At 46.2% G+C, this 51428-nt stretch carries 39 protein-coding genes; 31 read left to right on the forward strand and 8 right to left on the reverse strand.

Features of this window, described 5'->3' with window-relative positions; all coding sequences use genetic code 11:
* The 12 genes from AB4Z17_RS07970 to AB4Z17_RS08025 form a co-directional block, all read left to right on the forward strand.
* A partial coding sequence (locus AB4Z17_RS07970) for an ABC transporter substrate-binding protein (protein ID WP_441959123.1) occupies positions 1 to 1224 on the forward strand: 1224 nt, incomplete at its 5' end.
* Complete coding sequence (locus tag AB4Z17_RS07975) at positions 1214 to 2110, forward strand: carbohydrate ABC transporter permease (protein WP_441959124.1); 897 nt, start codon at positions 1214 to 1216, stop codon at positions 2108 to 2110. The genes AB4Z17_RS07970 and AB4Z17_RS07975, both read left to right, overlap by 11 nt.
* 48 nt (positions 2111 to 2158) lie before the next feature.
* Positions 2159 to 2962 (forward strand): carbohydrate ABC transporter permease, encoded by an 804-nt coding sequence (locus AB4Z17_RS07980; RefSeq protein WP_441959126.1) that lies wholly within the window; start codon positions 2159 to 2161, stop codon positions 2960 to 2962.
* Positions 2963 to 2974: 12 nt separating this feature from the next.
* Positions 2975 to 5128: an SMP-30/gluconolactonase/LRE family protein gene (locus AB4Z17_RS07985; RefSeq protein ID WP_441959128.1), complete on the forward strand. Its 2154-nt coding sequence runs from the start codon at positions 2975 to 2977 to the stop codon at positions 5126 to 5128.
* A complete protein-coding gene (locus AB4Z17_RS07990) occupies positions 5125 to 7395 on the forward strand; it encodes a DUF5696 domain-containing protein (protein WP_441959130.1) in 2271 nt (756 codons plus the stop codon). Before AB4Z17_RS07985 ends, AB4Z17_RS07990 begins: the two co-directional genes overlap by 4 nt.
* Positions 7392 to 8258: a carbohydrate ABC transporter permease gene (locus tag AB4Z17_RS07995; protein ID WP_076269028.1), complete on the forward strand. Its 867-nt coding sequence runs from the start codon at positions 7392 to 7394 to the stop codon at positions 8256 to 8258. Before AB4Z17_RS07990 ends, AB4Z17_RS07995 begins: the two co-directional genes overlap by 4 nt.
* A gap of 23 nt (positions 8259 to 8281) precedes the next feature.
* Positions 8282 to 9256 (forward strand): carbohydrate ABC transporter permease, encoded by a 975-nt coding sequence (locus AB4Z17_RS08000; RefSeq protein ID WP_441908525.1) that lies wholly within the window; start codon positions 8282 to 8284, stop codon positions 9254 to 9256.
* A 198-nt stretch (positions 9257 to 9454) separates the two neighbouring features.
* Positions 9455 to 10789, forward strand: coding sequence for an LLM class flavin-dependent oxidoreductase (locus AB4Z17_RS08005; protein WP_441959132.1), 1335 nt, complete (start codon positions 9455 to 9457; stop codon positions 10787 to 10789).
* The gene (locus AB4Z17_RS08010; protein WP_441959134.1) at positions 10789 to 12105 is read left to right on the forward strand and encodes an LLM class flavin-dependent oxidoreductase; all 1317 of its coding nucleotides are present in this window, start codon (positions 10789 to 10791) and stop codon (positions 12103 to 12105) included. Before AB4Z17_RS08005 ends, AB4Z17_RS08010 begins: the two co-directional genes overlap by 1 nt.
* 28 nt (positions 12106 to 12133) lie before the next feature.
* Positions 12134 to 13504, forward strand: coding sequence for an ABC transporter substrate-binding protein (locus tag AB4Z17_RS08015; protein WP_441959136.1), 1371 nt, complete (start codon positions 12134 to 12136; stop codon positions 13502 to 13504).
* A gap of 25 nt (positions 13505 to 13529) precedes the next feature.
* Positions 13530 to 14852, forward strand: a complete 1323-nt coding sequence (locus AB4Z17_RS08020; protein ID WP_441959138.1) for an LLM class flavin-dependent oxidoreductase — start codon at positions 13530 to 13532, stop codon at positions 14850 to 14852.
* Between the two features lie 73 nt (positions 14853 to 14925).
* Positions 14926 to 16311, forward strand: a complete 1386-nt coding sequence (locus AB4Z17_RS08025) for an ABC transporter substrate-binding protein (protein WP_441959140.1) — start codon at positions 14926 to 14928, stop codon at positions 16309 to 16311.
* Between the two features lie 137 nt (positions 16312 to 16448).
* On the opposite strand, the gene AB4Z17_RS08030 is transcribed toward AB4Z17_RS08025, so the two are convergent.
* Complete coding sequence (locus AB4Z17_RS08030; RefSeq protein WP_441908519.1) at positions 16449 to 17573, reverse strand: NAD(P)-binding domain-containing protein; 1125 nt, start codon at positions 17571 to 17573, stop codon at positions 16449 to 16451.
* 287 nt (positions 17574 to 17860) lie between these two features.
* Here AB4Z17_RS08030 and nfsA point away from each other — a divergent pair, with 287 nt between their 5' ends.
* From nfsA to AB4Z17_RS08100, 14 genes are all read left to right on the forward strand, one after another.
* Positions 17861 to 18613 (forward strand): oxygen-insensitive NADPH nitroreductase, encoded by a 753-nt coding sequence (gene nfsA / locus AB4Z17_RS08035; RefSeq protein ID WP_441959142.1) that lies wholly within the window; start codon positions 17861 to 17863, stop codon positions 18611 to 18613.
* A gap of 229 nt (positions 18614 to 18842) precedes the next feature.
* Complete coding sequence (locus tag AB4Z17_RS08040) at positions 18843 to 18983, forward strand: hypothetical protein (protein WP_441908517.1); 141 nt, start codon at positions 18843 to 18845, stop codon at positions 18981 to 18983.
* Positions 18984 to 19026: 43 nt separating this feature from the next.
* Entirely contained in the window at positions 19027 to 20385 is a 1359-nt protein-coding gene (locus AB4Z17_RS08045; protein ID WP_441959143.1) for an LLM class flavin-dependent oxidoreductase, read from the forward strand.
* A gap of 81 nt (positions 20386 to 20466) precedes the next feature.
* Positions 20467 to 21441 (forward strand): aldo/keto reductase family protein, encoded by a 975-nt coding sequence (locus tag AB4Z17_RS08050; RefSeq protein WP_441959144.1) that lies wholly within the window; start codon positions 20467 to 20469, stop codon positions 21439 to 21441.
* 149 nt (positions 21442 to 21590) lie between these two features.
* Positions 21591 to 22181, forward strand: coding sequence for a PadR family transcriptional regulator (locus tag AB4Z17_RS08055; protein ID WP_441959145.1), 591 nt, complete (start codon positions 21591 to 21593; stop codon positions 22179 to 22181).
* A complete protein-coding gene (locus AB4Z17_RS08060; protein ID WP_441959146.1) occupies positions 22178 to 24019 on the forward strand; it encodes an ABC transporter ATP-binding protein in 1842 nt (613 codons plus the stop codon). Before AB4Z17_RS08055 ends, AB4Z17_RS08060 begins: the two co-directional genes overlap by 4 nt.
* A 27-nt stretch (positions 24020 to 24046) precedes the next feature.
* Complete coding sequence (locus tag AB4Z17_RS08065) at positions 24047 to 25810, forward strand: ABC transporter ATP-binding protein (protein ID WP_441959147.1); 1764 nt, start codon at positions 24047 to 24049, stop codon at positions 25808 to 25810.
* A complete protein-coding gene (locus AB4Z17_RS08070) occupies positions 25785 to 27668 on the forward strand; it encodes an ABC transporter ATP-binding protein (RefSeq protein WP_441959148.1) in 1884 nt (627 codons plus the stop codon). Before AB4Z17_RS08065 ends, AB4Z17_RS08070 begins: the two co-directional genes overlap by 26 nt.
* A gap of 73 nt (positions 27669 to 27741) precedes the next feature.
* A complete protein-coding gene (gene cysK / locus AB4Z17_RS08075; protein WP_339204702.1) occupies positions 27742 to 28686 on the forward strand; it encodes a cysteine synthase A in 945 nt (314 codons plus the stop codon).
* Between the two features lie 1520 nt (positions 28687 to 30206).
* On the forward strand, positions 30207 to 31139 hold the full coding sequence (locus tag AB4Z17_RS08080; protein ID WP_441959149.1) for an AEC family transporter: 933 nt from the start codon (positions 30207 to 30209) through the stop codon (positions 31137 to 31139).
* Between the two features lie 135 nt (positions 31140 to 31274).
* A complete protein-coding gene (locus AB4Z17_RS08085; protein WP_441959150.1) occupies positions 31275 to 31967 on the forward strand; it encodes an ABC transporter ATP-binding protein in 693 nt (230 codons plus the stop codon).
* Positions 31951 to 32976, forward strand: a complete 1026-nt coding sequence (locus tag AB4Z17_RS08090) for an efflux RND transporter periplasmic adaptor subunit (RefSeq protein WP_441959151.1) — start codon at positions 31951 to 31953, stop codon at positions 32974 to 32976. The genes AB4Z17_RS08085 and AB4Z17_RS08090 overlap by 17 nt, the downstream gene beginning before the upstream one ends.
* 82 nt (positions 32977 to 33058) lie before the next feature.
* Positions 33059 to 35950, forward strand: a complete 2892-nt coding sequence (locus AB4Z17_RS08095; protein ID WP_441959152.1) for an FtsX-like permease family protein — start codon at positions 33059 to 33061, stop codon at positions 35948 to 35950.
* Between the two features lie 3 nt (positions 35951 to 35953).
* Positions 35954 to 36841, forward strand: a complete 888-nt coding sequence (locus tag AB4Z17_RS08100) for an ABC transporter ATP-binding protein (protein WP_441959153.1) — start codon at positions 35954 to 35956, stop codon at positions 36839 to 36841.
* A gap of 69 nt (positions 36842 to 36910) precedes the next feature.
* On the opposite strand, the gene AB4Z17_RS08105 is transcribed toward AB4Z17_RS08100, so the two are convergent.
* The 7 genes from AB4Z17_RS08105 to argH all read right to left on the reverse strand — a co-directional run bounded on the left by AB4Z17_RS08105 (position 36911) and on the right by argH (position 44896).
* Positions 36911 to 37792 (reverse strand): sulfurtransferase, encoded by an 882-nt coding sequence (locus AB4Z17_RS08105; protein ID WP_441959154.1) that lies wholly within the window; start codon positions 37790 to 37792, stop codon positions 36911 to 36913.
* Positions 37793 to 37803: 11 nt separating this feature from the next.
* Positions 37804 to 39114, reverse strand: coding sequence for an LLM class flavin-dependent oxidoreductase (locus AB4Z17_RS08110; RefSeq protein ID WP_441959155.1), 1311 nt, complete (start codon positions 39112 to 39114; stop codon positions 37804 to 37806).
* A gap of 16 nt (positions 39115 to 39130) precedes the next feature.
* Entirely contained in the window at positions 39131 to 39994 is an 864-nt protein-coding gene (locus AB4Z17_RS08115) for a carbohydrate ABC transporter permease (protein WP_441908504.1), read from the reverse strand.
* Between the two features lie 15 nt (positions 39995 to 40009).
* Positions 40010 to 40942 (reverse strand): carbohydrate ABC transporter permease, encoded by a 933-nt coding sequence (locus AB4Z17_RS08120; RefSeq protein ID WP_441959156.1) that lies wholly within the window; start codon positions 40940 to 40942, stop codon positions 40010 to 40012.
* Between the two features lie 63 nt (positions 40943 to 41005).
* Positions 41006 to 42367, reverse strand: a complete 1362-nt coding sequence (locus tag AB4Z17_RS08125; RefSeq protein WP_441908502.1) for an extracellular solute-binding protein — start codon at positions 42365 to 42367, stop codon at positions 41006 to 41008.
* Positions 42368 to 42402: 35 nt separating this feature from the next.
* Positions 42403 to 43371 carry an amidohydrolase family protein gene (locus AB4Z17_RS08130; RefSeq protein WP_441959157.1) on the reverse strand — a complete coding sequence of 323 codons (969 nt, stop codon included), beginning with the start codon at positions 43369 to 43371 and terminating at the stop codon, positions 42403 to 42405.
* A 13-nt stretch (positions 43372 to 43384) separates the two neighbouring features.
* Positions 43385 to 44896, reverse strand: coding sequence for an argininosuccinate lyase (gene argH / locus AB4Z17_RS08135; protein WP_441959158.1), 1512 nt, complete (start codon positions 44894 to 44896; stop codon positions 43385 to 43387).
* A 376-nt stretch (positions 44897 to 45272) separates the two neighbouring features.
* Between argH and AB4Z17_RS08140 the strand changes: the two genes are divergently transcribed.
* The 5 genes from AB4Z17_RS08140 to AB4Z17_RS08160 form a co-directional block, all read left to right on the forward strand.
* Positions 45273 to 46913 (forward strand): extracellular solute-binding protein, encoded by a 1641-nt coding sequence (locus AB4Z17_RS08140; protein WP_441959159.1) that lies wholly within the window; start codon positions 45273 to 45275, stop codon positions 46911 to 46913.
* A 94-nt stretch (positions 46914 to 47007) separates the two neighbouring features.
* The gene (locus AB4Z17_RS08145) at positions 47008 to 47895 is read left to right on the forward strand and encodes an ABC transporter permease (RefSeq protein WP_179089829.1); all 888 of its coding nucleotides are present in this window, start codon (positions 47008 to 47010) and stop codon (positions 47893 to 47895) included.
* Between the two features lie 93 nt (positions 47896 to 47988).
* On the forward strand, positions 47989 to 48813 hold the full coding sequence (locus AB4Z17_RS08150; protein ID WP_372239007.1) for a carbohydrate ABC transporter permease: 825 nt from the start codon (positions 47989 to 47991) through the stop codon (positions 48811 to 48813).
* Between the two features lie 39 nt (positions 48814 to 48852).
* Entirely contained in the window at positions 48853 to 50586 is a 1734-nt protein-coding gene (locus tag AB4Z17_RS08155; protein WP_441908498.1) for a sensor histidine kinase, read from the forward strand.
* 13 nt (positions 50587 to 50599) lie between these two features.
* On the forward strand, positions 50600 to 51428 hold an 829-nt coding region (locus tag AB4Z17_RS08160; RefSeq protein WP_441959160.1), incomplete at its 3' end, for a response regulator.

Here is a 51428-nt window from a genome sequence, read left to right on the forward strand (position 1 = left end):
GATTATGTGGATCAGCTGCAGCAGCTTGCAGATGAGTCGTTCACGCCAGAAACAGGCATTGAGGTAAAGGTGAACCTGCTTCCAAATGCTGAGCTGTTGCTTATGTCTAATGCAGCTGGCGTGCAGCCGGATATTGCCCTTGGCTTGACGCAGGATTTGCCGGTCGATTATGCCATTCGCGGTACGCTGCAGGATTTAAGCGAGTTTGAAGACTTTGATCAGCTGTATCCGAAGTTCAGTCCGGGATCATGGCTGCCGCTGCACTACGATGGCGGTTATTATGGCGTGCCGGAAACGCAGTCGTTCCAAGTTCTCTATTATCGCAAGGATATTTTGAAGCGCATAGGAGCTGAAATTCCCGAGACATGGGAGGACATTTATCAGCTATTGCCTACGCTGCAGCAAAACTTCATGAACTTCTACGTAAATCCGAAGGAGTTTACGCATTTTTTCTATCAAAACGGCGTGGAGTTTTATGAACCCGGCGGTGTGAAATCGGGTCTCGATGGTCCAGAAGCATATCGTGCCTTCAAGCAGTGGACGGATCTATTTAATACATACGCTGTGGAGCGGGAGGTGCCGAGCTTCTACCAGCATTTCCGCAGCGGAACGATGCCAATCGGCATATCGGATTACAACATGTATGTGCAGCTTTCGGCTGCTGCGCCTGAGCTGAATGGCCGCTGGGGCATCGCGCTTATTCCTGGTACGAAGCAGGCGGACGGATCGATAAGCCGCTGGGCTGGCGGTGGGCAGCGTACGGGTGTCATTTTTGACAAGTCCAATAAAAAAGCAGAGGCATGGCAATTCCTGAAGTGGTGGTTGTCAGCCGAGGTGCAGGAGCAATACGGCTCTGACTTGGAAGCGGTCAATGGCGTCGCTTTCCGCTGGAATACGTCCAACGTGGAAGCCTTCACGCATCTGCCGTGGAAAAAGGAGGATGCTGAAATTATTTTGAACCAGTGGAAATGGTATAAGGATATTCCGAATGTGCCCGGCGGATATTTCTTGGAACGCGAGATTCATAATGCATGGAATCGATCCGTTGTTGGAACAGCGAATTATATGTCCTCCTTGGAGCAAGCCGTTCGGGATATTAACCGCGAGCTTCTAAGGAAGCAGCAGGAATTTGGCTACATTAATGAGCGAGGCGAACAGGTGAATAAGCTGGACATTCCTATTGTCGATCAGCCTTGGGAAGGGATTGATCGTTATGTGGAGTAGATTATGGTCGTATCGTATTTCGTATTTGTTTATCGCGCCGTTTCTGATATGCTTCGCTCTGTTTATTGTTATTCCGATTCTTGCCGCCGTAGGCTTAAGCTTTACCTATTACAACGGGATTGAGCCTCCTCGCTTTATTGGCTGGAGCAACTTTCAGTATTTGATCGCGCAGGATCTGCTGTTCCTAAAATATGCGCTGCCCAATACATTTAAGTTTGCTGTCATTGTTGGTCCCGGCGGCTATGCTGCCTCCTTCCTGCTCGCATGGCTTATTTCACGGCTGCGCGGCGGCGTTCGCAAGTGGGTGGCGCTTGCGATGTATACGCCATCGCTTACCGTTGGCATAGCGATGACGATTATCTGGCTTCCCTTGCTGTCGGGCGATCGCATTGGCTATTTGAACAGCTTTCTATTAAAAGCAGGCCTTATCGACGTGCCAAAGCTATGGGTGACAAGTCCAGAGTTTCTTATGAACTCGATGATCGTCGTCACGTTGTGGTCGAGCATGGGTGTAGGCTTCCTAGCAATGCTGGCGGGTATTCTTAACGTGGATACGATACTTTATGAGGCAGGAAGAATCGATGGCATCAGAAACAACATACAGGAGCTATGGTATATTACGATTCCGTCCATGAAGCCGCAGATGCTGTTTGGCGCCGTGATGGCGATCGTTACGACCTTTAAGACCGGATCCATTGGTGTTGAGCTTTCCGGTCAAAACCCGACGCCGGAATATGCCGGGCATTTGATCGTGAACCATATTAACGATTATGGTCTCATCCGTTTTGAAATGGGTTATGCGGCGACGGTTTCGGTGTTTCTTCTTATATTTATGTATTTCGCGAACAAGCTCAGCTGGGGATTGTTCGGTACGAAGGAGGAGTAACAGCTGAAACAATCAAGCCTTGGTATAAAAATAAGCTTTAATCTGTTCATGCTCATCCTATCCGTCATCATGATCCTGCCGATCATTTATATTTTTAATCATGCCTTCAAGCCTTATCATGAATTGTTCGTCTATCCGCCGACCTTCTTTGTGAAGGAGCCGAACATTCAGAACTTTGTTGAGCTCTTTTGGGTAACGTCCAACTCAATCGTTCCGGTATCGCGCTATTTGTTCAATAGCTTGTTCATTTCGGCTGCGAGTGTTGTTGGCGTGACGACTGTGAGTGCGCTTTGCGCTTATCCGCTGTCAAAACATCCTTTTCCAGGCCGCGCATTCATCTTTGCTACGATTATTCTGATGCTRATGTTTACACCGGAGGTTATTCAAATTCCGAGGTATTTGGTCGTCAGCCACCTTGGCATTATGAATACGTACTGGGGGCATTTGCTGCCCGTACTTGCTTTGCCGGTGGGCGTGTTCCTGCTCAAGCAATTCGTGGATCAGATTCCTGATTCACTGCTGGAGGCTGCACGAATAGACGGGGCAAACGAATTGATCGTATTTGCTCGAATCGTCATTCCGATGTGTATGCCGGCCATCGCGACCGTTGCGATCCTCGCCTTTCAGAACTCTTGGGGCAACGTGGAGACATCGATGCTGTTTATGCAGGACGATGAAATGAAAAACTTTCCGTTTTTCCTATCGACATTAACCAATAACTTGGCGAACAATGTGGCGCGTCAAGGCGCCGCTGCTGTAGCAGCGCTTATTATGCTCGTTCCGAATTTAATTTTCTTTGTTATTTTGCAAAGCAAGGTCATTTCGACAATGGCGCATTCCGGTATTAAATAAGGGGGAAATCGTTTGAAGAACAGGAGGCTGCGGATTCGTCCGATCATTATAATCCTGATTACGGCGATTTACATAGCTTGGCCCATCTCACCGGCCACAGCCTCGCAGTTACCGTACGAAACCTACTATAAGGATGGATTCGGACAGCTGGTGAAGACGCAAGCGGCTTACATTCCTGCTGGCATTATTGGCACGGATGTTGAGATTACGGAAGCAAACCAAGCTGCGGGAGCCGAAGGGAAAACAAAGCTGCAGCTTAATCAGCCCAAGGATCTATTTGTGGATGATAAGGACCATATCTACATTGCAGACACGGGCAATAATCGAATCGTACACTTGGATGAGCACGGCCAATATGTTCGTGAAATCAAAGTAACAGAAAGCCCGCTCAAGAAGCCAAGCGGCATTTATGTCGATGAAGCTGGAGAGATTTACGTTGCTGATACCGGCAACAACCGGGTCGTAAGGCTCGATCAAGAAGGCAAGCTGCTAAAAGCATTTGGCCGTCCGGAGTCCAGCTATTTGCCGCCGGCTTTCAAGTATGATCCGGTTAACCTCATTGTAGATAAGCGCGGCTTTATTTATGTAACGACGCTTGGCGCTTTTCAAGGCTTGGTGCAGCTGGATCCAGAGGGCAATTTCATTAGTTTTTTTGGGCCGAATCGCGTAAGCTTCTCTTTGTTTGACGCATTTAAGCGATTTGTATATACGCGGGAAATGTATCAAAGGGAGCTGAAGAAGCTGCCTGGAGCTATTGCGGGCTCAACGATAGACAAGAACGGATTTATTTATACGGTGACGAAGGAAATTAGCTCGGATCAGGTCAAAAAGCTCAACATCGCGGGTCTCGACCAGCTGGTAGGCAAAGGGGAATTCGCCGCCCTGCAGCCGGTGCGTTCTTACGGAGAGGTATTTCACAGAACGAGGCAAAGTGTAAGTCCTCAGCTCAATGATATTACGGTGGATGCTGCCGGCAACTTTACTGTGATCGACTCTGTAGGCAATATGATTAGCCAATATGATTCGAATGGCAATCTGTTGTTTTTCTGGGGCGGGGATGTCATTACCGCTACGTCCAAGACAGGAATCGTCAAAGCGCCAGCAGCTATTGCGAGCAATTCCAAGGGTGAACTGCTCGTGCTGGACAGCGTTAATAATTTCATTCAAGTGCTGCGACTGTCTGAGTTCGGCCATCTCGTCCATGAAGCGAATCAATTAACGCAGGAAGGCAGATACGAGCAAAGCGAGCCGCTCTGGAGCGAGGTTCATCGTTTAAATGCACAATATACACCGGCATTGATCGGTTTGGCGAAGGCCGCTTACAAAAAAGAGGAGTACGCAAGGTCGGAGCAGCTGTTTTATCAGGCGGGCGTAGTAGGCGGCTATTCAGAATCCTTTTGGCAAAATCGGTTGACATGGTTTCAGAAGCACTTTGGCGTCCTCATGAATATGGCGCTCGTGCTCGGCGTCGTGTATCTTCTATGGAATGCTTTATCCAAAAAGCTTCGCTTAAAAGGCAAATCGTCAGCTAAACGCAGTGCTAGGCATCCGATACTTGAACAGCTGCAGCATATGTTCTATTTAATAAAACATCCTGTAGACGGCTTCTATGCTATTCGGTACGAAAACAAGGCAGGTTGGTTAAGCAGCATACTGATACTTATATTTGCACTAGCATCGTACGGATATATACAGGCGGGCACAAGCTTTGTCTTCAATCCGGCCGTGCATGTCGGTATTGATTTGTTTCCCATTACGATTCAATTTATTGGAATTTGGCTCGGCTTTGTCGTCTCCAACTATTTGATCAGCTCGCTTCTTAGAGGTGAGGGACGGTTCCGAGACGTATTTTATGGCAGCTGCTACGCCTTATTTCCGATTATTCTCATCGGTATACCTGTAACTCTACTCTCCAATGTGCTGACCTTAAACGAGCTGGCGATCTTTAAGTTTTTGAAGCTGTTTATCGTTTTATGGGTTGTTTTTCTGTTCATATGGATGGTGCAAGGCATACACAACTATACCTTTATTGAAGCTATTTTTATTATTCTACTATCGTTGCTTGCGCTTGCTATTATTGTCATTCTCATTTTCATCTTAATTAGCCTAAGCATAGAATTGGTCAACTTTATTAATTCCTTATATCAGGAGGTGATCATCCGATGACTGTACGCAAAATAAACATAAAGCTCGTTATGAAGCTGCTGCTCTTTGCTGTTTTGCTGACCGGTATAGGATGGTTTGCTCTTGTGGCGGTCGGGTTATGGGGTAAATCCGTTGCCGTGGCCGTAGATGCTGCAAATCTATTTGAAACGAAAGGCACCGTTCCCTATAAAGCGGGATTGCCAGTTGAAGCAAATTTCGAGCAAATCGCAGAATCAGACCAATTACTGTTGCTTGTAGATAAGGCATCAGCTCACTTCCAAGTCATCAATAAAGCGACAGGGAAGATATGGCGTTCTTATCCAGAGCCGAAGTATTGGGAGGAAGAAACGGTACCGAATACGTGGAAAAATAATTTAACCTCTCCCGTCATTATTGAATACGTAAATGCTAAAAACTACAAATCCTCCTCTGTAACTGCCGGGTTAATCGAGAACCAAGGTTACTTGGAAAACTTTCAGGCTGCGGAAAATGGATTCTCGGTCACCTTCGTGCTGCCGAAGGTGCAGTTGAAAATTCCGATTGAGGTGCGTCTGCACAAGGACTATGTAGAGACGAGAATTTTGGATGAGGGAATCGTCGAAGGCGCTTTAAGCTTATTGAATATTAAGCTATACTCTTTGTTTGGGGCTCAGCCGTCTGCTGGACAGGAGGGTTACCTTTTGCTGCCGGACGGCTCCGGCTCGTTGATCCATTTTGAGGCAGAGCGATTGATGCAGCAGTTGACCTACAATGAAAGTGTTTATGGGCAGGATCTATCCTATTACAACGAAAATACAGGCAGACAGGGGATTACGATGCCTGTATTCGGCTTAAAGTCAGGGGATCAGGCGTTTGTTGCGATTATCTCTGAAGGGGAGGCGTTCGCGAATGTTTATGCAGCGCCGTCAGGCGCGGTGGGCCGCTCGAACTGGGTGACGACCGAATGGCAGTATCGGAAGAAGTTTTTCCAAAGTGTAAGCAAGAGCACGGGTGAGGGCTTCTATACATACAGCGGCGATAAGTTTATAACGAATGCTCGCGCAACGCGTTATTATCCACTGCTCCCTAATAAAAGTGATTATGCTGGCATGGCAGAGGTTTATCGCAATTATTTGATTCAAGAGCAGGGTGTAAAACCGCTGGAAACAAATAAAAAGGACATTCCGCTGTTTGTGGACATTGTAGGCGCAGACATCGAGAAGGGGCTTTTTGCAGATTCATATTTAAAAGCGACCACGACGGAAGAGGCGACCGAGCTTGTTCGTTCGATTTATGACAGCGGGATTCAGCATCTGCAAATTCAATTCTCAGGGTGGCAGCAGGACGGTTACAGCACGCATGGCGGCTACTTTCCTGTAGATAAGCGCTTAGGTGGAAACAAAGGGATGAAAAGCTTTATTTCCTTCGCTCATACCTTGAATATTCCGGTTTATTTGACGGCGAATTATACGCTCAATACGAATGGCGACGATCGGTTCTGGTGGAGACGCGACGGCTTGCGCAATTTGGCAGGAACGGTGCTGGAGGAAAGGGGAAATGAGGACCAGGACGCAGCGAAGTTTGTAAGCCCGAGGTTCTATGAGAAGGTAGTCTCGGCCGATTTGAACAGCTATAAAAGCTTGGGAGCTGACGGCATCTATTTCGAGGATGGCATCGGCAAGCAGGTCAATACGGATTTCAACAGCCGATACTCGGCGAGCAGGGCAGAGGTTGTCGATGTACAGCGCAGCATTTTGAACAAGAGCAAGGAAGCACTCGGGTCGCTTGCGGCGAATAATGTGAATTTCTATGCGCTAGCCCAAATCGATCATGTCCATCGCCTAACCGCTGATTATTCGTATGATGTCTTCATCAGTGAAGCGATTCCTTTTGCCCAAATCGTTCTCCATGGCTTGCGCACRTATTCGCTGGAATGGTCTAATTTGCGCGATGAGTTCGATGATGAGCTGCTCCGCAGCATTGAATATGGGGCTTACCCTGCTTATGTGCTTAGCGGCGACAAGGCAGCTGATTTGAAAAATTCCTATTCCTACTGGTATTACAGCTTGAACTATAAGGATTGGATCGATCATTTACGAGCTGAATATGCCAAAACCAATGAGGCGCTTGCAGCTGTGCAGGAGCAGTTTATTACGGGACATCGTACGCTCGCTCCAAATGTGAAGGAAACAGAGTATGGCAGCGATTATCGTATCATCGTCAATTATAATCAGACCGATTACAGCAAGGATGGCATTATCGTTCCAGCAAAAGACTTTGTCGTCATAAAAGGAGGAACGAAGCCATGAGATGGAGTCGCAAGCTGGAAAATACGACAGTTAGGAAGCTCGAAGGCTCCCTGTTTATCGCGCCTTGGGTGTTTGGCTTCCTCGTTTTTGTGGCGTTCCCGCTCGGCTATTCGCTGTATATGAGCTTTCATCAGGTGAAAATTACGGTGAGCAGCGTCAACTATACATTTATTGGACTCAGCCATTACCGGGAAATATTGATCGCGAACGGAAGCTTGCTCTATGAGGAGCTGTTCCCGTTTCTAAGGGAGTCAGCCATGATGATTCCGATCATTCTTGTCTTTTCCCTGTTTGTCGCCATCTTGCTTAATTTGCGTTTTCCAGGCAGAACGCTGTTTCGGGTTATCTTCTTTTTGCCTGTTATTTTCTCCTCCGGCCAGATCGTGCAGGAGTTTATTGCGCAGGGAGAAGGTTCTCTCAGCATTATGGAGACGCTGCGTATCGACTATTATTTGCGTGAATATGTTCCGGGATCATGGGCGGCTCCGATTCAAAAGGTTATGAGCTCATTTGTGCTTGTCCTTTGGTATTCAGGCGTGCAAATCCTTATTTTTCTCGCGGGACGCCAGACGCTGCCGGCATCTGTGTACGAGGCTTCCCGCATTGACGGCTCGGGACCTTGGAATACGTTTTGGAAAATAACGCTGCCCGGACTTGTCCCTTATATTTTTTTGAACTTAATGTACACGGTAGTCGATTTATTCACCTTCCCTTCCAATCCGATTGTCAGCCGAGTGAATACGAGCAATTATGGCAGCTCCAGCGCTTTGGCATGGATCTATTTCTTAATCATCCTAACTTTCGTACTCTTGACCTTATTGCTATACAGCCGAGTGGATAAGTCGCTTTCAGGAAAACGATAAGCGGGAAAGAGAGGTGAGCGTTCATGAAAATTGTGAAAAAAGGAAATGAGATTGCGACTAATCTATATAGCGATGAAAAGCTGCGAAGAAGCTTGATTGGTCTCAGGTATCGGCTGCTTGGAGCAGAAATAGATAAGGGCATTCTCTTCAAGCTGTTTGTTTATATTATTCTGATCAATGTCGCCTTCATCTATATGAAGCCGATTCTATACATGGTGACGACGATGGTGAAGGATGCGAGAAACATTCTTGACCCAACCGTTATTTGGGTGCCGCGGTCCATATTTTTGGGGCATCTGCAGCAGGCGAGTGAAATGCTGAATTACACGAAGAGTTTCCTCATCAGCGTCTCGCTGGCTTCTTCCGTTGCGGTGCTGCAGGTATTCTCCTGTGCAATTGCCGGTTATGCGTTCGCAAGGCTGGAGTTCCCCTTCAAAAAAGTATGGGGAGCTCTGCTGTTGTTTACGTTTATTATGCCGCCGCAAATTACGATTTTGCCATCGATCATGCTCTTTAAAGAGTTCGGCTGGCTGAACACGTTTTTGCCGATGGTTGTCCCCGCTTTATTTGGCCATGGCTTGAAAGGAGCGATGTTCGTAATCATCTATCGATCCTTCTATTCCACACTGCCCAAAGAGCTGGACGAGGCTGCGCGAATGGACGGCGCAGGCCCTTTCCGCTTGTTCTTCCGCGTCATGTTTCCGCTGTCGAGGTCGGCTACCGTTGTGGTTGTACTATTTTCCTTCGTCTGGAACTGGAATGATTTTTACTTTCCGTCACTCTTTATGTTTACTGCGGAGAACGTACCTCTCTCCATTACGCTGGCAAGAATGGCTGGCGAGATGAAGCTGGCTGAAGGGGCAGGGGAGATTACCGTTTATGCCGAAGCGATCAAGATGGCGGCCTCTTTCTTAATTATTATGCCGCTGCTTGTCGTGTATTTGTTCGCTCAGCGGTGGTTCATTGAAGGGGTAGAACGGACAGGATTAGTAGAATAGTAAATCAAAAAAACGTTGACATTACGAAGTTGAGATGATAAATTCTTAGCACTTACTATAATCCTTATAAAACCAATTGATTTAATTGGAAATTATCGACCGGATAGCCGGAGATTGCCTTAGGGCAGCTCTGGCTATTTTTTTTGGGGAATTGAACAAAGTTATTTCATTCGAAAATAACTTAAGGGGAGTCGTGCGATGAGTGGATTGGAAAGAAAACTAAATCTTAATGCGTTTCTGGCCGCATCAGGCCATCATGAAGCATCGTGGCGGCATGCGGATACGCAGCCGGAGCGAGGTATTGATATTAAACACTACTTAAAGCTGACTCAAATTGCCGAACGCGGCTTGCTCGATTCTGTATTTCTGGCGGATGGCTACTGGGCGGGATCGGGATCGCTTGAACCGTTCACCATGCTGTCAGCATTAGCAGCGGCAACCAAACATATCGGCTTAATTGCAACGGTAGAAACGACCTATAATCAACCGTTTCATATCGCAAGAAAGTTTGCTTCCTTAGACCATATTAGCAAGGGTCGCGCAGGCTGGAATATCGTGACGGGAGCGGGACCTGCTGCAGAGCAGTTCAGCAGGGAGCAGCATCCGGAGCATCATGATCGTTATGAATCAGCGGAGGAATTTGTAGAGATCGTCAAGCAGCTGTGGGACAGCTGGGAGGATGACGCGCTGCCAAATGACAAGATAAGCGGCATTCTTATTGATGAAGCCAAGGTTCATACGATTGATTATGCCGGGAAGTATTTCAAAGTAAAGGGACCGCTTAATATCGCGCGGCCGCCGCAAGGTTATCCTGTACTCGTCCAAGCGGGCTCATCTGAGACGGGCAAGGAATTTGCCGCTAAGCTGGCGGAGGTCATTTTTACTGCTCAACTGACCTTCGAGGAGGCAGCAGCTTTTTATAAAGATGTGAAGTCACGTTTGGCGAAGTATGGCAAGACGACGGATCAGCTGAAAATATTGCCTGGACTTAGTCCGATATTGGCGGATACAGAAGCAGAGGCGCAGGATCTGGAAAATGAGCTGTTTGAGCTTATCGATCATGAAGGAGCGATTAAGCGGTTATCGGGCCGCTTAGGCGTTGATTTGTCTAATCATTCGCTTGATGACCTTGTCAATCTGGATGGCGCACAAACGACAGATCAGGTAAGCGGCATGAAGAGTCGCCACCAGCTTATTTTGGATTTAGTAGAACGCGAACAGCCGACGCTCAGGCAATTGATCAATCGCTTAGCAGGGGCAAGAGGGCATTTTACTTTTACGGGTACACCGCTGCAGCTGGCCGATGTCATTGAAAAGTGGTTCAAGAATGGGGCGGCCGATGGCTTTAATGTGATGCCGCAGGTGTATCCGAGCGGGCTGGAGCGCTTTGTCGACAAAGTTATCCCTGAGCTGCAAAATCGCGGATTGTTCCGTACCTCCTATAAAGAGCAAACGCTGCGCGGAAATTTAGGCTTAACGAGGCCTACAAATAGCTGGCAGGCCAAAAAAACGGAAGAAGAGGTGCATTCCTAATGAGTGAAGCGAGTCGAAAGGTTCATTTGAACGTTTTTTTGAGAGCGACAGGCCATCATGCGGGAGCTTGGCGGCATCCAGATGCTCGTCCGGATTTGGAGCTGGACATTGATTACTTAGGGCAGCTGGCTCGAATCGCTGAGCGTGGCAAGCTGGATTCCGTATTTTTAGCAGATGGATATGCAGGCGGCGGCAGCAAGCTGGAGCCGTTTACGCTGCTCGCRGCACTTGCTTCTGTAACGGAGCATATCGGCTTGATTGCGACAGTCGGGACCGTATATAACGATCCGTTCCATGTCGCAAGGCAATTCGCCTCGCTGGATCATATAAGCGGCGGCAGAGCTGGCTGGAATATCGTGACGGGTGCTGGCTCAGCTGCCCATAACTTCAGCAGAGACGAACACCCAGAGCATGCGCAGCGCTACGAGACGGGCGAGGAGTTCGTGGAAGTGGTGAAGCAGCTATGGGACAGCTGGGAAGACGACGCCCTTATTTTCGATAAAAAAGCGGGTAAATTGCTGGATGCAAATAAGGTGCACGAGATCAACTTCAAAGGACATACCTATTCGGTGAAGGGACCGCTCAATATTCCGCGTCCGCCGCAAGGATATCCGGTGCTCGTGCAAGCAGGCTCCTCCGAGCAAGGCAAGGAGCTGGCAGCGAAAACGGCGGAGGTTATTTTTACGGCGCAGCAAACGTTCGATGCAGGCCGTGCCTTCTACTACGATGTGAAATCACGTTTGGCGAAGTATGGGAGAACGGTTGATGAGCTTGTTATTTTGCCAGGGCTCGCTCCGATTGTGGCTGATACGGAAGCGGAAGCGCGCGAGATTGAGGAGGAGCTGCATGCTTTTGTAGATACAAGGCGTGCGCTTGATAGCTTATCGGAGCGATTCACGGTGAATTTGAATGATTATCCGCTGGATGCGCAGGTGCCGCTGGAGAAAGCCAAGCCTGCTGAGGAGTTCAACGGCATTCGCAGCAGGCAGGAGGTCATTATCGATGCGGCGCGCAGAGAAAGCTTTACGATTCGCCAGCTTCTTTATCGCAGCAATGGAGGACATGGGCATATCACGTTTACCGGTTCTGTGCTTCAAACGGCGGATTTTATTGAAAAATGGTTTAAAAACCATGCGGCTGATGGCTTCAACGTGCTGCCGCAGCTCTTTCCTACAGGGCTTGAGACCTTTGTAGACAAGGTCATTCCAGAGCTGCAAAACCGTGGATTATTCCGTACCGAATATGAAGGCAAGACGCTTCGTGACAGCTTAGGGCTACAGCGTCCCGCCAATACGCGCCATCTTCAGCAAATATAAATAAATAATAGAAATGAGAGGATATAGGATGAAGAAACTAGGGGTTATTATCGTCATATTTGTTCTTGCAGCATCGATCTCCGCATGCGGGGGAGACAATAACGCACCTGCAAAGCAGAATGATGCATCAGGCAAGAAGGATGCAACGAACAGTGCGACCAAAACCGCGGATTTCAAGAAGCTTGGGGATGAGCCGCTGAAATTATCGTTTTATTCCACTGGCGCTACCTTTACGGACGTGGAATTCGAAGCGATGATCGCAGGTCCCATTCATGCGAAGTATCCGAACGTAACCATTGAACGAATTACGCCAGCAGCGACGACGACTCCGGAGGAGGTGCTGTCCACACATGTGCCGGACATTATATTTGGCAGTGTGCAGCAGCGGGTTATTCGGACGGGTGTATATCAGGATTTAAGAGAATTAATCAAAAAACATCATTTTGACGAGAGCCGTCTCAAACCGATTGGCTACGACTATATCAAGGACATAACGAAGGGCAAAGGAGATGCGGTTCTCGCGCTACCTTTCAATATCAATCAGCATGTTTTGTATTACAACAAAGATATTTTTGATAAATTCGGCGTTCCTTATCCAACCGAGAAGCAGTTGACATGGGACGAAGCGGTAGAGCTTGGCACGAAGCTGACCAGAACAGAAAACGGCATTCAATATATCGGGCTTGTTGTAGACAATTTAACTGGTTTGGGCAAATCGCTGGGCATTCCTTACTTGAATCGGGAGACGGGGCAGGCTGCGCTCGATACGCCGGAATGGCTTCGCGTATTCGAGCTGCAGAAGAAGATTTTTGAAATACCAGGTTATGTAGCGCAGGACGGCACATGGAACTGGACTCGTGACCATTTCATGAAGGATCAAAACATTGCCATTCGGGTATCTTGGCTTGCCAATATGGTTGGTCCGCTTGAGGAGCTGCGCCAACAGGGTGTGGAGTTCAACTGGGATATCGCGCCGGCGCCAAACTTCAGCGATCAGCTTGGCAATACGAGAGAAGYGCAAATCCACTCTATTGCGATCAACAGCCAAAGCCCGCATCAAGATGAGGCGTTTCAAGTGATCGCAGAAATTTTATCGGATGAGGGGCAGCGGATTATTGCTAAGAACGGGCGTGTTCCAGCTATTATCAATCCGGAACTGGAGAAGGATTACGGCTTAGAAATACCGGTTCTGCAAGGCAAAACCGTTCAGAATGTTTTTATTGGGAAGCCCATTCAAGAGCATTTCATTCATCCTTATGAATCGAGCATTACGATACGGCTTACCGAAGCAGCTGAGGATCTTGCCATCCATGGTCTAGATGTTAACTCGGCTATACGCAAAGCAACGGATGCGATTAATAAAGATGTAGAGACTTTAAAAACGACGATCGGTCAATAAGCAGACGATGGAGAGGGGATTAAATATGGGAGAATCGGAGCGCAAATTAAATCTCAACGCCTTTTTGTTCGGGACCGGCCATCATGAAGCTTCATGGCGGCTGCCGGAGGCGGAGCCGAGCCGCAACCTTGATTTCGAGCATGTGCTGCAAATTGTTCAGACGGCTGAAAGAGGACTAATGGATTCCGTATTTCTGGCTGATGGCTATATCGGACGCTCCAATAAGCTCGAACCATTCACGGAGCTGGCTGCGCTGGCAAGCAGGACGAAGCATATCGGATTAATTGCTACGGTTGGCACTACGTATAATGAACCTTTTCATGTGGCGCGGAAGTTTGCCTCCCTAGACCACATAAGCAAAGGGAGAGCGGGCTGGAATATCGTTACGGGTGCTGGATCAGCCGCACATAATTTCGGCAGGGAGGATCATCCCGATCATGCGCTGCGTTACGAGGAAGCAGATGAATTCGTAGAAATCGCCAAGCAGCTGTGGGACAGCTGGGAGGATGAGGCGGTCATTAATGATAAAACGGTGGGAACCCGTATTCATAAAGACAAAGTCCATACGATTGATTTTAAAGGAAAATATTATTCGGTGAAGGGACCTCTAAATATCGCAAGGCCGCCGCAGGGTTATCCTGTGCTGGTGCAGGCGGGTTCCTCGGAGAGCGGCAAGGAATTTGCTGCAAAGGTAGCGGAAGTTATCTTTACCGCGCATCAAAGCATTGAAAGTGCTCAGCAGTTTTATAAGGATGTAAAATCAAGACTGCCGAAGTATGGAAGAGAGGCCGACCAGCTGAAGATTTTGCCGGGTATTAGCCCRATATTGGCAGACACGGTAGAGGAAGCGAGAGAAATCGAGAGCGAACTATTCAATTATGTAAATAAAGATGGTGCAATTAAACAGCTATCGGAGCGATTAGGCATTGATTTATCCGCGTATCCGCTTGATGAGCCGCTTTCATTGGAGGGCGTGCGTGAAACGGATGAGGTTAATGGCAACAAAAGCAGGCATCAGCTCATACTGGATCTCGTTCGCCATGAGCAGTTAACGCTGAAGCAATTGATTAATCGCCTAGCAGGAGCCAGAGGACATTTTACGTTTACGGGTACGCCTCTTCAGCTTGCAGATGTGATTGAAAATTGGTTTGTTAACGGCGCTGCTGATGGGTTCAATGTTATGCCGCAGATTTTCCCGAGCGGCCTTACGCAATTTGTAGACAAGGTGATTCCAGAGCTGCAAAATCGCGGATTGTTTCGGACGGAATATTCGGGAACGAGCTTGCGAGAGCAGCTTGGATTGAAGCGGCCGGCGAATATTCGTTATGAGAGCAAAGCTGTACTTTAAAAGACTAGGTGAGAGCATGTTGGCTATTAAACGACACAGCTGAACCTCATGATAGAGGAGAGAGAGATTAATCATGAAAAAACTTACGATAGGCGTAGTTATTTTAATGTTGTTTGCTATATTGGGGGCTTGTGCCAGTAAGGATAATACACCGGCTAACAAGGCTGAGAGCAATGCAAATAAGCAGCAAGAAACGAACGCAGCCGTAACGGAAGAAGCGGACTTCAAAAAGCTTGGTGACGAACCGCTTACGTTGACCCTTTTCAGCACGAGCGGTACTTTTCCAGACGTGGAATTTAATACGCTCATAGCAGACCCGATTAAGAAAAAATATCCAAATGTAACTATCGAAAGAATAACGCCTGCGGCAACAACTACAAATGAAGAAGTGCTTTCCACACATGTTCCGGACATTATTTATTCCTCCTCTTCCTCCCATCAGCGCATTATCCGAACGGGCGCCTATGAGGATTTGAGAGAGCTTATTAAACGCCATCATTTTGATGAGAGCCGGATCAAACCGATTTTGTATGACTACATCAAAGATATAACGAAAGACAAGGGAGGCGAAATCTATGCGATTCCGTTTAACTCCAATCAGCATATCCTCTACTATAATAAAGATATTTTTGATAAGTTTGGTGTTCCGTATCCTACAGAAAAACAGCTGACCTGGGATGAGGTGCTGGATATTGCTGCAAAGCTGACTCGTACGGAGAATGGCGTGCAGTATATCGGTCTATCGGTTGACAACCTAACGGGGCTAGCCAAAGGGCTGGGGCTGCCGTACGTCGATCATGACACGGGAAATGCTGCACTCGATACGCCCGACTGGCTGCGCGTGTTTGAGCTTAACAAGCGCATCTTTGAAATTCCTGGTTACGTAACGCCAGAACATACATGGAACTGGGGTCGCGATCAATTTATGAAGGATCAAATTATCGGCATGCGGGTAACTTGGCTGGCAAATATGATCGGTCCGCTGGAGGAGCTGCGTCAGCAGGGCGTTGAGTTTAATTGGGATTTCGCTCCGGCACCAAACTTTAGCGACCAGCTGGGCAAAACAAGAGAGGCGCAAATTCATTCGCTTTCGGTGAACAGCCAGAGCAAGCATAAGGATGAAGCTTTCCAAGTCATTGCTGAAATTTTATCGGATGAGGGCCAGCGGATTTTATCTAGAAATGGCCGGGTTCCGGCTGTTATTAATCCAGAGCTGGAGAAGGAATATGGGCTGGACATTCCAGTGCTGCAGGGGAAAGCGGTGCAAAACGTGTTTATTGGCGAGCCGCTGCAGGAGCATTACGTTCATCCCTACGAACTGGAAATAACGACAAGATTGACAGAGGCGGCTGAGGATTTAGCCATCAACGGGTTGGATGTAAACTCTGCAATTCGCAAAGCAACGGAGGCCATCAACAAAGACGTTGAAACGCTCCGAACGACAATAGGAGATAAGTAGATTAGAGAGCCAAAGCAAAGGTGCAGCGTAAAATGCGGCCCCTTTGTTTTGTGCTGTTCATTTAAGCGGATTGGAATGGGTTAAGGAAGGAAAGCGAAGGAGCAAGTGAATGTTGCATTCATTTGCCCCTGCTTTTATTACGTATGCTGCTGGATATGAGGAATAATGGATCGGCATGCTTGGCGCAAGCCTGCAACGAAGCCGAAAGCGGGACCATGAGTAAAGGTCGCTAGTGGGCCGGCAAAGTAAAGTCCAGGTATGCTGCTTTCAAATTGAGCGCTTAGCAGAGGGAATTTTGTATTAGAATTTGGCTCTCGCTCGATAAGCTGCAACACATGGGACGGCAGAAAAGGCACCTGGTCTAGATTGATTTGGTAGCCGGTAGCGGCAATAACATGATCGACGAGGCGAGTTTCATTGTTTCCAAGCTGAAGCAGCACCTTGCCATCAATCGTAGCTTCTGCATGTGTAATGGCTGCGCCGCCAGTCATCGTCACTTTCCCTTCTACGTAGGGCTTTAAGAAAGGAGCAACACTGCTTTGACGCGGTGTATCTCTCCGCTCCTCCTTGAGCTGGTCGGACTGTAGATAGAACTGTTCAGCGGAGTCGATGAGCTTCTGGCCAGATTCGACATTATCCTCGCTTGCATACTGGACGGCGTCACGCCGGAACAAAAGCTCAACCTCGCTTCCAGCCATATGAAGCAGTGCGGCGGCTTCCCAAGCGCTTTGGCCGCTGCCGATAACAGCTACCTTCTTGTTTGCGTAGGGGTTAAAATCACGATGAGCGAAGGTGTGGGAGATGAGCGGTGGCGGCAACGAGCTTAGTACTGGAGGGATGTAGCTATAATGCTGCAAACCTGTAGCTATGACCACATGTTTGGCTTGATATTGCTTACCTTCGTGAGTAATTACGTTGAAGCCAGAGGATGAATAATGAAGCTCTGATACATGCTCCGAAGTGAAGGAGATCTCGGTTTGTTTGGCAAACCATAAGGCATAATCAACAAAATGAGGACGAGGAAAGGGGGGCTGCAGTTCTATGCCGGTTTCGCAGCTGAATCGTTCAATGGTGAATTCATCATTCTTATCGGAGAGACTGATGTAGCGTGGATGGGTGCGAATGAACATATTTTGCGGCATTTGCTCCTTCCAGAAAAACATAGGTTTGCCCAGAAGGACATAGGACATTTTGCTTGCGGCTGCATGAGCGGCAAGTGAAATTCCGTAGGGGCCTGCGCCAATAATGATGAGATCAACCACAGATTTCACCTCCATTTGAGTTGTTTTGATTTTATGCCGAGTATTATACTAAGAATAATATGTTTTACAATACACTTTTTTCTAAAAGGTACGATAGATCGTATTGCGTACAACAATGATGATTGACAAAAGATTTATTACGTGATAAATTTTCAGTACATTTTTTGCACTAAAACAGTTTGAATAATCGGGATTATAGTTCTACCGGAAAACCGGAGACAACAGTTGATCTGTGTCTTCGGTTTTTTTGTTTCAAGAGCACTTATTCATGTAGAGGAGGTAAAGCAATGAACGAAGTTATTGCTTTATTAAAAAACCATCGCTCCATCCGCAAATATAAAGACTCGCCCATTCCTGAGCAGCATTTGGAACAAATCATATTGGCAGGGCAAGCAGCCTCCACCTCATCCAATATCCAAGCTTACAGCGTAATTGCTGTAAAGGACACAGAGCGGAAGCGAAAGCTTGCGGAGCTTGCCGGCAATCAGCAGCAAATAGTTGAAAGTCCGGTGTTTCTCATCTGGTGTGCCGATCTAAATAAAGTCAGATTGGCAGCAAGGCTGCATGAGGATGTAGAGCTTCGTCAGAACGTGGAGCTGTTTCTGCTCGGAACGATTGACGCGACACTGGCTGCTCAAAATGCGGCAATCGCTGCGGAGTCACTTGGTTATGGGATCGTTTATATCGGTGGAATTCGCAATAATCCTAAAGAAGTAACGGAATTGCTTGAGCTGCCTGAGCTTGTCTATCCGGTGTTTGGCATGTGCGTAGGCGTTTCTGATCAAGAGCCTGATCTTCGTCCAAGATTGCCGCTCGCAGCTGTCTATCATCAAGAAACGTATAAGCAGAGCGGGTTGGAGGATGAAATTATTGCTTACGATTCGATCACTCGGGAGTATTATGCTGCGCGCAAAGGCGGAGGCAAAGGCGGAGAGCAGGAAACAAGATGGTCTCGTGAAATGTTAAGAAGGTTCAAGTCGGATCGGCTGCGTGATCATTTGCATGACTTCCTTGTAGGTCAAGGGTTCAAGCTGAAATGAATTTATTTATAAAAGGCACAATCCATACCATACGACCGGACCACCGGAGATTTAGCTGACGATAAGCTAAGTCTCTTTTTTGTTAGTTAGATCATTTTATTTGGATTCTTATCTTTTTTATTAATCTAACGGGAAAAGCTCCAGCTAATTTTTCGAATGATTTAAATAGGACTCAATTAACAGGAAAAGTTCCTGTTAAATGGGCGGAAATAAGCGGTTTTATCAGCAAATGTCTAAATTAACAGGAGAAATTCCTGTTAAATCCATTTTCTCTTCGAATTCCGCTGAATTAACAGGAGAAATTCATGTTAATTACTCAAGTGGCACCAAATATCGTGGTGAAGAAACGAAGCCTGAGAAGCAGCATTGAACTTGGAGTGTTTTTATAATGAACCGAAAATGAGGGATGGCAAATGAGCGAGAATAAGCGGGACAAGAAGGCGCATTTCAACGTGTTTTTGCGTGGAGCGGGTCATCATTCTGCCGCGTGGAAACATCCGGATTCGAATCCAAAGGAGGATTTGGATTTGGAGTATTATGCGAACATTGCAAAGATTGCGGAAAGAGGGCTGTTTGATTCGTTGTTTACAGCCGACAACTATTCCGGACTTGGCAGGAGACTGGAGCCATTTACACTTCTCTCTGGGCTTGCTGCGCTGACTAAGCATGTTGGACTTATCGCAACCGTCAGTACAACCTATAACGATCCTTACCATGTAGCGCGGAAATTCGCTTCGCTGGATCATATCAGCAAAGGGCGGGCTGCTTGGAATATCGTAACGGGGCATTCGCAAGATGATGCTGAAAACTTTAATAAGACGGAGCACCCAGACGTGCAAAAGCGCTACGAAATCGGCGATGAATTTGTTGAGGTGACGAAGCAGCTTTGGGATAGCTGGGAAGAGGATGCATTGATCTATGACAGAGCCGCAGATGTCTCATTGGACAAAAGCAAAGTATACGAAATTAACTTTAAGGGCAAATACCACACGGTAAAAGGACCGCTTAACATACCGCGGCCTCCGCAGGGATATCCGGTTCTAGTGCAAGCGGGCTCCTCGGAAAACGGCAAGGAGCTGGCAGCCAAAACAGCGGATGTTATTTTTACGGCACAGCAAACATTAGGCGCTGCTCAGGCGTTTTATGCGGATGTGAAGGGGAGATTGCAGAAGCATGGAAGGACGCCGGAGCAGCTGCTCATTATGCCAGGGCTTAGTCCGATTGTGGCTGATACGGAAGCAGAAGCCCGCGATATCGAAGACGAGTTTAATGGACTGCTGAATACGAAGCAAGCATTAAAGCGGCTTTCAAACTATTTTACAGTAGATTTGTCAGAGTATCCGCTYGATAGTCTTGTTCCAGTCGATAAAGCAAAGCCATACGGAACGATAACGACAGGCATTACAAGCCGGCAGGAGGTAGTGGTGGATGCTGCGGTACGAGACAAAATGACAATTCGGCAATTTCTTGCTCGAAGCGCAGCCGGTCATGGTCATGTATCGTTTACGGGTTCTGTACTGCAAACGGCTGATTTTATTGAAAGCTGGATTAGAAATAACGGCGCGGACGGCTTTAATATTTTGCCTCATATTTATTACAGCGGATTGGAGACGTTTGTTGATAAGGTCATTCCTGAGCTGCAAAATCGCGGACTCTTCCGAACGGCCTATGAGGGCAAAACGCTGCGCGAGAATTTAGGGCTGGAAAAGCCGGAAAATAAACATAAAGCGATATGGGCTTTAAGCAGAGAAGCAGAAAAGATAAACGGCTGATTTCCATAACGAGGCAGCAGTTCTCATTCCGCTGCCGCAGCAGAAAACTAACGTTTGTATACATTTGAGGAGGTTGTTCATATGGCGATTCAATATCGAAATTTAGGCGCAAGCGGATTAAAGGTTAGTGAGATTAGTCTTGGGAGCTGGCTGACTTATGGCGGTTATGTCGAGCGTGAAAATGCAGTGAAGTCGATTCAAACGGCGTATGATCTCGGCATTAATTTTTTTGATACAGCTAATGTATATGCGAAAGGCGAAGCCGAGAAAGTAGTCGGAGAAACGCTGCGTGCTTATCCCCGTGAATCCTATGTGCTGGCGACCAAGGTCTATGGGAAAATTGGCGATGGACCGAATGATCGCGGGCTCTCTCGCAAACATGTGATCGAATCGGCAAATGCAAGCTTGAAGAGGCTTGGACTTGAATACGTAGATGTGTTCTACAGCCATCGCTTTGATCACGAGACGCCGCTTGAAGAAACGCTGCGCGCCTTTGAGGATTTGGTCCGTCAAGGCAAGGTCCATTATGTCGGCGTCAGCGAATGGACGGCTGCTCAAATAACCGAAGCGTTCGCCATCGCAGACAAATATTTACTCGATCGTATTGTCGTGAATCAGCCTATCTATAATTTGTTTGAGCGCTATATCGAGAAGGAGATTATACCGCTAGGCATTAAAAAGGGCTTCGGGCAGGTCGTGTTCTCGCCGCTTGCGCAAGGGCTGCTCACAGGGAAGTACTCTTCCAATCAACAAGTGCCAGAAGAGTCGCGAGCCGCGAAGCAAGAAAATTTTAAAAACCGCATAACGGAGGAAAAGCTGGCGAAGGTTGAGCTGCTGAAGAAAATCGCATCCGAACTGGAGCTGACGGTGGGTCAGCTGTCGCTCGCATGGATTTTGCGCCAGCCGAACGTATCCAGCGCTTTGATTGGTGCAAGCCGTCCCGATCAGGTCGAAGAAAACGTGAAGGCATCAGGTATTGCACTTGATCATGAGACACTAGAACGTATTGCAGCGGTTATCGATAACGGCCCTGTATCTACACGAGGTTCATTCTAATCATCTCTGGCCAAAAATGAGCAAAGTCCAGTAAAGAGCATCTCGTTACTGGACTTTGTCATGAAATCGCAAGAAGTAATTGCCAGTTAACGATATATCGTATAGTATGTAAATTAATACGATATATCGTTAACAAAGGAGATTGCACAATGACGAAAGAATGGCAGCCAGAGGAACAATTGTTTTTACATCATGCGAATGAAAGGGAGGGACACGGCTCGGGCAGACGTTTTTTCAGCCGCGGCGGAGTTAAATATGCTTTGCTGGCGCTGCTTGAACAGGAGGGCATGCACGGCTACCAAATGATGAAGGCGCTTGAGGAGCAATCAGGAGGCACCTATAAACCAAGTGCTGGCTCCATTTATCCCACGCTGCAGATGCTGCGGGATCAAGGCTTTGTAGAGTCGTCCAAGCAAGACGGCAAAAAGGTGTTTGAGATTACTGAGGAAGGCAGAGCTTATTTGCTGGAGGAGAGCGATAATGCTGCAACAGGAATGGAACGCCCTGAGCAGAGTGAATCCGAAGACGAAGGCGCTCCCTTTGAGAGAAGAAAGCCGAACCGTCGATTGACGCCTGCTGGCAAGGAGCTGCTGCATTTGCTGAAGGCTGCAGAACGAGCGGCTGTCACTGATCCGAGCAAGGCTGCGCAGCTGCGCGTCATCCTGGATGACCTTCGAGTATCGCTTCGCCAGATCACAACAGAAACCGACTGTGACAGCAAAGAAGGCGGCGCGATATGAGAGAGCAGCACAATTCAGCACCGGCATTTCGAGGCGGAGCGGGAATGGGCGGCATGAGAAAATTCGGAACAGGCGAGAAAGTAAAGCCTGCCAGCATTTACAGCATGTTTATACGAATATATGCGCATGCGCGGACGCAATTGCCCGCATTGATTGCAGCAGTTGCCTGCGTTATCGCCATATCGCTGCTTGAATTCATCGTTCCGCAGCTAACGAGACTGACGATTGACCACATCATTCCGAATAAGCTTTTTAATAAACTGCTGCTTATCGGCGGCGGCGTCATGGGAGCAGCTGTTGCGCTCGGTGCTTTGCGCTATATTAGCACTTCACTTATGGCTTCTATCGGTCAAAGGGTGCTATACAATTTGCGAAACGACTTGTACCGGCATATGCAGAGCCTTGATATTTCTTTCTTCGATCGCAATCGTACCGGTGATTTAATGTCTCGGGTTACGAATGACGTAAGCATCCTACAGCAAATGATTTCCTCCAGCATGATGCAGCTGTTTACCGATTTTTTCACCTTTACGGCCATTGCGGTTTATATGCTGTGGATCGATTGGAAGCTGACGCTAATGCTGCTTGCGACCTTCCCTTTTATGATTTTGACAACTAGATTTTTCAGCAAAAGAATGCGCTCCTCGTTCCGAACGGTACAGGAATCGGTGGCTGATGTTAGCGATCATCTGCAAAATACGTTAACCGGCATCCGCCTTATTAAAGCGTTTACTGCCGAGAATTATGAGTCTGAACGATTCTCCGAACGAACACAGAAAAATATGGATGCGAATATTCAGGTGACTCGCCTGCGAGCCGCTTATGAACCTATTATTGATTTTCTTAATTTTCTTGGCCTTGCAATCGTCCTTGTTTTTGGCGCATGGCTTGCAATGAAAGAACAAATGACAGTGGGTACAATCGTTGCTTTTATAGCTTATCTCAGACTGCTGCAAAACCCGATTCGTCACTTCAGCCGCATTATTAATACGATTCAGCAATCGGCCGCCGCCTATGAACGCATTATGGAGGTTATGAACACGAAGGCTGAAATTATTGAGAAGAAAGGAGCTGTGAAGCTTCCGCCAGTGAGCGGGCATATTGTTTTTGATCATATTGATTTTGCTTATTCTAAGGATTCGACTGTGTTAAAAGATTTTCAATTGGAGCTTGCGGCAGGCAAGGTGACAGCGCTTGTTGGATCTTCGGGCTCTGGCAAAACAACCATTGCACATCTTATCGCTAGATTTTATGAACCTCAGTCTGGCGACATCACGATTGATGGTTATTCCTTAAAGGATATAACGATCGCGTCTCTTAGGGAGCAAATCGGCATCGTATCACAGGATATTGTGCTGTTCAATGGCTCTATTGAAGAGAATATTCGGTACGGCAATCTGCAAGCGACAGATCAGGAAGTGCTTGCAGCGGCAAAAGCGGCAAATGCTGCCGGCTTTATAGAATCGTTCCCGCAGGGCTATGAGACGCAAATTGGCGAGCGCGGCGTGAAGCTGTCAGGCGGGCAGAAGCAGCGGCTTTCCATTGCGCGGGCGATTTTAAAAAATCCGCGGATTATTATTTTGGATGAAGCAACTGCATCACTTGATACTGAATCAGAGCAGCATATTCAAGACGCGCTCGCACAATTATTGCAAGGCCGCACTTGTCTCGTCATCGCGCATCGTCTGTCTACGATTCAGAAGGCGGATCGGATTTACGTATTGGAGCAAGGTGAAATCGTTGAGCATGGAACGCATGATGAACTGCTCAATCATCAAGGCCGGTACAGTCAGCTCTATGAGCTGCAATTCCCGCAAAAGGATGTTTCAGAACAATAATTTTGAAAAATAGGAAGTGGTCGCTTCTTGAAATCAAAAAGGCTGTTCGCCGATTTTTTTCGGAGTACGTGGCATATTTACCTGTTCTCTCTCTTTTTCCATTTGATTTCTAACCTGATCAACGTTTTTTTTCCAAAGGTACTGGGACAATTCACGGATAAGCTGCAAATTGGCGGATTAACAAGCAAGCTTATTGTGGATTACAGCATATTGCTGCTGCTTATTGGCGTTGGGCAGGTGCTGTTTAACGGCATCGCAATGTACTTGGTTATGTATGTAGGAAGAAAATTTGAATTTGTTGTTCGAAGAGGGCTATTCAAGCATTTTACACAAATGGGCGAACGGTTTTATTCGAAAAATGGTGTAGGCAAGCTGCTCAGCTACTTTATGAACGATGTTACAGCTGTAAGGGAATCGATCTCGATGGGGGTCAATTCAACAGCGAATGCGTCGATGCTGCTCGTGGCTTCCATAACGATGATGCTTGTCAGCCATATTCCTTATTATTTGATATTGGCTTCGATATTTCCGCTGCTGCTTATCCCTTTTATCGTCGTATATCTCGGACCTATTATTAGAAAAAGGTCGCTTGAGGTGCAGGAATCTCTAGGCCTCATGACAGAGACGGCAGAGGAGCAATTCGGCGGCATTCGTGTAACGAAAAAATTTGCGGTAGAAGACATTATGAATGAGCGCTTCGGCAAAACGGTCGACCAGATCAGGCTGAAGCAATTGCGGCTAGTGCGCGTTTCATCTTTTTTCCAAGCGTTGATTCCTTTTCTAGGAGCAATTTCTTTAATCGTCGCGCTTGCTTTTGGCGGTTACATGACGATCACGAAGCAAATTACGCTGGGCAACTTCGTTGCATTGACGCTTTATATTAGAATGCTGATGAATCCACTCCAGCAAATCGGCAATGTCATTAATTCGATTCAACGTTCTCGCGCTTCACTTGAGCGTTTAAACGGCTTATTGTCGCAGCAAACCGAAATTATGGAGCTTCCTAACGCGAAAGAAGTGAATTTGACAGACGCGGGCATTACGATTCGTAATTTATCCTTTTCATACGATCCGTTGTCTAGTCCAGTACTGAAAAATATTAACCTGAACGTTAAACCAGGCTCAACACTTGGCATCATCGGGCGTACAGGGAGCGGCAAGACAACATTGATGAAGCTGCTCCTTCGCACCTACGACCCGCCTCCAGAGACGGTCTGGTATGGAGAAACAGATATAAGAGAAATGACGCTTGAAAGCTTGCGAACTCAAGTTGCCTACGTACCGCAGGACGGCTTTTTGTTCAGTACCACAATTAGAGAAAATATTGCTTTCTCAAATCGAGAGCTTGAGCTTGAAGCCGTTGAGCAAGCCGCGAAGCAAGCTCAAATTTATAATAATATCGCGGAGCTGCCTGATCAGTTTGAAACGAGGCTCGGCGAGCGCGGATTAACCTTATCCGGCGGTCAGCGTCAGCGCACAAGCTTGGCCCGCGGAATGATTAAGAATGCTCCGATTATGATTTTGGACGATAGTGTTAGTGCCGTAGATGCGGTGACAGAGAAGGATATTATAGAAGCGATTCAAACGGAAAGAGACAGCAAAACGACGATCATTATTGCGCACCGAATTAGTGCAATCAAGCATGCGGATGAAATCATTGTGATGGATGAYGGCTTGATTGTGCAGCGGGGCACTCATATAGAGCTGCTCTCGCAGCAAGGACTCTATGCGACGCTTCATGCGATACAGGAGGAGGGAAGTCAACATGCGACCGGCACAAGCCATTCATAATTGGCAGGCAGATCAGAAGGCTGATCCGAATCAACCGGAGCAGAAACCGGAATATGTCTCGGCCTTCCGCGCATTGTTCGGGTATGCGAGACCTCATCTATGGGCTTTTATTGGTGTGTTTTGTTGTACGTTAATCGCGATTTTATCTGATTTGTTCCAGCCTTTTTTAATGAAAATAGCGATCGATGACAATTTGTTATCCGGCAAAAATGACTACAAAGGGTTGTTAACCATTTGTTTCATATATCTGGGCTTATCCATGTCTAGTTTGCTTTTTAGCTATTTGCAAAACAATCTGCTTCAAAATATTGGGCAAAGCATCGTGTCGCGCATTCGCAAGCAGCTGTTTGGTCATATTTTGAAGCAGTCTATGCGGTATTTCGATCGGATGTCGAGCGGCAGCTTAATTACGCATGTCTCAAGCGATACAGAGGCGCTGAACCAGTTTTTTAATCAGGTGCTGCTGAGCCTGTTTAGGGATGGGCTTACACTCATTTTTATCATGGTGATGATGTTTCAATTAGACACGGAGCTTGCGCTTTATTGCTTGATTTTATTGCCGATCATATGGGCGATTGCAATTGCCTTCCGCTCCTTTATGCGCACGACCTATCAGCTTGCTAGAACGAGGCTATCCCGGCTTGTAGCGTTTGTTGCCGAGAACCTGTCGGGGATGAACCTTGTACAGGTGTTTCATCAGCAGAAGGAGCAGGAGAAGCAATTCAACGAGAGAAACAGCTTATATTTTAAAGCAAATCTTCGGGAAATTCGGACGAATGTTGTGTTTGGCCGAACCTTTGATATTTTGAGCAATTTATCGATTGCTTTTGTGACATGGATTGGCGGGAATGCTGTTCTTGGCCACCAGCTGGAATTCGGCGTATTGTATGCGTTTATTACGTATATCCGCCAGTTTTTTCAGCCAATTAATACGATTACGCAGCAATGGAATACGTTGCAGTCTGCTACCGTTGCCATTACGAGAATTTGGGGCGTATTCGCGAATAAGCCGGACATTACAGACCGCGAGCTTGAATCGATCGGGCTGCATAAGATGGATAGCGATGAAGAGGCGGATGAACGTCAAGCATCTATATCCACTTTGAGCTTGGAGCAGGTGAAGGGCCAAATCGATTTTAATCGGATCTCCTTCTCCTATGAGGAAGGAATTCCGATCATAAAAGATTTGGATTTGCATATCCATTCGGGTGAGCTTATTGGCGTCGTAGGAACAACAGGAGCGGGCAAAAGCTCATTGATCAGCTTATTATGCAGATTCTATGATGTGAAGGAAGGCAGCATACGAATAGATGAGATCGATGTGAGGGATATCCCGCAAGCAACCTTGCATCGACTAGTCGGCTTGGTTCAGCAGGAGCCTTATCTGTATTCGGGCAGCATTATTGAGAATATAAGAATGTTCGACGAATCCATTTCTCGCGAGGAGGTTATTCGTGCTTGTGAATTTGTAGGCGCGGATATGATTATCCATAAGCTGAAGGATGGCTACGATACGATGCTGTCAGAACGCGGCAGCGGTTTATCCGCAGGTGAGCGGCAGCTGATTTCTTTTGCGAGAATTATTGTGTTCAAGCCTAAAGTGCTTATTTTGGATGAAGCGAGCGCTAACTTGGATTCTCATACGGAACAATTGATTCAAAATGCGCTTCAGGTCGTATCGCAGGATCGAACAACCATTGTAATTGCGCATCGCTTGTCGACGATTATGCAGGCGGATCGGATTATTGTGATGAGCCATGGTGAAATCGTGGAGCAAGGCAATCATCAGGAGCTGCTGGAGCATGATGGACACTATAAGGAGCTGTATGAGCATTCGCAAGGCAATATTGCTGTATAAAACTCTTTTTTCGCCATTTTTCCTTTTTTCGGCACGAGCCGCTAGGCCATTCATCATATAGGAGGCAGATTAGATGAGTCATGTTGTCAATCATATTACGGATTTGATAGGAAACACGCCTTTGGTTCGTTTGAACAGGGTCGTGCCGGACGGAAGTGCAGAAATTTATTTGAAGCTGGAGTTTTTTAATCCAGGCAGCAGCGTAAAGGATCGAATTGCCATCAGCATTATTGAAGAGGCGGAGCGGGAAGGGAAGCTGAAGCCGGGCGATACGATCATTGAAGCGACGAGCGGCAATACGGGCATTGGAATCGCATTGGTAGCCGCAGCAAGAGGCTATAAAGCGGTGCTTGTTATGCCGGAGACGATGAGCTTGGAGCGCCGCAATCTGCTGCGGGCATACGGTGCGGAACTGGTGCTTACGCCCGGAGCCGAGGGGATGAAAGGAGCGATTCGCACCGCGAAGGAGCTGCAAGAGAAACATCCCGATTATTTTCCGGCGCTGCAATTCGATAATCCGGCAAATGTGAAAATTCACCGGGAAACGACTGGCCCTGAAATCGTAAGAGCGGTGGAATCGCTTGATGGCAAGCTGGACGGTTTTGTAGCAGGAGTGGGCACAGGAGGCACGATTACGGGTGCTGGCGAAGTACTGCGCGATCGTTTCCCTGATATCCATATTGTAGCTGTTGAGCCGTCCTCATCACCGGTTTTATCGGGAGGAGCGCCTGGCCTGCACAAAATTCAAGGCATTGGCGCGGGTTTTGTGCCTTCGATATTGGATGCCGATATTTATAACGAGATTATTCAAGTGAGCAATGATGATGCATTCGAGACAGCTAGAAGAGTGGCCAAGGAGGAAGGGATCTTAGGCGGCATTTCCTCAGGAGCAGCTATATATGCCGCTATTCAATTGGCGCAGAAGCTGGGCACCGGCAAGCGGGTAGTTGCTGTAATCCCAAGCAACGGCGAGCGCTACTTGTCAACGGTGCTGTATCAACAGGAGCAGCAGCTTTAAGGTTGGGTCATAGTAGAAGGACAGACAGCCAGAGGCGATATAGCCAATGGCTGTCTTTTATTTGCTGAGTATGGTGGGAGAGTAAGGCAGTAACAGGCGCAGACTGTTTTGGAGTGAGCGGTTAGGTTAATAGGAATGGTTCATTGACTAAACGATTGTTTGCTGTGTTGAATGAGCGCCATCTGGGGTTTAAGTCTGGTTTCTAGACTAATTTGCACGTATCAAGCTGGATTGGTGGAAATTGATCTAGTTTCTATATCTATTTTTGCTGAATTGGTGTTTGGACGGGAATTGTGTAGCGATTTACTTACAGATAAGACTAGTTTTTAGTCTTATATGCACGAAACCAGCTAATATGATGGAAATAGAACTAGTTTCTAGTTCTATTTCTGTTGATTCGCCGATTAGACGAGAATAGTGGGGCGAGTTACTCGCGGATAAGACTAGTTTCTAGTCTTATTCGCACGAAACAAGCAAATTTAGTGGAAATAGAACTAATTTCTAGATCTATTTTTGCTGATTTGCTACTTAGACGGATATATTCGGTCGATTTAATTATGGATAAGACTTGTTTTTAGTCTTATATGAACGAAATAAGCTAATTTGATGGAAATAGAACTAGTTTCTAATTCTATTTCTGTTAATTCGCCGATTAGATGATGATATTGGGACGATTTTCATTAGGATAAGTCTAGTTTCTAGTCTTATTCGCACGAAATAAGCTAGTTTGATGAAAATAGAACTAGTTTCTAGTTCTATTTTTGCTGATTTGGTGTTTGGGCGGGAATATGGGGCGATTTATATTAGGATAGGACTAGTTTCTAGTCTTATTCGCACGAAACCAGCTAATATTATGGAAATAGAACTAGTTTATAGTACTATTTTTACTGATTTAGTACTTTGGCGGGTATATTGGGTCGATTTATTTATGGATAAGACTAGTCTCTAGTCTTATATGCACGAAACCAGCTAATTTGATGGAAATAGAACTAGTTTCTAGTTATATTTCTGCTGATTTGGTACTTTGAGGGGTATATTGGGTTGATTTATTTACGGATAAGACTAGTTTCTAGTCTTATTCCCACGAAACCAGCTAATTGGTTGGAAATAGAACTAGTTTCTAGTTCTATTTCTGTTGATTCGCCGATTAGACGAGAATAGTGGGGCGAGTTTACTTACGGATAARACTAGTTTCTAGTCTTATTTGCACGAAACCAGCTAATTTGATGGAAATAGATCTAGTTTCTAGATCTATTTCAGCTGATTCACTTCTTAGAGAATATATGGACTGATTCGCCGCATGGATGTGTATGTGAATTGATTTGTAGCATCGCACATCACAACAAGTCACAGCAACTCACTGAAGACAAAACACTTTGTCACAACAATAAGCGCCACATGAATGCTTGCCTTATCAAGCATGAACCTATTAAAATGAGGAAGCGATCTTAGTCGCAGTCATGGCCATTTCCGACACTATCATTTTTCACACTATATAATAGAAAGAAGCAGATGCAGCGATGAATATTTTCTTTCACATTTTAATGACAAACGTGCTTCCGATGGTCATCATGATTGGGCTTGGCATTATTATTCAAAGAGCGTTCAAGCTGGATATTAAAACGTTATCGAAGCTGAATTTTTATTTATTTTCACCAGCTATTATGTTTGACCTCCTGTATAAAACGGACATTTCTGCCCAAGTGGTAGGAAAAATATTATTGTTTTTTGTGCTGTTTATGGTTACGCAATATATTATCGTTGAGCTGGTTATTAGAATAAGAGGGTATCAGCCAAGCATGAAAAGCGCGATGCGCAACAGCGTCTTATTCTATAACAGCGCAAATTACGGCATACCGCTTAATCAGCTGGCTTTTGCAGGAAACGAGAAGACACTCGCTATTCAGATATTAATTATGATGATGCAATCTCTTATACCGAACACGTATGGCATATATAACGTCAACGCGCACAAAGCAGATATGCGGGCGATTTGGCGGACAATTATCTCAATGCCGATTATATATGTCATCCCGCTTGCCTTCCTGCTCAGAGGGTTCGACGTTCCCATCCCGCAGCCTATAGCTACACCGATCGGTTACTTATCAGCAGCGTTTATCGGTACAGCGCTTATTACACTGGGCGTACAGCTGGGCAATATGGAGTGGAAAATAAAGCGCTCACTCCTCATTGATGTCAGCATATCGGGCATACTCAGACTGATTGCCGGTCCTTTGCTCGCATGGCTGATCGTCTGGCTGATGGGACTCGACAAGCTGACGGCAGCTGCCCTCATCGTTTCATCAGCTGTCCCTACTTCACTCAGCAGTGTGCTGCTCGCTGTAGAGTTCGACAACGAGCCAGAGTTTGCCTCGCAATCTGTTTTTGTTTCTACTATTTTAAGTATAGTCACGGTTACCGCAGTCATTTTTTTCTTAAATCTTGATATCTAGAAACTAGTAAACCTATCAACCTCTTAATTTTGAGTTTGTTAGGTTTTTTATTTCTTGTGCAACAAGATGGACAAGGTTAAAATGGAAAAAGATACAAGGGTAATCGATTTATTGGAAATGGAGGTCTATTACTAGATGCTGCCTATCACGCATGATATTATTCATGCAAGCGCTTTAAAAAGAACATTTGGACGTGGAAACGGTGCAGTTACCGTGTTAAAAGGTGTTGATTTGTCGATACCATCCGGCAAGCTTATTGCCTTTAAAGGAAGATCAGGTTCTGGAAAAACGACGCTTATTAATTTGTTAAGCGCACTGGACCGTCCGACCGAAGGGAATATTACGTTTGCTGGACGCGATTTGACGGCGATGTCGAATCATGAGAGAGATATGGTACGCCGCAAGGAAATGGGGCTTATTTTTCAATCCTTTGCGCTCATTCCTCTGATGTCAGCCTATGAGAATGTGGAGTTTATATTAAGAGTTTCAGGTATGGCGGCAAACGGCCGCAAGGAAGCAGCGATTAACGCTTTAGAGCAGGTTGGCTTAAAAAGCCGCATGCATCATCGGCCATTCGAGCTATCGGGCGGAGAGCAGCAGCGAACAGCTATAGCACGGGCAATTGCCCATAAGCCGAAGCTGCTTTTGGCAGACGAGCCTACAGCTGAACTGGATAGCCGCACAGGCTTGCAAATTATGAAAGTGTTTCGTGATTTGGTAGAAATGGCAGGAATGACAATCATCATGACGACACATGATCCTGCAATAATGGAAATTGTTGACCATGTTTATGAATTGGAGGATGGACAAATTGTCGCAAAAGCTTAAGCCGATACTCGGCTGGTCATTCGCGCTGCTTCTTAGCGCTTCACTAACAGGGTGCTCCTTGCTTCCTGCCGAGGAGGCAGCCTTGAAACCTCCTCTTGTTAAGCCGGCGCAAGAAAATTACCGCACGGTAACGGTCGAGAAGGGGACAATTACACAAGAAATTAAAGGAAGCGGAAGCCTGGAGTCGACACAATCAGAGATTGCGCAGTTTAAAGGACAAGGCGGCCGTATTGCGAAGATGATGGTTACCTCGGGAGCGCAAGTGAAAAAAGGTGATATTTTAGTTCAGCTTAATGTAGATGGACTGGACATTCAACTAAAGGAACAGCAGCTCGCCTATGCCAAAGCTAAGCTTTCATTTAAACAGGCCAAATTAGGCGGTGACAATGATGCGATCGATATCGCTAAGCTGCAAATGGATATTGAACAGTTAAAGCTGGATCGTTTGACGGCGACCTTTAACAGCAAGCAGCTTGTTGCCGAAATGAACGGCCAAGTAACTTTCGTAGAGGATCTGAAGGAAGGCGATTTTGTTGAGGCTTATCAAACGCTTGTTGTCATATCCGATCCATCTCAGCTGCGTCTAGCGCTGCGAGTTGAATCAGGTGCGGAAATTAGCAGCGTTGATGTGGGTTTCCCAGCAATGGTTACGTTCGGTTCCGAAGAAGTGAAAGGCAAAGTCGTACAAACACCATCATCGGCACCTTCAACGCTGAACCAGCAGCTTCAGGATCGTTACTCCAAAACATTATTTATTGAAGTGCCGAAAGTGCCTGGAAACGCCACAATCGGTGCGTTTGCTGATGTCAAAATTATTTTGCAGCAGCGTGATGATGTACTCAAAATTCCACGCAGCGGCGTGCGCAGCTTCCTTGGCAGAACATTCGTAAGAACGCTTGAGGATGGCAATAAAATTCGTGAGATTGATGTTGAAACGGGCATAAAAGGCTCGACGGAAATTGAAATTACGAAGGGCTTGGAAGAAGGCGCGATTGTTGTACTTCAATAATGAGTCTGTATAGAACGATCGATAACCATCAACTAGCTCCATAAGGAAGGTTATGAGCCGTTTACGCTTGGGAGGTTTTGAAGTGGCTTTGTTTATTATGATTATTCGTAAAATGGTGCAAAATAAGTGGTTGGTCGGGAGCTTGTTTATTGGCTTAGTCATGTCCGTAGCCTTGGTAAGCAGCATGCCGATTTATTCGGAAGCCATTTTATCGAGGATGCTGGTCAAGGATTTGGAGACTATGCAGAGCGAGCGGGGGATATATCCCGGCAATCAATACAATAAACTTTTTTACACAAAAGAAACACCGGAGCAAGTAAATAAGATTTATACAAAAGTAGATCGCTACATACGTGAGCAAGCACAATCCAACTTTGGCATACCGGTGCAGGAGCTTATCGTTGATTTTCAATCCAGATCAATGAAGATCAGGCCGGAGAATGATCCTGAGCCAGATACGAAAAAAAATCTCAAGACGATGTCGCTGCGCTCCTTCAGCGATCTTGAGAAGCATATTACGCTGACGGACGGCAGAATGCCGGCTGAGCAGCAGCCAGTTGATGGCGTTTATGAGGTGCTTGTTACAGAACGAAGCCTCGTTCAGTTCAAAACAGTACTGGATTCAAAGTTTTATGTGAACGACGATAAAATTGCCGGGGAAATAGCATTTAAACCGGTAGGCGTATTCAAGAAAAAGCAGGATGACGACCCCTATTTTAGAGATACGGATCTAAGCGAGCTAAGCTCAAGCTTTGTCATTAGCGACAAACTCGCCAAGCAGCAGCTCATGCAGGAAAGCCGGATTCCGGTAGCGTCCGTTGGTTGGTTTTTTGTATTGGATTATTCTAAGCTTGAGCTAAGCTTGGTAGATGGCTTCATACAAACAACGAATAAAATTCGCAACGTTATGCTTAATAATGTAACGATGTATCAAGCCGTCTCGGAAACACCGGCTCTGGATACGATTTCGAAATATCTTGTACGGGCAGAACAGCTGAAGACGCTCATGTGGTCGCTTAATGTTCCTGTTTTGATTATGCTCGGGTTCTACATGTTCATGGTATCCAATCTAATTGCGGATCGGCAAAAAAATGAGATTGCTGTTCTGCGAAGCAGAGGAGCTGCACGTTGGCAGGTTATTAGCTCTTATGCAGTGGAAGGCATTATTTTATGCGGCATCGCCTTTGGTGTGGGTCCTTTGCTTGGCGTCATCCTAACCGAGATGCTTGGTGCATCCAATGGTTTCCTTGAATTTGTACAGCGCGTTCGGCTGCCTGTCAAACTTACGGACGAGTCTTTCCGTTATGGAGCCATTGCCTCCGGCGTTTGTTTTGTCATTATGATGATTCCTATCATTATGGCTACTCGCGTCTCTATTGTTGGTCATAAGCAGCAGCTCGCTAGACTTTTGAAATCACCGTTATGGCACAAAATGTTCCTTGATGTGATTGCATTAGCGTTAGCTATTTATGGCTTATACACATTCCGGAAAAGGCTTGCTGATTTGCAGAGCTTAGGTTTAAATGCAGATGATTTGAACATCGATCCATTGCAATTTGTTGTTCCTGCTTTGTTTATTATGGGTGCGGGTTTGCTCTTGCTTCGTTTGTACCCGTGGGTTCTTAGACTCATCTATTGGATCGGCAAGAAATGGTGGCCGCCTTCCGTATATGCCACATTAATTCAGGTTGGACGCTCCAGTTCGCAATATCAGTTTTTAATGATTTTTCTTATTATGACGATTGCTACCGGCGTATTTAGCGCTTCAGCGGCAAGAACGATCAACAATAACACAGAGGATCGAATCAGGTATGGCAATGGCGCAGAGGTCGTATTGACTACACAATGGATGAACGATGCACCGCCGCCTCCGCCTCCGGGAGCACCGTCGACGCCGGCGCAGGATTTAGCTATGCTGGCGCCTGTCCATTACTTGGAGCCGGCATTCGAGCCCTTTAAAGCACTCAAAGGCGTAGAGCATGCAGCTAAAGTATTCAAGAAAGAAGTCGCCTTTAGCGTAAATGAAAGCAATGGCCCTGCAACATTAATTGGTATTGATTCCGATGAGTTTGGTGAAACAACGTGGTTCCGTGACAGCTTGCTTGACTATCCGCTTAATGATTATTTGAACCTGCTTGCAGCAGATCCGCAGGCTGTTCTCATATCGCGGACGTTAGCCGATCAGAACAAAGTGAAGCCTGGCGACACGATTTGGGTAGGCTGGAGCGACGTACCGCAGCAGCCGTTCAAGGTGTATGGCATCATTAATTATTTCCCAACCTTTAATCCGAACCCTGCTGTTGGCAGCGTAAATGTTAGTGAAGATAAAGATACATCGGGTGGCCGAGCTCCGATGCTGATCGTCGGCCATTTGCCGCGTATTCAAGTTCAGCTTGCACTTGAACCTTATGACGTCTGGCTTAAATTAAAGCCGGAGGTGAGCACTTCCGAGTTTTATGAGGGGCTTAAGGAATCGAAGCTTCCGATTACGAATATTGTCAATACAAGAGAGAAGCTGGTGACTGCCAAAAACGATCCGTTCCTCATGGCACTAAACGGTATTTTGACTTTAGGTTTCGTCTTGTCGATTCTTGTTAGCTTTATCGGGTTTCTATTATATTGGGTATTATCACTCCGAGGCCGGACCTTGCAAAATGGTATTTTGCGCGCGATCGGTCTATCGCTGAGACAGCTCATCGGCATGCTTGGGGTTGAGCAGCTGTTAACTTCGGGCGTTGCTGTTCTTATTGGAATAGGTGTCGGAAATATTGCGAGTCGATTGTATGTGCCTAACTTTCAAATTGCGTTCAATCCAAGCAGCCTTGTACCGCCTTTCAAGGTTATGTTCGATGCGACGGATTTAATACGGATCTATGTGCTTGTCGGCTTTATGTTGGTCATCGGACTTGGCATATTAGCTTATATGCTATCGAAGCTGCGTATTCATCAAGCGATCAAGCTAGGGGAGGATTGACGGATGATTCATTGCGAAGGGCTTGTCAAAATATACAAAACAGCCGACCTAGAGGTATTCGCCCTGCAAGGCCTCGATCTTCAAATTGAAAGCGGCGAGCTGATGGCCATTATTGGCAACAGCGGCAGCGGCAAATCAACGCTGCTGAATATGCTTGGCGGACTGGACCGTCCGACGGCGGGCAAGCTGACCGTTGACGGAAGAGATATGCTGAAGTTTAAGGAGCGCGACTTCGTTCGGTACAAGCGAGAGAGCGTAGGTTTCGTCTGGCAAAATAATGCGAGAAACTTGATTCCTTATTTAACCGCGCTTGAAAATGTAGAGCTGCCTATTTTGCTAACAGGCAGTCGCAAGCGCTGGAGAGCGAAGGAGCTGCTTGACGCCGTTGGCCTAAGCCACCGTGCCTCGAATAAGCTATATGAATTATCAGGGGGAGAACAGCAGCGTGTGGCAATTGCCATTGCGCTCGCCAATCATCCTAAGCTGCTGCTTGCGGATGAGCCAACTGGGTCGGTTGATTCGCGAATGGCTAATCAGATTTTGGACTTATTCCGTGAACTGAATCGTACGATTGGCATTACCGTTGTTATCGTTACGCATGATCCAGAGCTTGCGAAGAAGGTAGATCGTGTAGCGGCCATCCGAGACGGCAAGATTTCATCCGAAATGCTGCGCAAACGTTCATATGCGGAAGAGCTGGCGGAGCTTGAGCAGGAGGGTGAGGAAGGCACGCATGTAGAATATGCGGTGCTTGATAAAGCGGGCCGATTGCAGGTGCCTTCCAACTATTTGGAATCCATCGGTGTGAAAAACTCAAATAAGCTGCGCGTAGAGCTTGGAGAAGGCAAGATTATCCTGCTGCCTCCTGAGGAGAAAGAAAAAGCCGAGTAAACTATTCAATGGCAAAAAGAGCTGTGCATGGTCTGTAATGACCGTTGCACAGCTCTTTTTCTTGCAAACCTACGAGTTAGATAAGCTAGAGAATGAGGCGTTCAATTGGCTCACTTCGGTAAACTCGTCGTTGCCCCATTCATCCCAAGAGCCTTCATAGGGGCGAATATGAGGATAGCCCATTAGTCGTAAAGTAAAATAAGTATGCGCTCCGCGTTGATTTGTCTGGCAATAAGGCACGATTGTTTTTGCAGGGTCAATGCCAAGAGCATCAAATTGCTGCTTTAAATCTCGATAAGTTTTGAAAAGCACGACGCCATCTTGATCTGCCCCTTCTAGGGAATCGTTCCACTCTTTATGAACTGCGCCAGAAATATGCCCGCCCTTACGATTCGAGCGTTGATCAGCTCCGGTGTATTCTAAAGCGGAACGTGTATCGACAAGAAGGCAATTATCGAGCCCAGCTTGGATAGATGCTTTCGTGGCAACCAGCTCTGAATGGGCAGATAACGTCAGTGTTCCTTTAGAGGGCAGCGGTAAATCTATTGTTGTCTCATAGCTCGCCGCTGTCCACGCTGCGAAACCGCCATTCAATAGCTTCACTTGATCCTTCAGACCATAATACTCCAGCACATAAAAGACGCGGGCCGCTAACACTCCGCCTCCATCATCATAGACGATAATTGTTGAATCATTGCTGACGCCAACATTTTCAAACAAATGAGCAAGAGCATCCGCGGCAGCAAAAGTGCAGCGTGAGCTATCCTTTAATGCTTTGGCGTCCAGCCAGTACGCCCCTGGAATGTGGCCTGATTCATATCCGCTGGCTCTGACATCTAATAAAATGACGTTCGGCTCTTGGTAATGGTTTTTAAGCCAATGAGCGTCTGCCAGCAGATGTTCATTGGGGTAATTTAAATCGCTCGTATTCGTTATGTGAGCAGCCTCCACATCTTAATAAGTTACAACGGACTGAAGCCGAGGTTTTCACGCAAATGTTGTCCAGCATACTCGCTAGGAAATAATCCTCGCCTTTGCAGCTCAGGAACGACTAGTTCCAGAAAGGCGTCAATACCGCCAAATGCCAGCTGAGGCATAACGCTAAAGCCATCAGCAGCACCATTTACGAACCAATGCTCCATAATATCAGCTACTTGGTTAGGTGTTCCAGCGATGCTTAGCTGACCGTTGCCTACCCAATATTTCTCGAGCAGCTCCCGAAGTGTCAGCTGTTCATTATCAACAATCTTTTTGACCATCTGATAGAAGGTTTGATACGCATTAACTTGGCCCATATCAGGCAGCTTCGGAAAAGGATCATCCAGTGCATATCCCGAAAAATCGATGCCAAGCAAATTGGAAAGAGACATGACCGAACGTTCTATTGAACCGAGCTGCTGCAGCTCTTTCGCAATGTCACGAGCTTCAGCCTCCGTTTCACCAACAATAACATGAATGCCCGGCAATACTTTAATATCATTTGGGGAACGTCCTGCTTTGACAGTTCTTTCTTTGATGTCTTGATAAAACGACTGCGCGTCTTCAAATGAGTTTTGGACGGTGAATATAAGCTCGGCATATTGAGCAGCTAAATTTCTGCCATCCTCTGAGGCTCCGGCTTGGATAAGCAGAGGCCTTCCTTGTGGAGGACGCATCATATTAAGAGCACCGCGTACGGAATAATAATCCCCCTGATGCTGTATATCATGAACCTTGTTGACGTCGGCATACACACCGGATGTTTTGTCTTGGACGAGCGCATCGGCTTCCCAACTGCTCCACAATTTGAGCACGACCTCTGTGAATTCCCGCGCTCGCTCGTAACGTTCCGCATGAGCTGGCAATTGCTCCAGCCCAAAGTTGAAGGCGGTACGTTCTACGCCAGTAGTTACAATGTTCCAACCAGCTCGCCCGCCGCTTATATGATCAAGCGAGGCGAATATTCTAGCTGTGTTATAGGGCTCGGTAAAGCTTGTAGAAACGGTAGCAATAAGGCCGATTCGCTCCGTTACGGTCGCAATGGCAGATAACAATGTCAGTGGTTCGAAGCCGAAGATCGGACCATGCTGGACTGCTTTTGCCTCAATCGACAGACCGTCCGCGATAAATAGGGAGTCTATCCGGGCGGCTTCCGCTTTTTTGGCGATCCGCAGGAAATGACTGACGTCATGAATTTCATCCAGCTTTGTGCTTGCATGACGCCAAGCTCCTTTGTGAGCGCCCGCATTGTGTAGAAACAAATTTAAAATCATTCTGCGATTAGGCTCGCTCATCTGGATATCCTCCTGTTTATTTCATGCCGCTAAGCGCAATTCCACGAATGATTTGCTTCTGGAAAATAAGAAAAATAACAATTAGCGGAGCGATTGAAATCGTTGTTCCTGCCATAATTAAGATCCAATTGCTCGTATCCTTCAGCTCGCTGGAAAAATAAACAATCCCGACGGGCAGTGTGAATTTCTCCTCCGTTTGCAGCACGATGAGCGGCCAGATGAACTGGTTCCAGTTCCCGATAAACGTAAGAATAATCAAAGTGATTATAGCTGGCTTCACTAGTGGGATGGCGATATGCAGCAGAATACGCCATTCATTAAGTCCATCAATACGAGCCGCATCCAGCAAATCGGAAGGAATGGAGTCCATAAACTGCCTCATAAGAAAGATGCCGAAGGCCGTAATAATACCGGGAAACAGCACGCCCCAATAAGTATCGGACCAGCCTAATTCATTCGCAATTAAATACCAAGGGATGATGAGCATCTCTGTTGGAACCATTAAGGTGCTGATTATGAGCAGAAAAATGAGCTGTTTGCCGACGAATGAAAATTTGGCAAGCACGTACCCCGCCGCTGTATCGAAGATTAGAACAGTAGAGGTTGCAATCAGAGAGATGATGAGCGTATTTTTGATCCATTGTGCGAAAGGAGCCTTTTTGAATATGGCAGAGTAGTTGTCAAAGGTTATCGTCTCAGGAATTAAGCGAAGATTGTAAACGTCCTGAGGAAGCTTGAAGGAGGTAGCGACCATCCATAAGAACGGAAACAGCATGATGCCTACGCCGAGCGTCAGCAGCAAATAAATGACAAGCGTGCGCAGCCTCTCTGCGGGGGACTTTGCGTTTTTCTGTGTTTTGTAAACGCTTTGTGTGCTCACTGATTCGTCCTCCCATCAATATTCTACTTTTTTGTTCAACACTTTTAATTGAAGCAGCGTAAGCACCAAAATGACGACGAACAAAATAACAGTAGCAGCTGCGGCGCTGCCCATCTTAAACTGCTGAAACGCTAAGTTGTAAATATGGAGCACCATCGTCGTTGTTGCGTTCAGCGGTCCTCCATTTGTCATGCTTAGCACCTGTCCGAATGATTGCAAATAAGAGATGACGCCAATGACAGCTGAAAAAACGATGACGGGATTAAGCAGCGGAAGCGTAATATGACGGAATTTCCGCCATGCGCTTGCGCCATCGATAGCTGCCGCTTCATAATACATGCGCGGTATCGCTTCAAGCCCTGTCATAAAGATAAGCATTTGAAAGCCGGTACTTTGCCATATCATCGTTAGCGTAATGAGAAAAAGCGCCTGACGCGGCGATTGCAGAAACAATTGCGGTTCGAGACCGAGATTTAATAACATCTCGTTTAACCAGCCGTTGCGCATGAGAATCCACCGGAATACCCAGCTTACTGCGACGATGCTTGTGACGTAAGGGATGAAGTACACGGTACGGAACAAGCCGCGCAGCCGCTTGATATTGTGAAGCAGCAATGCGACAAATAGCCCAACAATCAGCTGTCCGGGAACACCAATAACAACAAATTTGAACGTATTGGCGATCGACTTGAGGAAGATTTCATCTGTGAACAGCGTCTTGAAATTCGCCAGTCCAACATAAGGTTTGCTCGGAGACAATAAATCCCATTCACGAACGCTCACATTGAAGGCATACAGGATGGGGAGCAGCCGCGTGCTGAGGAAATAAAGCAGAGGAATTCCGAGCGTAATATAAATAAACAAATAACGCTGCGTGCGGTAGGACAAACGTGTGAGGAACAGTTCTCGGCTTTTGCGTACGGTTAGCTTTAAGGCATGTGCAATCATAATGGAACTCACCTCCATTTCATCAAAAGAAAGGCGCTCGCTCTAGGCCGAGCGCCTTTTAGATTACTTTTTGTCTGCAGCAGCCCAATAGTCGTCATAGAGCTTTTGCGTTTTGGCTACAAGGTCTTGGAAGGCCTTCTCGACCGGAACTTTATTGAGCAGCACTTCATTTGTCGCATCAACAAACAATGTTTTTTCTTGGGTTTCGTCGATGAAGAAATGCGCGCGGCTATCGTCCAATTGGGAAATAAATGGCCCTAGCTTCTCGTCGTTTACGTATTTATCCTGCGTCGCAACAGCTTTCTGTGCTGGAAGCTCTCCGATTTGCTCTACCCATTTCTCCTGAACCTCTTTGCTCGTTAGAAATTCCAAAAATTCAGAAGCAGCCTTCAGCTTGTCGCCTTCAACATTTTTGGGAATGGCGTTCGCCCAGAAGGAGGAAGGAGCTGATTTGGTTTTGTAGGACGGTAGAGGTGCAACGCCATAATTTAAATCTGGAAAGTCCTTCTTAATGGAGCCAAGTCGGAAGGAACCGTCGATATTAATAGCTGCATGACCGGTCATAAAGGCATTGCTGTCATTCTCATAAAATCCGTTAATCCCAACCTTATGCTTCACGGCAAAATCGATTAAATATTGAAATGCCTCCAAACCTGCAGGTGTTTCTGCCCATAATATTTTGCGACGATCATCGCTTAAGTCTTGACCGCCTGCTTGATGCAGCAGACCATCTCGATACCAGTGATGCAGCTGCGCGCCGGGCTCCCATGCGAAACCTTCAGTGACAAACTGCCCTTTGGCATCTGTTTCTGTCAGTTTCTTGGATACGTCTACCAGCTGCTCCCATGTTGTAGGAAGCTCAGTAATATTGGCTTTGGACAATAGATCTTTATTGTAGAACAAGGCGAGTGTGCGTACGGCAGTAGGAATAGCGTAATATGAGCCATTAATTTTTGCGGCGCTCACTAATGGGTAAAAATTGCTTTCAATTTCCGCAGTTGGAAAATGATCCTCAGGCAGCGGCTGCAAATAACCGGATGAGACGTATTTCGGCAGCCAGCCATAGTAGAGGTTAATAACATCTGGGCCTTTGCCGGCTGGCACCAGCGTAGCAACCTTCTGATTGTATTGATCATAAGGGAAGTTGGTTTGTTTTACGGTAATGTTCGGATGCAAGGTTTGGAATTCTTTTATGAGTTCGTTGATCAGTTCAACCTTGGCTGGAAATTCATATTGCCAATATTCAATCGTCACTTTTTTATCTGTTTCTTTGTCTGTTTCTTTGTTTGTTGCTTTATCGGTTGGTTTTTCCGTTGCTTTATTTTGTTCTGTGCTGTTTGCTTGATTGTTGCTGCCGCAGCCTGCTAGAGCAAGTGCGATGATAAGTGATCCTGTAACGATAGAAACTGAGCTTTTTTTCTTCAATGGTATCCACTCCTTTTTTATAAAAAAAACGGTGCTTATGCTTGGCTTGCGATGTCGGATTTCTTGGTAATCGTGTTAGGCGGCAGTTCAAGACCGAGCAGGCGCCTAGCGTTATTGCCGAATATATTCTCGATATCTTCCTCTCCGAATCGCAGCTCGCGGCAGGCGCGAACTTGATCCTGCAGGTAACGATAAGGGTAACCTCGAGGAAATCCGCTGGCGTCCGTTCCAAAAATAATACGTTCAGGCCCGATCAGCTCATAGGTTTTGCGAAGCGCGAATTCCAAGGTGAGCTCATAGGGCATCCAGCGCATCCATTGATTGGAGCCGGAAGTATCGACATATACATTCGGGCAGCTCCAGCACAGATGAAGCAGCTCTTGGAAATAACCTGCGCCAAAGTGAGGAATGATGAACGGAATGTCCGGAAATTCTCTTGCTGTGTTGAAAATTGCTAGAGGACTTATATTCGGATGATGGGCAATGCCTCCCGCATGGCCGAGTAAACCGAAGTGGATCAACACAGGAAGCTTCTTCTCTGCGAGAAAGGTCCATACGGGCGTGAGGGACGGATCATCAAAAGGGATGGAAGTCAGCGGGCCGAACAGCTTATAACCTTTAAGCCCTAACTCATTGACTGCCCTTCGAAGTTCTTCCTCTGCGCCAGCATCCTCGATGGCGTGATGGGCAAAGCCGGTAAAACGATCAGGATGACGGGCCAGATGATCGGCCAAATTGTCATTATCAAGCGCGGTGAGGAAGTTGAGTCCTCCGATCCCGTACTTATCAAGCTCCTTTACCCATCGGTCAATTAACGGCGTGTTTTCATTTTCACTATCGTTGCCTGCAATCGTTGCATCTGGAAAATCCCAAGTGAGCCGCATTCGCTCGCTTCTCTCTGCACCATAGCGAGCAACGGATTCATGTCGTKTGTTGTTTCCTAGCACTAATCGGTAAGGAAGATGTCCATGCACATCAAATACTTTAAATTGGCTGCGAAACATAGCTTCACTCCATTCATAATTCCTTGATGATCCAATCAGTCAAAATCAAATCAATATCGGCAGCAGCAGCTGCCAATCGGGATTCTCGTTCCTCCAGCCATAGCGCAAGCTCAGATAATCTATCTTGCTGAACGGTAAGCGCCCGGTTTATCTCGGCAGGGCTAGGACCGCCCCGCAGACTGCGTATATTTACAAAATGCGCAGGCTCCAACGCTTGCTTTAATTGCTCCTCAGTTAGCCCAAGCGGGAAGCCAATGGTTTGGGTCGCAGCTTCGTTTAATGCTTCAAGGTTCAAGTCAGCTATCTTGTTGCCATGCTGAACGGCATGCGTGACGAGCTTGCTTACGACTGAATGTGCTTTATGAAAAGATAATCCTTCATTTCTGACGATCGTATCAGCAAGCTCGGTAACAGTAGCGAAGCTTGCAGCAGTGCGCTGCCTCAGAACATCCTCGTTTAGCTGCAAGGTAGAGATGACCTTGGACAACAATCGATACACAACTTCAAGCGTCTCTAGGCTGCGCCAAGCATAGGGCTGCATATCGTCTTCGGTATCCACAATATCGCCAAAAGGCGTATTGTGAATCATCGTAAGGACGGTCTGAGCATTGCCTGCAATGCTGGATAAGAGTGAACGGATATGCTCAACAGAAACGGGATTTCTTTTTTGCGGCATAATGGAGCTGATCTGGACGTATGGGGCGGCTATTTGAACGACTCCAAATTCCTGTGTGCACCACAGCAGCAGCTCCTGCGTAAATCGTCCAAGATTAATCGCTGCGAGCGAGATTCCAGCGGCGATTTCACCTACATAATCTGCTCCGCTTACAGCGTCATAAGAGTTTTCAATTAACCCGTCAAAAGCAAGCAGCTCGGCAACGCGTTCCCGGCTAATGGCAAAGCCCGACGTTGTCAGAGCGGCAGCTCCCATGCTGCTTAAATTACAATTTGCGTAGGCCGCCTGCAATCTGCGTATATCCCTTGCGAGCGAGTCGGTTACCGCTGCAATGTAGTGGGCGATTGTCGTCGGCTGTGCTTGCTGGGTATGCKTATGAGCGATAAAGATCGTTTCCGTATGCTTCTGGGCGAAAGCAAGCAGTTCAGTGTGCAGCTGCAGGGCAGACGAGATCGTTCTAAGCAGTTTTTCTCGTAAAGTGATTCGGTATATGGCGATACCCATGTCATTGCGGCTTCGAGCCAAATGAAGGCTGCCGGAGGCTTCATCCGATAATTTAAGCAGCTGGTGTTCCACTTCAAAAAACAAATCCTCAAATTGGCCGGTATAGGTACCGCTGTTTAACTGCTCCAAATCAATAGAAAATAATGATTTGGCGATTTTATGGCCTTCTTCCTTGCTGAGCAGCCCTTGCTCAAGCAGCATGATGAGATGCGCTTTATGCACGGAGATCATTGGAAGCAGAAGCTCCTTCTTGGCTTGGTCATAGGCAGGCGCAAGTACTGCTTCAGCATAGGTTCTGCCAGGGAACGAGCTGCCTTCAGCTGAATCGCTCCGTCTAGTAGTCATGGTGTACGCCCTCCTTCGTAAAATAACTTCTTATTTGGCAGATGATGAAATTGCATGAGAATATAAAAACAGCCGGAGCTATCGCATAAAGCGATTTCTCCGGCTGTCCGGTCGTTTTCCATATTATTCCTAGTGGAATTGTATGATTAGAATAGTATCACGGTTTTATTTGGAGCGCAACTCTTTTTATTGTCCGTTAGATCTTCGACATTTCATCGCTTGGTACAGGCAGGAGCTCGCTCGAGTCAAGAGGTGTATACGAAAGTAAAGACTAGTATATGGATCAACATTGCTCACCTTTCTATACTAGAACTAAGAAGGAAAGCTGCATAAAAGCAGCCGCATTATTATTATGAAGACCATGTGGAGGGGTAGTATGAAGAAGAAAAGGAAGGCGCTCTTGAGTATCGCATTGGTTCTTAGCTTGGCCGTTGCTGGGTGTGGCAAAAACACGAATGAACCGGAAAAATCAACTAACACGCCCGTTGAAAAAGGAAATGAAGTGATTGAAGTATCGACGGTTTCGCCAAGCGATCAATATTTGAAGTTTGATGAGGGCGAAAGTTTTGAGAAAAATGCCGTATACGATGCCTATGAGAAAGACATTGGCGTTAAGATTACGAACAAGTGGGTAGCCGATACGAGCCAATTCAAGGAAAAGGTAAAGATTACGATCGCTTCCGATGATCTTCCCGATTTCCTCCTAGTTAATGCAACGCAATTGAAAGAGCTGACTGAAGCGGATATGATTATGGATTTGACCAAAGTGTATGACGAGAATGCCACGGAGGAAACGAAAAAGTTTTTGACGATGGATGGCGGCATGCAGATGAAAACAGCGATGTTCGACAACAAGCTGATGGGTATTCCGAGCTCATACAATCCGTACCAATATCAGTTTTTGTATGTGCGTACAGACTGGCTGAAGGAGCTGAATTTGCCCGAGCCGAAGACGATGGCTGATTTCATGGCGATTGCTGAAGCTTTCAAAGCCAAGGATCCAGGCGGCACAGGCACATCATACGGGCTTGCCGTAAGTAAAAATCCATTCAGTATGGATACAGGAGTAACGGGACTGCGTGCATTCCTCAATGGCTATCATGCCTATGAAAATATTTGGATCGAAGATGGCAAAGGCGGCTTGGTTAACAGCGACATTCAGCCGCAAGTAAAGGATGCGCTTGCTGCACTGCAGGATATGTTCAAAAAAGGGCTGATTGATCCTGAGTTTGCTGTAAAAGATGTGGAGAAAGCATCAGAACTCGTTTACAACAATAGCATTGGTATGGTTTATGGCGCATCTTGGACACCAGCTCAGCTTGTGAAAGGTGCTGTGAAGGACGGTAAAGTGGTTCAGGAGTGGGGGGCATTCCCGATTCCAACAGTAGACAGCAGCCCTGCATTATCCCAAATCGGGCTGGGTGTTGATGAATATTATGTCATCTCCAAGAAGGCGAAGCATCCAGAAGGCGTTATTAAGCTGCTGAACCAGTGGATTGCCGTCGATAATCATCCAACCGATGAGCAAAAGGTATATGAATTCGGTAAAGACTTGAAAGAGAAGGGCAACAACTACTGGCTGCTTAGTCCGCTGCGCGTAGGTAAACAACTGGATAACAACGGCGAAATACTGCCAAAAGCGATTGCCAATAAAGACACTAGCATTTTGGTGACGAAGGATCATAAAACGCGGTATGAGCGGGCAATGAAGTATGTTGACGGCGATACGAGCATGTGGTGGGAGTATTTGATTTCAGGCCCAGGCGGCGCGTTCTCTCATGTACCGGAAATCCAGAAGAATAAGCAATATTTGCAAAATAAATTTTACGGCGCGCCTACTCCGACTATGGTAGACCGACAAGAAATTTTGCTCAAGAAGCGCGATGAAGTTTTCTTCAAAATCATCATGAATCAAGTATCGGTGGATGAATTCGATAAATTCGTCGTGGAATGGAAAAAGCTTGGCGGCGATGAAATTACAAAAGAAGTAAACGAGTTTTACGCTGCTCTGAAATAATTGCAAAACGAATGAGTAGAGGGATTGGTTGAAGCAATCCCTCTTTTTATTAACCTTAAACAACGAGGTGAATGGCTTGAATGTACTGACACGGATGTGGAAGAGGGAATGGCCTCTTCATCTGATGCTGCTTCCGGGAATCGTTTTGGTTTTGATTTTTAGCTATGTCCCGATGGTCGGCATCATGATGGCTTTTCAGAAATATGTACCAAACAAAGGGTTATTCGGGTCCCCCTTCATTGGACTGAAAAACTTTCAGCTATTGATTGATTACCCTGATATCGGGCGTATTTTCTTTAATACGGTCTATATCGCCGTGATGAAAATCATAGTAGGTCTCATTGTACCGATCACGATTGCGATATTGCTTAATGAGCTGCGGAGAGAATGGATAAAACGGACGTTTCAGACGCTCGTTTACTTGCCTCATTTTCTATCATGGGTACTGCTGAGCGGAATTATCGTTGATGTTTTTTCTCCATCCTCAGGCGTTTTCAATCAAATATTAGGCTTGTTCGGGATAAAACCTATTTTTTTCTTAGGGAGCAATGATTGGTTTCCTTATGTTATGGTCGCCTCGGATGTATGGAAGGAGTTTGGATTTGGTACAATTGTGTATTTGGCTGCGCTGACGGGCATCAATCCCTCGCTTTACGAAGCAGCCGAAATTGACGGTGCAGGGCGTATCAAACAGACCTTCCATGTCACACTGCCTGGAATGATGCCGATTATCGTACTTATGTTTACGCTTAATATCGGGAATGTACTCAACGCTGGCTTCGAACAAATCTTTAATTTGTATAGTCCGCCTGTCTATGAAAGCGCAGATATTATTGACACCTTTGTCTATCGAATGGGTGTGCAGCAAGCGCAATTCGGTTTCGCCACGGCAGTAGGCTTATTGAAATCTATCGTCTCTTTTATATTCATTTCTCTTTCATATCTGTTAGCTTATCGTGTAGCGAATTACCGCATTTTCTAACGATGCGTTCGTAATTCAGAAGGGAGACATTACGTGATTACAAACCGATCATTTAGCAGACGGCTATTTGTAGCGTGCAACTTTACTTTTCTCATGCTGACATCCTTCTTATGCCTCATGCCAATCATTCATATTTTGGCGATCTCATTCAGCTCTGGAGCTGCCGCGGCTGCTGGGAAGGTTATTTTATGGCCGGTTGAATTCACCACTGCGGCTTATGATAATGTATTTGGAAAACCGGAATATTTGCGTGCGTTCTGGGTATCGATTCAGCGCGTTGTTCTAGGAACCTCCATTAGTATGGTTTTGATGATTATAACCGCTTATCCATTATCCAAAGATCCCCGTCAATTTCGGCTTAGAACCTTATATGCATGGTTATTCGTGTTTACGATTTTGTTCAGCGGCGGTCTGATTCCTTCATATTTGACTGTAAAATCGCTAGGTTTAATCGATACGATGTGGGCGCTCGTCCTGCCAACGGCTATTCCGGTGTTTAATGTTATTTTATTGCTTAACTTCTATCGTAATTTGCCTAAAGAACTAGAGGAATCCTCGCGTATAGATGGTGCAGGTCATTTCACTACATTATGGAAAATATATGTACCGCTATCGTTACCAGCTTTGGCAACGACGGGACTTCTTACGATGGTGGGGCATTGGAATAGTTGGTTTGACGGCATGCTGTATATGAATCATACTGAGAATTATCCGCTTCAGACGTTTCTGCAGACGGTCATTATCAAGATGGATTTCCGCTTTATTAAAGCGGAGAATGCCGAATTAATGCTCAAGCTGTCTGATCGCACAAGCCGAGCGGCACAAATTTTTGTCGCAGCATTTCCGATTCTGATTGTGTATCCTTTTTTGCAAAGGTTTTTCATCAAAGGAATCGTAATGGGGAGCGTAAAAGAATAGTGCCGGAAGGGTCTACTACTACTAGCAGGAGTAAAAACGATGAAAAACCTATTCTTTTTGCATGATTCCTCCATTTTCAAAAAAATTATGGCTGCCTTTTTGGCGGCCTTGCTGCCGCTGATGGCCATTACTTGGATGATTATAGAGAAGGGCTCGGAAAATATTCGCAGCGAGATCTCAGAATCGATACTGAATACGACTAGGTTTTATATGGACTCTCTCGACAAGGAAGCGGATCGAATTAGCCGTTACTTGCCGAACTATGTGATGGACAAAGATTTAATGGAAATTGCTACAACGGGCAATGACATGAGCTCATATGAGCGTTCGCGCAAAATATTGGATATCCAGCGAAGGCTTGAGCTTATGAAAAATTCAAGTCCGTTTATTAAAGAAGCAAAGGCGTATATTCCATTAATCAAGCGCACGATTCTGAGCAATGACTTTGAGACCTCTTTGAATGAATCGGAGTATACCGCGATGCAGGCTAATGTGAAATTGTATGAAGAACCGTTCATTTATTGGGGAAACCGATTGTTTATAACGATGCAATATCCTACTAATACTGTGAAAAATCCGCTATATATTGTAGGGGTTGAGCTCTCAACGAGCAAAATAAAGGAAACGTTATCGCAAATTGGCGGAACTAGAGACGGACACAGCGTGCTTCTTAATTTAGAACGCGGCTGGGAAATTGAAAGCGGGGTAGACCCGGCTTTACTGGGGCAAATGAAAGCTTTGGCTGTTAAAAAGCAGCAATCAAAGTCCAATGAAGGTTACGAAACGGTTATCTACAATGGTAAGCGCTTTCTTACAGTGTATAAATATTCTACGCTTTGGAATTCCTATTCGATTACCTGTATTCCTGAAGAGAAGGTTCTTGGATCATTGCAAATGTACAGAACATTATTTTTATGGGCTTGTGCTCTTTCGGTAGGTATCGTCTTATTTTTCACCTATTTCCTATTGCGCTTTATTTACCGGCCTCTAATGAAGCTGGTGCAAGCCTTTCGCCGTGTTCAGCAGAATAGGCTGGAGCCGATTGTGATTGACCGTGGAGGAGATGAATTCGGATATTTGTACAAAGCCTTTAATGACACGGTACGATCGCTCAATACGTTAATTAAGGAAAATTACGAGCAGCAAATTCGGAATCAGCGTTCGGAGCTGAAACGACTGCAATCGCAAATTAATCCTCATTTTTTATATAACTGTTTTTTTGTTCTGTGCCGGTTAATTAAATTGGACAGTCAGAAGGAGAAGGCCTATCAATTTTGTTTATACATTGGGCAATACTTTCAGTTTATTACTCGCGATGATGAGGATGAGATCCCTCTTGAGCTTGAGGTAGAGCATTCGCGTACTTATGTTGACATGCAATCGATCTGTTACGGGGAACGGATACAGGTTTCTTTTGCAGGAGATGTCCCAGCTATTCACGTACCAAGGCTTATTTTGCAGCCTATTATTGAGAATGCCTATAAGCATGCTTTAGGCAATATGGTACAGCGCGGTGAATTGAAGGTACACAGTGACCAAACGGAAAATGAATTCACGATTTATGTAGAAGATAATGGCCAGAGCATTACGGATAATGAGATTGAACAGCTTCAGAAGAAGCTGCGGCATTCTAGAAATCATATCGAGGAAACAACAGGAATTATAAATGTGCATCGTAGAATTCAACTGCGTTACGGAGAGGATTACGGCCTTGCGCTGTCAAGATCTGATTTAGGCGGATTGATGGTCACAATCAAACTGAGTGCAAGCTAGAGGAGGAAGCATCATGTACAGACTGCTCATTGTAGATGACCTGCCCATTATTGTTGATGGATTAGTAGAGCTGTTCGAGCAGACAGAGCATTTGCAGCTCGAAGTGATGAAAGCTTATTCAGGGGAAGAAGCATTGGACGTATTATCCCAGCATCGCATGGATATCGTCGTATCCGACATTAAAATGCCGGGAATAGAAGGAATCGAGCTGTTGCAGGAAATAAAGGTACAGTGGCCTGCCTGCAAAGTTATTTTTCTAACGGGATATAACGATTTTCAATATGCAAGAAACGCCATTACTTACGGTGGTTTTGATTATATTCTGAAAATAGAAAGCGACGAGAAAATCATCCAGTCTGTCGAACGAGCCATCGAGAAAATAGAAGAGGAACAGGATCAAGTACAGATGATTACGAGAGCGCAAACCAGTATGAGACTGGCATTGCCCTCACTGCAAAAAGAGTATATATGGGGGCTTTTGCAGGGCAAGCATGCAGCGGAGAATCAGTTGAAGCAGGCCTTCAATGAATTAAATATTCCGCTCGATGCTGCCCTGCCGGTTTATGTACTTATTGCCAGAGTCGATGTATGGAAGGAAATGTTCACTGCGCCGGATAAAGCTTTATTAACTTATGCGCTGCAAAATATTGGCGACGAATATTTGTCTGCACAGGTAAGAAGCTATTCCGTTGTATTTGAGCTGTCAAAGATCGTCTGGCTGATTCAACCGAAAAGCTCTGATGAGTTATCTGCTGATACCAGTTCCAGCAATTTGGATTTTGTTAGAGCCTATCGCTATACGAGCGGCATATTGGAAACGATTCAAGGCACATGCAAGAGGC

This window comes from Paenibacillus sp. TAF43_2 (assembly GCF_052113545.1).
In the GTDB taxonomy this organism is placed as follows: Bacteria; Bacillota; Bacilli; order Paenibacillales; family Paenibacillaceae; genus Pristimantibacillus.

Coding starts and splice junctions, on each gene's coding strand:
- AB4Z17_RS08060 (WP_441959146.1), top strand. CDS start 22,178: ATGAGAGAGCAGCACAATTCAGCACCGGCATTTCGAGGCGGAGCGGGA.
- AB4Z17_RS08155 (WP_441908498.1), top strand. CDS start 48,853: ATGAAAAACCTATTCTTTTTGCATGATTCCTCCATTTTCAAAAAAATT.
- AB4Z17_RS08040 (WP_441908517.1), top strand. CDS start 18,843: ATGTCTAAATTAACAGGAGAAATTCCTGTTAAATCCATTTTCTCTTCG.
- AB4Z17_RS08080 (WP_441959149.1), top strand. CDS start 30,207: ATGAATATTTTCTTTCACATTTTAATGACAAACGTGCTTCCGATGGTC.
- AB4Z17_RS08150 (WP_372239007.1), top strand. CDS start 47,989: ATGCTGACATCCTTCTTATGCCTCATGCCAATCATTCATATTTTGGCG.
- AB4Z17_RS08140 (WP_441959159.1), top strand. CDS start 45,273: ATGAAGAAGAAAAGGAAGGCGCTCTTGAGTATCGCATTGGTTCTTAGC.
- AB4Z17_RS08070 (WP_441959148.1), top strand. CDS start 25,785: ATGCGACCGGCACAAGCCATTCATAATTGGCAGGCAGATCAGAAGGCT.
- AB4Z17_RS08005 (WP_441959132.1), top strand. CDS start 9,455: ATGAGTGGATTGGAAAGAAAACTAAATCTTAATGCGTTTCTGGCCGCA.
- AB4Z17_RS07975 (WP_441959124.1), top strand. CDS start 1,214: ATGTGGAGTAGATTATGGTCGTATCGTATTTCGTATTTGTTTATCGCG.
- AB4Z17_RS08055 (WP_441959145.1), top strand. CDS start 21,591: ATGACGAAAGAATGGCAGCCAGAGGAACAATTGTTTTTACATCATGCG.
- AB4Z17_RS08000 (WP_441908525.1), top strand. CDS start 8,282: ATGAAAATTGTGAAAAAAGGAAATGAGATTGCGACTAATCTATATAGC.
- AB4Z17_RS08085 (WP_441959150.1), top strand. CDS start 31,275: ATGCTGCCTATCACGCATGATATTATTCATGCAAGCGCTTTAAAAAGA.
- AB4Z17_RS08120 (WP_441959156.1), bottom strand. CDS start 40,942: ATGATTGCACATGCCTTAAAGCTAACCGTACGCAAAAGCCGAGAACTG.
- AB4Z17_RS08110 (WP_441959155.1), bottom strand. CDS start 39,114: ATGAGCGAGCCTAATCGCAGAATGATTTTAAATTTGTTTCTACACAAT.
- AB4Z17_RS07995 (WP_076269028.1), top strand. CDS start 7,392: ATGAGATGGAGTCGCAAGCTGGAAAATACGACAGTTAGGAAGCTCGAA.
- cysK (WP_339204702.1), top strand. CDS start 27,742: ATGAGTCATGTTGTCAATCATATTACGGATTTGATAGGAAACACGCCT.
- AB4Z17_RS08025 (WP_441959140.1), top strand. CDS start 14,926: ATGAAAAAACTTACGATAGGCGTAGTTATTTTAATGTTGTTTGCTATA.
- AB4Z17_RS08145 (WP_179089829.1), top strand. CDS start 47,008: ATGTGGAAGAGGGAATGGCCTCTTCATCTGATGCTGCTTCCGGGAATC.
- AB4Z17_RS08100 (WP_441959153.1), top strand. CDS start 35,954: ATGATTCATTGCGAAGGGCTTGTCAAAATATACAAAACAGCCGACCTA.
- AB4Z17_RS08050 (WP_441959144.1), top strand. CDS start 20,467: ATGGCGATTCAATATCGAAATTTAGGCGCAAGCGGATTAAAGGTTAGT.
- nfsA (WP_441959142.1), top strand. CDS start 17,861: ATGAACGAAGTTATTGCTTTATTAAAAAACCATCGCTCCATCCGCAAA.